The sequence below is a fragment of the Aestuarium sp. genome, from assembly GCF_023253315.1.
In the GTDB taxonomy this organism is placed as follows: Bacteria; Pseudomonadota; Alphaproteobacteria; order Rhodobacterales; family Rhodobacteraceae; genus Marivivens; species Marivivens donghaensis.
Window position 1 is genome coordinate 1 of record NZ_JALRGW010000008.1, and the last position, 55,204, is coordinate 55,204.

Sequence of the window (55,204 nt, forward strand, 5' to 3'; positions counted from 1 at the left end):
GAAGTTATCGCGCCGCGAAACCTGAATGGTGCAAAGTCCGCCGACCGCGCCTATGCGGGCATTTTGTCGGTCGGGGCACATACCCACTATGAAATCAGCGATCTGGAAATCAGTGTGGGCACGGACATTGTCGTCGTCGGTCCGCAAACGGGCATGATGGAGTTTCAGCGGAATTTCCACGACCGCGTCGGGGCCCCTGAAATCGCGGCCTCAGTCGAAGCAAACCAAATTGCGAATGGCGTCTATCCGACCCTTACGACCGAAATCGCCCGCGAAATCGACTTTGGCCATTCATACCTGCGCCCGTTCGTTGAAGGGCAGTATGGGGCAGAGGATTTGATCCGCGTTGGTGCTGACTTCCAATTCGGGGATGTGGCCGTTGATGTGGCGCATGGCCGTGATCCGGTCACGGGGCAGCGGTTCAAACTGGCGGATTCTCATAACCGCGGGCTCGCGTTCCTTTTGGGAGCCGATTACGCGATTATCGGAGATAGCATCTACTTCCCCTCCAGCTTTGGCGTTGAGGCTGAAGACACCCGCTATCGCCTTCGTGCGGGCCTTAGCTGGCAAATCGCGCCTAAGATTTCATTCTATTACGGCGCAACTTACCTGTCCGAAGAATACGTCGGTCAAGAAGAAGGCCAAGTCGTCGGTTCGCTGAAGCTAAATTTCAACTTCTAAGTAAAAAGTTAACGCGTTCTCATGTTTAGGGTTGATTCGCGAGAATCCACCTGCTTATTTTGATGTCAGATCCGCGCGGGACAAAAGACGCGGGCAGACTGAGGCAGAGAACGGGCATGAAAACGGGCTTTCTAGGCACGTTTGTCATTTCCTGGGCGCAATGTGAGATTGACGGGCTCTGGTCCGCGCCGCGCGATGCGTTTCGCGTGGGGGCGACTTGGACCTGGACTGGGGACGCAGTACGGGTGGATGGCCCGAATTCTGTGCTTCCTTTGGGTATTGCGACCGGAGAGGCAGACATTCGAAAAAGAGCGGCGCATTCGGTGCGACGCATGTTGCAGGCGGTCGAGACCAAAGATCCCATCGGGATCGAGGTAGAGGCTGATCACCCAATCTTTGAGAAGAGTTTTAGCATCACGGATGGGCGGGACACTTGGACTGTCACCTTGATCGAGACGGGCCGTGGTCGCCCGCCGCTGATGATGTTCATCGGGGATATTCCGCCGCGCCATCGCGAGATGTGGATCGTGTCGCATAACATTGACCTTGAGCGCCCTGATCAGATCAGTGCCGCGCCGGGTGGTGTTATTTGTTTTACCCCTGGGACGACCATTCAAACGGAACACGGTCCTCGGTTCGTTGAATCCTTGCGCGAAGGCGATCGGGTTCAGACCAAGGACAATGGCTGTCGGGAAATCCTCTGGATCGGCACACGCCGTGTGACAGGCGCGCGTTTGTTCGCGATGCCGCACTATGCGCCGATCCGGATGCGGGCAGGGGCCTTGGACAAGGATGTCCCAGACGAAGGCCTTTTGGTGTCGCCCGATCACCGCATGATCCTCAAGGGCGCGCGTGCGCGCGCCTTGTTCAATGCGGATGAGGTACTGGTGACAGCACGCGATCTGGTGAACGATCATTCGATCTATGTGGATCGTTCGGTTCGTGAGGTGACTTATATCCACATGCTTCTTCCGCAGCATGAAGTGGTCTTTGCGAATAAGGTCGAAACCGAGAGCTTCCACCCAGCAAGCGCGGCTTTGTCCCACTTGAACGAGGCTGATCGGTCGCGCCTCTTCCAGCGGATGCCAGAGCTGGGCGGCGACCCGCAGACTTACGGTATGTTTGCGCGTCGTGTCCTGTCGGGCACCGAAGTGGAAATCCTGCGGCACGACAGTCGGCTTATGTGACAAAAGAGCGTTGACTCTGTCGCTGTCGCCTCTATAAGCCGCCCATTCATTGGTGTTGGTGGGCCCCGCAAGGGGATTCCTGTCATGGCTTCGGCCAAGAGGACAACGCCCTTCATAGTCGCCCTTCTGGGCGTCGACCATAACGAAGGAGATCAGCCGTGACCAAACGCACGTCTGCCAAGTACAAAATCGACCGCCGCATGGGCGAAAACATCTGGGGTCGTCCTAAGTCGCCAGTAAACAAGCGTGAATACGGCCCAGGCCAGCACGGTCAGCGCCGCAAAGCGAAAATCTCGGACTTCGGTCTGCAGCTGCGCGCTAAGCAGAAGCTGAAAGGCTACTACGGCGACCTGACCGAGAAACAATTCCGCCGCATCTACGGCGAAGCTGAACGCGTAAAAGGCGATACCGGTGAAAACCTGATCGGTCTGCTCGAGCGCCGTCTGGACGCTGTTGTTTACCGCGCAAAGTTCGTTGCAACCGTGTTCGCTGCTCGTCAGTTCGTAAACCACGGCCACGTTCTGGTTAACGGTAAATCGGTAAACATCCCGTCCTACCGCGTTAAAGAAGGCGACGTTATCGAAGTTCGTCAGAAGTCGAAACAGATGACCGTCCTTCTCGAAGCTGTTCAGCTGACCGAGCGTGATGTTCCTGACTACATCGACGCTGACCACAACAAAATGACCGCGACCTTCGTTCGCACTCCGGGCCTGTCGGACGTTCCGTACCCGGTTGTGATGGAACCGAACCTCGTCGTCGAATTCTACGCCAAGAACTAATCTGGTTCTTAGCCGATATTCGGGAAAAGGCTGCCTTCGGGCAGCCTTTTTTCTTTTTGTGTCACCGAAACTGGCGCTCGATTTCGATCAGTTTTTGTTTTCGCCATAGACCACCCGCGTAGCCTGTGAGTGTTCCATCCGCTCCGATGACGCGGTGACACGGAATGACGAGCGCGATTTGGTTCGCACCATTGGCCGAAGCCACGGGGCGCATTGCGGTCGGTCGCCCGATCTCTGCGGCGAGTTGTCCGTAGCTGCGTGTCTCGCCTGCGGGGATTTGGCGAAGTGCCTCCCAGACTTCACGCTGGAACGGCGTTCCGTAGTTTTGCGCGAGGGGCACGTCGAAGGTGGATCGTTTCCCCGCAAAGAAATCTCCCAATTCTTCGGTCACCTGATCTGTCGCCTCGAACCGACCAAAACCTATTGATCCTTTCGCGGTTTCAAAGATGCGCTTTAGCTGCACGGACAGCCCCTTGCGTTCGGGGAATTCGAGCATCCGCAAGGATTTGGCATCGCTGACGGCGATCATAGCGCCCAATGGCGTGTCGATGAAATCAGCCCGCAACGCCGCATCCGTTCGCATCTCGGACGGGGCAACGCCCAGCAGTTTCGCGAATGACGCACGAAAGGCCGATGGGCTGTCGAAACCCGCGTCCAGCTGCGCCTCAATGACTTTGCCGCCTTCGGCCAGTGTCTTTGCACCCATTCTCATCCGCCTTTGTCGTGCCATTTGAATAAACGTCATGCCGAATTGTCGCCGAAACAACCGCCGCACGGTCGAAGTGTCAAATCCCATCGCCTCCACATCGCCCTCGGTCCAGCGTCGATCGGGCTCGGCGTCGATCGCGGCCAATAGTCGGGCGATCACTGGGTCAGCCTCCGCGCTCGTGCCAATGGGATGGCAGCGTTTGCAGGGGCGGAACCCATCTGCGATGCACTCTGCCGTTGTCGCAAAGAACCGACAGTTCTCGCGCAAAGGTTTGCGCGCGGGGCAGGTCAGGCGGCAGAAAATGCCTGTCGACGTTACCCCCACATAGGCGCGCCCATCATAGGATGCGTCCCGCGCCACAAGCGCGTCGTAGAGTGTATCTGGGTCTGGCAAACTGAATAACATGTCCCGGTTATAGCCGATCAATCTGCCACATGCCGCCTGAAATCGGGCAGCTATTTCACCCGTGTCGATCTGTGCTCTGGAAACGGGTCAAAACCATCGTTATGGAAGGTCCGACAACCCGAGGGCAGAACATGACCAAGACGCCAAAACCGCAACCCGGCATCATGGATATCGCACTGTATGTCAGTGGCGAAAGCAAGGTCGCTGGTAAATCCGACGTGCTCAAGCTGTCGTCGAATGAAAACCCTTATGGGTTTTCCGACAAAGCGCGCGAGGCTTTTACCCGCAGCGCTCAGGACTTGCATCGGTACCCCTCGACCGACCACGCGAGCCTTCGGGCCGCGATTGGTGAAATCTATGGCCTCTCGCCCGATCAATTGATCTGCGGTGCGGGCTCGGACGAGGTGCTCCAGTTCATCGCGACCTGTTATGCGGGTGTTGGCGATGAGATCATCACCACCGAACATGGGTTTTCGATGTATCCGATCCTCGCCAAGATGGTCGGCGCGATCCCTGTTGAGGTCAAAGAAAACAACCGCCGTGTAGATGTGGACGCTATTCTGGCTGCTGTCACAGATCGCACGCGGATCGTTTTCGTCGCGAACCCTGCAAACCCGACAGGCACGATGCTGACCGAGGCAGAGCTTGTGCGGTTGATCGAAGGTCTGCCGTCCGATGTGCTGTTCGTTCACGATGGCGCTTACACTGAATTTGTGGATGGGTTTGATGGCGGTGCGGCGTTGGTGGAGCAATATCCGAACGTGATCATGACCCGCACGTTCTCTAAAATTTACGGTCTAGGCGGTTTGCGGATCGGCTGGGCCTATGCGGCAAAGGACATCATTGATGTGCTGAACCGCGTGCGTCAGCCGTTCAACTTGTCCGAGACGCAGTTGACGACCGCAGAGGCCGCCGTGCGCGACGCCGCCTTTGTCGAACGTTGCCGAACCGAAAATGCCAAATGGCGCGAGTGGCTGTCCAATGCCCTGATCCAAATGGGTGTGCAGGTCGATGAGAGCTTTGCGAACTTCATTCTGGCGCGTTTTACCTCCGAGGAAGAGGCCGCCGCTTGCGATGCCGCGCTCAAGGATGATGGGATCATCGTGCGCCGTGTGGGGGGCTATGGCCTGCCGAACTGCCTGCGGATCACCGTCGGTGACGAGGCCGCATGCCGCCGCGTGGTGCATGTCATTGGCACATTCAAAGGGGTCCGCTGATGGCCGCCTATAACCGTGTTGCGCTGATCGGGCTGGGCCTCATTGCGGGGTCGATGTCGCTGGCCATTCGTCGAGGGAAACTCGCGAATGAAATCGTGGGCTATGCACGCTCTGCCGAAACGCGTGACATCGCACGCGAGATTAATCTGGTCGACCGCGTTGTTGATACTGCCGAAGAGGCTGTCAAAGACGCTGATCTGGTTGTGTTGGCGGTGCCGATCGGTGCGATGGGTCCTGTGATGGCGGCGATTGCTCCGCACTTGAAACAGGGTGTGATGGTAACGGATGTGGGATCGGTGAAGAAATCCGTGTTCGACGCCGTTGTGCCGCATTTGCCCGAACATGCGCATTTCATCGGCTGTCACCCAATGGCGGGGACCGAACATTCTGGCCCTCGGTCAGGTTTTGCAACGCTGTTCGATAACCGTTGGTGCCTCGTCGTGCCCCCCGAGACTGTCGATCAGGGTGAACTGGATCGGTTGTGCGATTTCTGGAAGGGGATCGGCGCGAACATCGAAATCATGGACCCTGATCACCACGATCTGGTCTGCGCTGTGGTGTCTCACACCCCCCACTTGATCGCCTACACGATGGTTGGCGTTGCCGATGATCTGCGTCGCGTCACCGATCAAGAGGTGATCAAGTTCTCTGCCGCGGGCTTTCGTGACTTCACTCGTATTGCGGCCTCTGACCCGACGATGTGGCGCGATGTATTCCTAACGAACAAAGACGCGACCTTGGAAATTCTGGGGCGTTTCACCGAAGAACTGTTTGTCCTTCAGCGTGCGATCCGTCAGGGTGATGGTGATCTGCTGTTTGATTATTTCACCCGCACTCGCGCGATCCGTCGCAGCATCATTGAGGCGGGTCAGGACACCGACGCCCCCGACTTTGGCCGCAAACCAACCAAAGCCGATTGAGTTAGCGTAGCTTTGGCGCGGGGCCAAGCGGGAACGCGGCAAGGCGCATTTGCCCATCCGCAAAGATCAGGGGAAGTGTGATGCTGCCATCGTCGCTCGCAAGACCCGATGCCATCGCCTGATACCCCATCAAGTTGGCAGGTTTGATCGCTCCGTTCGCAGCGAGCATCCGAAGAACGGTTTCCCAGCCTTTTAGGGTCACGTCCAACTGACCGCTTGGCGTGCCGTCAGGCAAAATGTCGATGAGCCCGTCGATGGTCAGATCAATGTCACCCCATATGAGTTTGAGCGGCGCAAAGTCCATGCCTGCGATCATCGGGTCAGAGGTCGCGAACAGGGCAGGGGCGGGGTTGAATTTGACGGCCCCGTTGACGCTGAATAGGCTGACCATCTCGGGCAGTTGGTGCGTCGGGTCGATGGACTTCGTTACCTCAGCCATCAGAGTGACGTCCGTCATCGATAGGTCGAGATCGTAGACACCTTTGTCTGACGGAATGAGGTGGACCTCTATGGTGGCTGCCTTGGTATCGGGTTCCTCAATGACAACATTCGATCCACTGAGGTCAAATCGTCCAAGGTCGCCATTTCGTGTGATCTGAACTGATCCCCCAACTGACAGATTGTCAGCGGAAACCTTGATAGTCCATGTAGGGCCCATGATTTGAACGGGCCCGAGCATCTCGATGCGGGTGCGGTTAGGGGCGTATGTGGGAATGCTCACCTCTGCGGACGCGGCGACGAGCCTGGTCAAAACATCGATTTGGCTCTCGTAGCCATCCACGCGGGTGGTAAACCGCAGTGGCGACAACTGTAGCGCCACGTCCTGAGCCTTTGACGAGGTGTCTGCCTGAATGGCCGACTGCACCAGCGACTGCAAACCAAACGATCCAGCGGCCCAATAGAGCCCGTAAACCATGACGCCTGTAATCGCCCAACCTTTGATCCGCATGACGCCCCCTTTTACCCGAACTGGTTTCGTGTTTAACCATGGGATCATGACAGGAAAAGAACATTCCCCGCTTTGGGTCTTTGGCTACGGATCGCTCTTGTGGAACCCCGGTTTCGAACCCGAGGAGGCCATTCAGGCGCGGCTTGAGGGTTACCATCGGTCGTTTTGTATGCTGTCCATTCACCATCGCGGCACCGTGGACGACCCGGGACTCGTTCTGGCATTGGACCGTCAGGATGGCGCTGGCTGCACGGGTGTTGCGTTTCGGGTTGCCGATGCGGACCGCGAGGCCGTGATCACCGCGCTGCGCGAACGTGAATTGGTGTCGTCGGCCTATCTCGAGGCGGTGCTGCCGATCACGCTCCATGACGGGCGGATGGTTGAGGCGGTGACCTACATTATCGACCCAGATCACGAACAATACTGTCACCTGCCGCTCGAAACGCAGGCGCAAATGATCGGGCGTGCGGTCGGTGGGCGCGGACCAAATACCGAGTATCTTTTCAACACGGCGGCGCATCTGACCCAGATGGGCATTTGCGATGATGAAATGGCGTGGCTTGTGGGGCGCGTTAAGGCGATTATCGCAGACTGATCCCGTATATTTCATTTGGGAATTCAGTCTCAGGGCCTTATGGTTCCCTCAACAAACTAACGCGAGGAACCCAACCCGTGGCGGACATCAGGGAACCCGAGGCCGAGCCGTATTTTTCGCAACCGACGCGACAGATCACCATGATGTTGATCGCATTGGGGCTGATTGGCGCTGGCGTCTATGTGGCACTGTCCACGTTGCTGTCGATCTTTTGGTCAAACCCGTATTTGAACGGGCTGATCGGCGCTGTTTTCATCTTGGGCGTTTTGTCGTGCTTTGGGCAGGTCGTTCAGCTCGTATCGTCCGTTGGGTGGATCAAACGCTTTGCTCGGGATCAGCAGGTTCAAGGCGCGCCTGCGCTTCTTGCACCTTTGGCGACATTGCTGCGGTCACGTGGTGCGCGGATGCAGCTGTCCAGTTCGTCTGCACGGTCGATCTTGGACTCCGTTGCCAGCCGCATCGACGAAGACCGCGAGATCACGAAGTATCTGGGCAATACGCTGATTTTCCTCGGCCTTCTGGGGACCTTCTATGGTCTAGCCACGACGGTTCCTGCGCTGGTTGAAACCATTCGGTCGTTGAATGCCGATGACGGTGCGGCGGGCGATATCTTTGCCAAACTGCAAACGGGCCTTGAGGCGCAGCTGGGCGGCATGGGCACAGCGTTTTCGTCCTCGCTCCTCGGTTTGGCGGGCTCGCTGATTGTTGGTCTGCTGGAGCTTTTTGCAGGACATGGCCAAAACCGTTTTTACCGCGACCTCGAAGAATGGATGTCCTCAATCACCCGTCTCGGATTTTCGAGCGGGGATGAAGGTCCCGCGATGGAGGGGAACCCCTACGGTGGCGTGCTCGACCAGATGGCAGATCAGATCGACACCCTGCGCGCGCTTTTTGAACAGGCAGAAGCAGGCCGTGGCCAAACCGATGCTTATCTGGTGCGCCTGACCGAAGCCGTTGTGGGGCTGTCCCAGAAAATTGACGCGACCGATGTGCGACCTGCATTGCAAGAGGCGGCTGAGGCTCAGATGCGGCTTGCCCAGAAACTTCAGGACAGCGGCGTTGACGGAATTGATGCCGAAAGCCGAATGCGGTTGCGGTCGATCGATGTTCAGCTTCTGAAAATCCTCGAAGAACTGTCGTCGGGCCGTCAAGAAACAGTAGGCGAACTGCGCGGCGATCTCGCGAACATCACCCGCATGCTCCGCGCCACAAAACGCCCAACGGGCACAGGGCATAGCTAATGGCGATCAGTCGTCGCAGCACCAACCGTTTCAACGCCTCGATCTGGCCGGGGTTTGTGGATGCGATGACGGGGCTTTTATTGGTCCTGATGTTTGTGATCACCATTTTTATGGTGATCCAGTTTGTGCTGCGGGAAAAGATCACGGGACAGGAAACGCGGCTCGAGGAGCTTTCGTCAGAGATTGCATCTTTGACCGATGCGCTGGGCCTTGAACAATCGCGGTCGTCGCAGCTGGCCAGTCAGGTCGGGCAGTTGACCACGGACCTGTCGCAGGCCCAAGACGAACGTCAGGCCCAAGCAGCCTTGATCGCGTCCCTGACGGCAGAACGGGACCGGGTCACGGCCGAACTCGTTGATGCGCAAAGTCGGATCACTGGATTTGAGGCTCAGATCGCGGGTTTGCTGGCGGATCGTACGGATTTGCGGGATCAGGTCGCGGGGCTGGAAACCAAACAGGCACGTTTGATGTCCGAGGCTGAGGCGCTGAACCTAGCCCTCGCCACAGCGCGTTCGGAAATTGACGATGCCGCCGAGAGTGCCCGTCTTGCGGCCGCCCGTCGTGAAGCGCTCGAAGCACTGATCGCGGACCTTGAGGCGAAGAGAGATCAGGACGCGGCGACAATTGCCGAGTTGGAAACTGGCGGCGCTGCACGTCAAGCGCAAGTGTCAGAGTTGGAAGCTGCGCGGTTGGCTGATGCCGCCGCTTTGGAAGCATTGCGTGCGCGCCTCGCAGATGCAGACGCCGAAATTACAGCGATGACACTAGCCCTCGAACAGCAGCGCAAAGAGGCTGAGGACACTCTCACGCTCTTGGCCGCAGCAGAGGCCGCGCGGGATGATTTGGCGGCTCAACAGACTGAGCAATTGACCGAAGCAGAGCGTCAGGCGGCGCTTCTGGCCGTTGCCCAGCAACGTTTGACCGAGGAAGAGGCGCTCTCAGCCGAAAGCCAGCGTCAGGTTGCGGCTCTGAATGCCAATGTTGCCGAATTACGCAGCCAAGTTGCCCACCTGCAAGGCCTGCTGGATTTGGCAGAGCAGGCGGATACCGAGGCGCAGGTCCAGATTACGAACCTTTCTGGGCGGCTCAATCAGGCGCTTGCCCGTGCCGCTGCGGAAAATGCGCGTCGTTTGGAGTTGGAAGAGGCCGAACGGGCACGCTTAGAGGCAGAGACAAAAGAACTGGCCAACTATCGGTCGGAATTCTTTGGTCAGATGCGTCAAGTGCTGGCCGATCAAGATGGCGTTCGTATTGAGGGCGACCGTTTCGTCTTTGCCTCTGAGGTTCTGTTCCCTCCGGGCAGCGCGACGCTTTCGCCTTTGGGTCAGGCCGAGGTTGCTAAGGTCGCAACCCTTTTGCGGCAAGTATCTGATAATATTCCCGATAACATCGATTGGATCATTCGCGTCGATGGGCACACCGATAATATACCTCTGTCGGGCTTGGGCGAATTCCGTGACAACTGGGAACTGTCCCAAGCACGGGCATTGTCCGTGGTGCGGTTCATGTCGGAAAGCCAAGGCATCGATCCGACCCATTTGTCGGCCAACGGTTTTGGTGAATATCAGCCTATGAACACCGAAGACAGCGATGCAGCACGAGCGCAGAACCGTCGGATCGAATTGAAGCTCACCGAACGGTGACGTTGATCACTTGGCGGTCTAACTCGGTTCCGTCACGCTGCAAGGTGACCATCCCTGCGTAGTCGCCTGTGTCCCAACCTGACGCGGGCGCGCGTTTCCCGCTGGCACGAAAGACCATCGCTTGATCGCGGGTCAGTGCTTCGACGTGCTCGAAGATGGGGCCAGAGGGGCCAATGATTTCAAAGGTCATTTTGTCACCGGATTGCACACCGAACGAGAACCCCCAGAGGACGATATTGTCAGATTGATTTAGCTCTACCTCGCCTGCGGTGCCCGCTTTGATATCTGCATAGTCGGGGACGTTCGGGGCGAACCCCGTGCTTATCAATCCGCCTGCGGGTGTTGGCGGTTCGTCAATCCAGAGTGTGGTGTCTGACGGTCCGCAGGTGGCCTCATCGTTCGGATCGAAGGGGTCTACGACCTCTCCATTGTGGCGCACAGATAGGTGGACGTGCGGAAATTGGGTTTGGCCCGATAGTCCGACTTGGCCGAGAACCTGACCCATAGCCACCTGATCACCTGATCTCACAGTGACGGACCCTTGGGCCATGTGGCAGTATTGGGTTTCCCACCCGTTGCCGTGGTCGATCACGACACCGTTGCCGCATTCCTTAGAGGATACATCGGGCGCACCGGCATGCCCTTGCAGTATATCGACCATGTCATTGCGAACACCGCGCACCGTTCCAGGGGCCGCTGCGATCACGTCGACGCCTTCGGCTTGCATGGCGAGCGAGGGTAGAGCGAAGTCTGTGCCCTTGTGGCCGTCATAAGTAAGCGAACCACAGGCAAAGTCGGTCACGCCCGCAGACGGGTCATGGTCGACGAATTGTTGGATGTAACAGGTGTCCGAGAGATTGCAGTCAATCGGTAGCCCGAAAAGCGGGTCTCTCGCCGCGGCTGGTGCGGCGAGAGTGATTAGTATGAGTGCCCCCGCACGCATCAATCTGCGGTCAAGAGCGGAGGTTTGTTTCCTGTCAGGCGACCTTGCTGTGGTGGCTCGACTTCCAGTTCGAGTTTGTCGTCTTTGACCAAGACACGAACCACACCGCCTTTGGTGAGTTTGCCGAACAGCAATTCCTCGGCCAGCGGTTTTTTGATGTGTTCCTGAATGACACGGCCCAGCGGACGTGCACCCATTTTCGCATCGTAGCCTTTGTCGCCGAGCCAAGCGGCGGCTGCTGGCGTGAGTTCGATGTGGACGTTGCGGTCCATCAGCTGCGCTTCGAGTTGTAGAACGAACTTTTCGACGACCTGCAGGATGACCTCTTTCGGCAGCGGCTGGAATGGGATCACCGCGTCTAGACGGTTGCGGAATTCAGGCGTGAAGGTGCGTTCGATGGCGGCGGTATCTTCGCCTTCGCGACGATCACGACCAAAGCCGATTGCTTCTTTCGCTTGCTCTGCCGCACCCGCGTTCGAGGTCATGATCAGGATCACGTTGCGGAAATCTGTCGTCCGACCGTTGTGGTCGGTCAGTTTCCCGTGGTCCATCACTTGCAGCAGGATGTTGTAAACGTCTGGGTGCGCTTTTTCGATTTCGTCGAGAAGCAGCACGCAGTGCGGGTTCTGGTCGATGCTATCGGTCAGCATGCCGCCCTGATCAAACCCAACATAACCCGGAGGGGCACCAATCAGACGCGATACGGCATGCTTCTCCATATACTCGGACATGTCGAAACGGATGAGTTCGACGCCGAGCGTATCGGCAAGCTGTTTCGCAACCTCGGTTTTACCAACACCAGTCGGGCCCGCGAAGAGGTAGTTCCCGATGGGCTTTTCAGGTTCACGAAGACCCGCACGCGCCAGTTTGATCGCTGAGGACAGCGCTTCGATTGCGAGGTTTTGACCGAACACAACGCGCTTGAGCGATTTTTCCAGATCCTTGAGCGTCTCTGCATCGTCTTTGCTGACGTTCTTCGGCGGGATACGCGCGATTTTTGCGACGACCGCTTCGATTTCTTTTACGCCGATGGTTTTGCGGCGCTTGGATTCAGCGACCAGATGCTGAGCGGCACCCGCTTCGTCGATCACGTCGATCGCCTTATCGGGCAGTTTGCGGTCGTTGATATAACGGGCCGACAGTTCCACGGCGGATTTGATCGCATCGTGGGTGTAGCGGATTTGGTGGTGATCTTCGAAGTAGGGCTTCAGGCCCTGCAGGATTTTCACCGAGTCCTCGACCGAAGGCTCGTTCACGTCGATTTTCTGGAAACGACGGGCAAGTGCGCGGTCTTTCTCGAAATGTTGGCGGAACTCTTTGTAGGTGGTCGACCCCATGCAGCGCAGCTTGCCGCCCTGCAGTGCAGGTTTCAGCAAGTTAGACGCATCCATCGCACCGCCAGAGGTCGCACCCGCACCGATCACGGTGTGGATTTCGTCGATGAACAGAACGGCATCGTCGTGGTCTTCAAGTTCGGACACAACGGCCTTGAGACGCTCTTCGAAATCACCGCGGTAACGGGTGCCAGCAAGAAGGGCGCCCATATCGAGGCTGTAAATTGTCGTTTCAGACAGAACCTCGGGCACTTCGCCGTTTACGATCTTGCGGGCAAGGCCTTCGGCGATAGCGGTTTTACCAACGCCCGGATCACCAACGAGAAGCGGGTTGTTTTTACGGCGGCGGCACAGCACCTGAATGCAGCGTTCAACCTCGTGATCGCGACCGATCAGCGGATCAACGTCCCCCTTCGCGGATTTCGCGTTCAGGTCCACGCAGTATTTGGCAAGAGCGGAGTCTTTCGCTTCGGCTGTCTCGGTCGCTGTCTCCGTTGTGCGATCTTCGTCATCGTCAGCGCCCATGATCGGACGCGCCTCGCCAAAGGCGGGGTCTTTGGCAACACCGTGCGCGATAAAATTGACCGCGTCATAGCGGGTCATTTCCTGATCTTGGAGGAAATAGGCCGCATTGGATTCGCGTTCCGCAAAGATCGCGACGAGGACGTTCGCACCTGTGACTTCTGTGCGACCCGACGACTGGACGTGGATCGCGGCGCGCTGGATCACACGCTGGAAGGCAGCGGTGGGCACGGCTTCGGACCCGTCGACTTCGGTGATCAAAGTCGACAGATCATCGTCGATATATTCTTCGAGGTTTTTGCGCAGCTCATCGAGATCGACAGAGCACGCTTTCATGACGCGTGCGGCGTCGGGTTCATCGATCAGGGCCAGCAAAAGATGTTCGAGTGTAGCGAGTTCGTGGCGACGCGAATTGGCCAAAGCCAGCGCCGCATGGATGGACTGCTCAAGTGTGGTCGAAAAAGATGGCACGATGAGTGCTCCTTTCTTTCGGTGTCTCGCGGAACACGTTCCGTTCGACTGTGGCCTCATACCTTTAAAGTTTGGTTTTCTTGCCCAACCTTCAAGGACTTTCTTTCATATTCGCTTCACATTTCGCGTCATCGCCCTGTAACGGCGCGTCAGCGCGGAATGTTTTTGCACCAAACTATCAGAAATTATCCTTTCGGCGGCGAATTTCGGTGAATACGTCGAGGTCCGTTGCACCTTCCATGCCGAGTGCGGCTTTGAGGTCTGGATGGTCTGCGCGCAAATACGGGTTGGTCGCTTTTTCTAAGCTGAGGAGCGATGGAACGGTTGCTTCGTTTTTCGCGCGGGCCTCGGTTGTGGATTGTATGCGGGCCTGAACGGCTGGGGTGTTCGGATCAATGGTCGCCACGAATTTGGCATTCGATGCCGTGTATTCATGGCCCGAACAGACGAGAGTATCGTCGGGCAGGGCGCGGAGGCGCTGCATGCTGTCCCACATTTGTGCAGGCGTTCCCTCAAACAAGCGACCACAGCCGAATGCCATCAGGCTATCAGCGCTGAACAAATAGCCACTCAGGGGGAAATAGAACGCCACGTGTCCTATGGTGTGGCCATAGACGTCGATCACCTCGCAAGGTTCGCCGCAAATGGTGATCGTCTGACCATCCACCACAGATTGGTCGAGTCTCGGCAAACGCGCTTCATCGGCGGCGGCGCCGATAATTTTCGGATTATACCGCGCGACAAGATCAGGAACACCGTCCACATGGTCCCAATGGTGGTGGGTTAGCAGTATGGTGCTGAGCGTCAGGCCATGTGCATCGAGGCAGGACACAATCGGTCCAGCCTCTGGTGCGTCGATCAGTGCGACCTCATTCGTCTCAGTGTTTCGGACCAGATAGGCATAGTTATCTGTCAAACAGGGCAAGGTAATGAGTTCAAGGGGCATGGCATTGTCACGATCTTCGGTTAAGCTTTGATAAAGAGACTAGCCCAAAGGCCACCGACCGCAATGCATCTCGACGTAATTGATCTGCGCAATTTCTATTATCGCAGCGCCTTGGGGCGGGCCGCACAAAAGGTAATCCGTGGTGAATTGACTGCGATGTGGCCCGAGGCGAAAGGTCAAACCGTTGCGGGCTTTGGCTTTGCTGCGCCGTTGTTGCGTCCCTACCTAGAAGATGCGCGTCGGGTTGTGGCGCTGATGCCGGGGCCGCAGGGCGTTATGCCTTGGCCTGCGGGACAGCCGAACGTCAGTGTCCTATGTGAGGAAATGATGTGGCCGTTCGAAAATGGCGTCGTTGATAAGCTTGTTTTGATGCATGGACTGGAGACGTCAGAGAAGCCAACGGCTGTTTTGGAGGAATGTTGGCGTGTTCTTGGACCCGGAGGGCGTGCTGTTTTTGTCGTGCCCAACCGTGCGGGGCTCTGGTCGCGATCGGATCAAACGCCGTTCGGTTATGGGCGTCCCTATTCGCTGAGCCAGCTTGAGGCCCAGCTCAGACAGCACAACTTCGTTGTCGAACGCACGTCGTCGGTTCTTTATCAGCCGCCCTCGAAAAAGCGGATATGGCGTAAGCTGGCGAATGTCCTCGAAGATCTGGGGCATAAATTACCGTTCATCGCTTCTGGTGGTGTGTTGATTGTCGAAGTGTCCAAGCAGGTGTCTGCCCCCCGTCGACCGGGTCTGGGGGAGGCGGTGAAACGCCCGCTTAAAATCCTCGAAGGGGTAGGGCGGCCTGTGCCCGAAGCGGGGCTATCAAATAGCCGTCCGACCTGACGATCACGAAAAAGAGATTCGATTCTCGGCTCAAATCGGACTTCGGTATACCGTCGCGTACAGATTTTTGACGAGAAAGGTTGCGCGAATGGTCGCACCTGTCACCTTGCGACGCTGTTCTTTCAGAGTATTGGCGCAAACAATCGATTTTGAGTGCGTCTAGGCGGTTGCGACAGTCATACCTGTCTGCTACATCCCCCGTGATTTTGGCGCCCCCGCTTCGACGAGGGCGGTTCAAGCTGCCTAAACTTCAGACCATCCCGGTATGATGTGAGGGCCAAAACTATCGGAAGGGTGGACGTGTCCGAACCAGCTTCGATCTCAACCGGCATCGCTTCGCGCTATGCATCTGCTGCTTTTGACCTTGCCAAAGAAGGTAAAGGTCTTGCTGCTCTTGAATCCGACATTGACGCACTGACGGCTGCACTCGAAGGTAGCTCTGATTTGCGCGCTCTGATTTCTTCGCCGGTTTACTCCCGCGAAGAGCAAGCGACTGCTATCGCAGCGCTCGCTAAAAAGATGGGCCTGTCGGAAATCGTAACCAACACTCTCGGCCTGCTGGCGCAAAAGCGTCGTCTGTTCGTTCTGCCGTTCGTTCTGAACGCGCTGCGCGACCTGTTGGCCGAAGAGAAAGGCGAAGTAACCGCCGAGGTTATCAGCGCGAAGGCGCTGACCAAAACTCAGTCCGATAAACTGGCAAAGACACTCTCTGCCAATATCGGTAAAACTGTGAAAATTAATGCGGCCGTGGACGAGTCCCTCGTTGGCGGTCTTGTTGTTAAGGTGGGCTCGAAGATGATCGACACGTCGATCCGCTCCAAGCTCAGCGCTCTCCAGAACACCATGAAAGAGGTCGGATAATGGCGATCCAAGCTGCAGAAATTTCTGCGATCCTGAAGGACCAGATCAAAAACTTTGGCCAAGATGCCGAAGTGGCCGAAATCGGCCGTGTGCTCTCGGTCGGTGACGGTATCGCTCGCGTATACGGTCTGGACAATGTTCAGGCTGGTGAAATGGTCGAATTCCCGGGCGGTATCCGCGGGATGGCTCTGAACCTCGAAGCAGACAACGTTGGTGTTGTTATCTTCGGTTCTGACCGCGACATTAAAGAAGGTGACACTGTTAAGCGCACCAACTCGATCGTGGACGTTCCGGCTGGTGATGAACTGCTGGGTCGTGTTGTTGACGGTCTGGGTAACCCGATCGACGGCAAAGGTCCGATCAACGCTTCCAAGCGTTTGGTTGCTGACGTTAAAGCACCAGGCATCATTCCCCGTAAATCGGTTCACGAACCGATGGCAACCGGCCTGAAATCGGTTGACGCGATGATCCCGATTGGCCGTGGCCAGCGTGAGCTTATCATTGGCGACCGTCAGACTGGTAAAACCGCTGTGGCTCTGGACGCTATTCTGAACCAGAAGTCCTACAACGAAGCTGCTGGGGACGACGAGTCCAAGAAACTGTACTGCATCTACGTTGCAGTTGGTCAGAAGCGTTCGACTGTTGCTCAGCTCGTTCGTAAGCTCGAAGAAAACGGCGCGATGGAATACTCCATCGTTGTTGCTGCAACCGCGTCCGATCCGGCACCGATGCAGTTCCTTGCTCCCTACGCGGCAACCGCAATGGCAGAGCACTTCCGTGACAACGGCCGCCACGCACTGATCATCTACGATGACCTTTCGAAGCAGGCTGTTTCGTATCGTCAGATGTCGCTTCTGCTCCGCCGTCCGCCGGGCCGTGAAGCTTACCCGGGCGACGTTTTCTATCTCCACTCGCGTCTGCTGGAACGTTCGGCAAAGCTGAACGAAGACAATGGTTCGGGCTCGCTCACCGCGCTGCCGATCATTGAAACCCAGGGCGGCGACGTTTCGGCGTTTATTCCGACCAACGTGATCTCGATCACCGACGGTCAGATCTTCCTCGAAACCGAACTGTTCTACCAGGGTATCCGCCCAGCTGTGAACACCGGTCTGTCGGTTTCGCGCGTTGGTTCGTCCGCTCAGACCAAAGCAATGTCGTCTGTTGCTGGTCCGGTTAAACTGTCGCTCGCTCAGTACCGCGAGATGGCAGCATTCGCTCAGTTCGGTTCCGACCTTGATGCTGCAACCCAGCGTCTTCTGAACCGTGGTGCGCGTCTGACCGAGCTGATGAAACAGCCGCAGTACTCGCCGCTGACCAACGCGGAAATCGTTTGCATCATCTTCGCAGGCACCAACGGTTACCTCGACAAAGTCGACGTAAAAGAAGTTGGCCGCTACGAAGCTGCGCTCCTCGCATTCCTGCGCACCAAGCGTAAGGACATCTTGGACTGGATCGCGAACGACGACCCGAAGATCAAAGGCGCTGATGCTGACAAGCTGAAGGCTGCGCTGGACGAATTCGCCGCAGACTTCGCCTGATCACCGGATAAGGAGACAAGGCAGTGCCAAGTCTTAAGGACCTAAAAAACAGGATCGCGTCGGTCAAATCGACCCGCAAGATCACAAAGGCGATGCAGATGGTCGCGGCGGCAAAGCTCCGCCGTGCCCAGGACGCTGCTGAATCGGCTCGCCCGTACACTGAGCGTTTTAACGCTGTAGTGTCCGCGCTTGCTGCTTCGGCTGGTGGTTCGGATACTGCGCCGCTGCTGCTTCGTGGTACGGGCAGCGATCAAGTCCACATGCTTGTGGTCATGACTGCTGAACGTGGCCTCTGCGGCGGTTTCAACTCTTCGATCGTGAAGAAAGCCCGTCAGGCTGTTCGCGACCTTCAAGCCCAAGGCAAGACGGTCAAAATCCTGACAGTGGGCAAGAAGGGCCGTGAACAGCTTCGCCGTGATATGGGCGAGCTGATTGTGGATCACGTAGATCTCTCCGCTGTAAAGCGTATGGACTATGCGACTGCACAATCCATCGGCAAAGACCTTCTGAAGCGGTTCGAAGCCGGTGAATTCGACGTTGCGACGATCTTCTTTGCGCAATTCCAGTCTGTGATCGCTCAGATCCCGACTGCGCAACAGGTAATCCCAGCAAAGTTTGAAGCAACCGACGGTGCTGTGGCTGACTACGACTACGAACCTAGCGAAGAAGCAATCCTCGAAGACCTGCTGCCTGCCAGCGTGTCGACGGCGGTCTTTGCGGCTCTGCTAGAAAACGCTGCATCCGAACAGGGTGCGCGGATGAGCGCGATGGACAACGCAACTCGCAACGCGGGCGATATGATCGACCGCTTGACCATCGAATTCAACCGTTCGCGTCAGGCCGTCATCACCAACGAACTGATCGAAATTATCTCGGGCGCGGAAGCGCTCTAAGAACCGGAGTAACGAAACATGGCAAACGCAAAAGGCAAAATCACGCAGGTGATTGGCGCCGTTGTGGACGTGCAGTTCGAAGATGCCCTGCCGGCGATCCTCAACGCACTCGACACCGAAAACAATGGCAAGAAGCTGGTTCTTGAAGTGGCCCAGCACCTTGGCGAAAACACCGTACGCACCATCGCTATGGACGCGACCGAAGGTCTCGTTCGTGGTCAGGCAGTGGTCGACACCGGCGCACCGATCTCGGTTCCGGTTGGTACCGCGACCCTCGGTCGTATTCTGAACGTTGTTGGCGAACCCGTTGACGAAAAGGGCCCAGTGAACGCGACGGAAACCCGTCCGATCCACGCTGAGGCACCGGAATTCAGCGACCAGTCGACTGAAACCGAAATCCTCGTAACCGGCATCAAGGTTATCGACCTTCTCGCACCTTACTCCAAAGGTGGTAAGATTGGTCTGTTCGGCGGTGCGGGCGTCGGTAAAACCGTTCTCATCATGGAACTCATCAACAACATCGCAAAAGTGCACTCGGGCTACTCCGTGTTCGCTGGTGTTGGTGAACGTACCCGTGAAGGTAACGACCTTTACCACGAGATGATCGAATCCAACGTTATTAAGCCTGACAACCTCGAAGAGTCGCAGGTGGCTCTCGTGTACGGTCAGATGAACGAGCCTCCGGGAGCGCGTGCACGCGTTGCACTGACCGGTCTGACCCTTGCGGAACAGTTCCGTGACGCTTCGGGTACCGACGTTCTGTTCTTCGTGGACAACATCTTCCGCTTCACTCAGGCTGGTTCCGAAGTTTCGGCACTTCTGGGTCGTATCCCGTCCGCTGTGGGCTACCAGCCAACACTGGCAACCGACATGGGCGCGATGCAGGAACGCATTACCTCGACCAAGAACGGCTCGATTACATCGATCCAGGCTGTGTACGTACCTGCGGACGACCTTACCGACCCCGCACCGGCAACGACCTTTGCTCACTTGGACGCAACCACCGTTCTTAACCGCGCAATCTCGGAACTTGGTATCTACCCGGCAGTTGACCCGCTCGACTCGTCGTCGCGTATCCTTGACCCGCAGATCGTTGGTGAAGAGCACTATCAGGTTGCTCGCGACGTCCAGAACATCCTCCAGCGCTACAAGTCGCTGCAGGACATCATCGCCATCCTCGGCATGGACGAACTGTCGGAAGAAGACAAACTGACCGTTTCGCGCGCACGTAAGATCCAGCGTTTCCTCTCGCAGCCGTTCGACGTTGCGAAAGTGTTCACTGGTTCGGACGGTGTTCAGGTTCCGCTGGAAGACACCATCTCGTCGTTCAAAGCAGTTGTGGCCGGTGAATACGATCACCTGCCGGAAGCTGCCTTCTACATGGTAGGCGGTATCGGCGAAGTTCTGGCAAAGGCCGAAAAACTGGCAGCTGAAGCTGCCTAAGGAGAGGCATAATGGCTGACACGCTCCAATTTGATCTCGTATCCCCTGAACGGAAGCTCGCTTCTGTTCAGGCCACCGAGGTCCAGATCCCGGCTGCTGAAGGCGCAATGACGGCGATGGCAGGTCACGCACCGACCATCACCACCCTGCGTCCAGGTATCCTGCGGGTCGTTCATGCGGGCGGCAGCGACGAATATGTCGTTTCCGGCGGCTTTGCCGAAATCGGTGCAGAGAGTGTTTCGGTTCTTGCTGAACGCGCCCTGCCCACCGCAGAAGTGACCCAAGAGATCTTCGCTGAGATGGTTGCGGAATACCGCGCTGCTCACGAGAAGGCTCTTGCGAACTTCAAGAACGAACCGGGTCCGGTTGATGATGCGGCTCACCTTCTGGCGGACATGGTCGCCGTTGGTACCCACATGGGTCTGTCGTATCAGGAATAATCCTGACCTATACGAATTAAGCTTCGAAATAGGCCCCCTTGGGGGCCTATTTTCATATGAAAACCTCGTTTTTGACGAATTTCTCTGGTCTACGTATTTTTGGACTTATAGCGTAACGGGTAATGAAGAAGCTTCAAAATCATCTTATTGGTGTGGATCAAGGCGAGGTTGTCTTGTTCTCGGACTTTGAAACCGACGGTCCAATGTGGTCGGGTGATGGTCACCGTAGTTTGCGGCGGGCTGTTACCTTTTCGTCGCCGTATCGTTCGTTGCCGATGGTTCAGTGCTGGTTGTCGATGGTCGATATTTCGAACACCACCAATTGCCGCACCGATGTGCAGGCTGAGGACATCACCGAAACAGGTTTCCCTATTGTGTTTCAGACATGGGGCGATACGAAAATCGCTCGCGTCCGTGTTGCGTGGCAGTCGATTGGTGAGGTGCCACATGACGATGACTGGGACGTTGTCTAACTCATTTGTCAGTGACCAAAGAAAAACCCCCGACGTTTCCGTTCGGGGGTTTCGTGTTTCTCGAGGTTCGATCCAGATTAGTTGGCGTTGTAGAGGCCTTCGTAGATCGGGATTAGGGTCTGGTCTTCGAACAGTGACGACACGGAGGTGCCGTTCCACGTGTTCAGGATCGCTTGAGCAAACATCGGCGCGGTTGGAACGACGCGAATATTTGAGGCGTTCAGGATCGCGTCAGACGGCTGGATGGTATCGGTGATCACCAGCGATTTCATGACCGAGTTGGTAACGCGCTCAACTGCTGGGCCAGACATCACACCGTGCGAGATGTAAGCGTGCACTTCGGAGGCGCCTGCTTCCATCAGGTGTTCAGCGGCTTTGCAGAGCGTGCCTGCGGTGTCGCAAAGGTCGTCCACGATGATACATTTTTTGCCTTCGACGTTACCGATGACGGTCATCTCAGCGACTTCACCAGCTTTCTCGCGGCGTTTGTCGACGATCGACAGCGGAGCGTTGATGCGTTTGGCAAGTTCACGTGCGCGAGCGACACCACCAACGTCAGGCGAAACGACCATGATGTCGTCCATGTCGCCTTTGAAGTGGTGTTTGATGTCCAGCGCAAAGATTGGTGCAGCGTAGAGGTTGTCTACCGGCATATCAAAGAAACCTTGGATCTGCGTTGCGTGCAGGTCCATGGTCAGAACGCGGTCAACGCCCGCTTCGGCGATAAGGTTCGCAACCAGTTTCGCGCTGATCGGCGTGCGTGCCTTGGTGCGGCGGTCCTGACGAGCGTAACCGAAGTAGGGGATCACTGCGGTGATACGACCAGCCGACGAACGCTTCAGCGCGTCGGTGATGATCAGCAGTTCCATCAGGTTGTCGTTGGCAGGGTTCGACGTCGGCTGAATGACGAACATATCTTCGCCACGGACGTTTTCGAAAACTTCGACAAAGATTTCGCCGTCGTTGAAACGCTCTACACGAGCATCAACAAGGTTAACATTCATGCCACGGTGCATCGACATGCGACGGGCAATGGATTGAGCGAGCGGTTTGTTGGCGTTCCCCGAAATCAGTTTCGGTTCAGTGATCGACGGCATGTGGCAGAGTCCCAGGCTGTTGTCCGTGTGTGACGGAATCGTGACGCAGGGACCGCGTAGCACACGGAACCGTTAAGGCAAAGTTTTACGATGCCTTAATACGCTTTTGCCGCAGGATTTCTTAGTTGAGGGCGTTGAGGAACGCCTCAATATCCTGCTCTGTCGTCGACCAGCTGGCAACCAATCGCGCAGTTAGGGTTTCGTCGGCGGGGCCTTCAAGGTTCTGGTTGAACGGCCAGAAATAGTAATTGGCCCCAGCGGCAAATGCCTTTTGATGCGCGCCGCGCGGGAAACCCGCAAACACCATGTTCGCATCAGTCGGGTGCAAGAGCGTCGCGCCGTTGATCTTTTGGATGCCAGCGGACAGTAATTGTCCCATTGCGTTCGCATGGGTCGCGAGGTCGCGCCACAGATCGTCGGTCAGATAGGCATCCATCTGGGCGGACAGATAGCGGTGCTTGGAAAACAGGTGACCGCCGCGCTTGCGGCGCAGTTCAAATTCCCATGCAAGTTTTGGATCAAAGATCACGACCGCTTCGACACCCATGAGGCCGTTCTTGGTGCCGCCGAACGATAGGATATCAATGCCCGCTTTCCACGTCATTTCTGCGGGGGTGGCGCCGCTTGCGACGATGGCGTTGGCGAAACGTGCGCCGTCCATGTGGCAGGGTAAGCCGTAATCTCCTGCGACTGCGGTCAGCTCTGCGACCTCAGCAACGGAATAGACCGCGCCCTTCTCAGTGACGTTGGTAATCGACACGACACCCCGTTGGAGGTTGTGAACCCCACCACGGCCTGTGAATTCGATCGCGTTGCGAAGAGCCTCAGGCGACATCTTAGCGTCTTTGCCCTCAACAAGGCAGAGTTTGCCGCCTCCAATGTAAAACTCTGGCGCGCCGCATTCGTCTTCTTCGATGTGGGAGCTGCGATGGCAGAATACGCTCTGCCACGGTTCGGTGATCAGGGCGAGGCCCAGTGCATTGGCGGCAGATCCCGTTGCGACAAGGTATACGGCGGCCTCGGGAGCCTCAAACAGATCACGGATTTTTTGACGAACCGTCTCCATGATCGGGTCGCTGCCATATGACGACACATAGCCTGTGTTGGCAACCGTCAGGGCTTCCATCACTTTGGGATGAACGGGGCTCGTATTGTCAGAGGCAAAAAACATTAGATCGGTTCCTCGATGATGTGGTCTTCCCAGTCTTCGTCGGCGATATCGAATTCAGAGAGCGTGCGGTACTGCATCGAAACGCCTGCTAAATGCACGGTTTCAGAATTGCCCGAAATCAGCGGATGCCAGTCGTAAAGGGGCCGTTTTTCATGGACCAGCCGGTAGGCGCAGGTTTGCGGGAGCCAGTATAGGTTATCTAAAATAGTCTTAGGCGTCAGAACGATACACTCAGGGACGAACTGATGGCGAATGTCGTATTGGCTGCACAGGCAGGTCGCATCATCCAACAGGCGGCAGGCCACGTTGGTCAGCGCCACTTCGCCCGTATCTTCATCCTCAAGCTTGTTCAGGCAGCATTTGCCGCAGCCATCGCAGAGCGCTTCCCATTCCTGACGGTTCATCTTCTCCATCGGAACGGTTTTCCAATAGTTCGGGCGCAAACTGCTGCGGTCGATGTCAGACATCTTTAAGGATCTTTCGGGCTGTATCGCAGTCATTCGCCATCTGAACGATGAGCGCATCGAGGCTGTCGAATTTCAGTTCGGGGCGCAGATAATCCACAAGCGCGACCGAAAGCGGCGTGCCGTAGAGGTCGCCTTTGAAATCAAATAGAAAGGTTTCGATGTTCGGCACATTGTCTTCGCCAAACATAGGGCGGACACCGATAGACGCTGCGCCGTCGTAGCTGCCTGCATGTGGCCCTTCGAGGACGTCGACCTTTACCGCGTAAACACCCAGTTTCGGCTGGTGAAGGTTCGTGATGGACATATTCGCCGTCGGGTAGCCAAGGTCGCGACCACGCTGGTCGCCACGGATCACGGGGCCTTCGATGCGGTGCCAATGGCCCAGCATACGTGCAGCGTCACGAGGACGGCCATCGGAGAGAGCGTTGCGGATGTTCGTGGAGGAGATTTCCTCTTCAAACGTCAAAAGCGGGGTGACGGTCACGCCGAACCCAAGCTCTTCACCAAGTGATTTCAGCGTTTCCACATCGCCAGCCCGTTTCGCGCCGAAACAGAAATCAGCCCCAACGACGACATGCACGAGGCCGAGGCGCTGAACGATGATCGTCTCTGCAAATTCACGAGGGGTGAATTGGGCGAGGGCGGCATTAAACGGCACGTCGTAGAGTTTTTGGACACCCAGTTTGCGCAGGCGATGAGCCTTGGCTTCGGCGTTCATCAAACGGAACGGCGGTGCATCGGGGGCAAAAAACTGACGGGGATGCGGTTCAAAGGTCATCACGCCGAGAGGCGCGCCCAGATCAAACGCCGCCTTACGGGTCAAATCAATGACCGCCTGATGGCCCAAATGGACGCCGTCGAAATTCCCGATGGCCGCAGCCGCGCCACGATCATTGGGGTCTAGGAATAAGGTGTCTCGAATAATGCGCATAGGCGATGCGTAGCCGCCCAAGCCGACGCATGCAAGATCAGTCGAACTTCCGCGACGGTGCGAGAACTGTTGCTTCGCCGATCAGTACCTTTTTGCCGTTGACGAGGCAGCGCGTTTCCATAGTCACGCGACGTTTGGAATGGTCGATGTTTGTGACTTCAACCTCCGCCAAAACCATATCGCCAGGGCGCACAGGGGCGAGGAATTTCAGCGATTGACCCAGATAGACCGTGCCGTGACCTGGAAGCTGTTCGCCAATCACCGCAGAGATCAGCCCAGCGGTGAGCATCCCATGCGCAATACGACCCTCAAAGATCGTGTCTTGGGCATAGTCGTCGTCGAGGTGCACAGGGTTACGGTCAGTTGAGACTTCAGCGAACATTTCGATGTCGCGGTCCGTCACGACCTTACGCAAAGACCGGATCATACCGATTTCGATATCTTCGATACAGATTGTACCGCGGGGGAAGTTATCTAGCATGTTCGGCTCCATTGCGTAACAAATGGTCCCTTTTGGGTTATCACTTGAAACTTTATTACTTTGCAGCCGCAGAAAAAACAACCCCCTATTGTGCTAGCGCAAAAAGCCTATGGCGTAAGTTGGAGATTGTTTTTCTTTTTGCAGGTAGGCGTTTAGCAATTCTGCGTCGGGTTGGACTTTGGTCGCAGTCTCTTCTGCTGCAAGGCCACCAGTGATGAAAAGGGAATCATACCCCTCGCCCTCTGCGCCCAAAATATCGGTCTTAATCCCATCGCCGATGCACAGGATGCGAGCCTCATCAGCGTTCACGTCCAGTTGCGCCAAACGTCGGCGGGCAAGGTCATAGATCGGCGGGTGAGGTTTACCGAAATAGAGGCTCTCACCGCCCATTTCAGTGTAGAGTTTCGCCAAAGCCCCCGCGCAATATTCACGGGTTTCGCCGCGGTCGATCACGATGTCAGGGTTCGCGCAGAGCATCTTCATCCCTTTTTCACGAGCAAAGAGGAACTCTGGGCGCATCACGTCAGGCTCTGCATGAGGGTCGAAGGGGCCGCAGTTTACGATGCCCTCGGCCTCTTCGAGGGGGACGCGGGTGATCTCTAGCGGGTTTTCGACGACCTTGATCGGTTCGAAAAAGCTGTCGTCATGTGCTTCGCCGATGAAATAGACCTTTTGGCCCACGGCACCTGTAAACAAGGCCACACGCGCGGCGTCGCCCGAGGTCGCGATGGCGTCAAAGCTGTCTTCGGGAATGCCAAAGCGGTTCATCTGCTTTGCGACCAGATCCCAAGCCCGCGGCGCGTTGGTCACGAAAATCACCTTGCCGCCTGTTTTGCGGTAGTCCTGCATTGCTTTGACTGCTGCGGGGAAAGATGTGAGGCCGTTGTGCATGCAGCCCCAGAGATCCACAAACAGGGCGTCATATTGGTCAGCGATTTCGGCGAAGTTTTCGATAATTTGGGTCATGGGCTGCTCTTCTATTCGGTTAAGGCCTGAGTATAGCCCGCCCGTGTAAAAGAAAAGCGTCTAGCCAAAGGCGGCGGGATACTTCAGGTCGAGTGATTTCGCTTTGGCGGGACCAGCGACCATTGTGTATTCGACGGGGTAGGGCGAGGTGAGCCCGTCAGGCGCGGGCGTAAAACCACAGCGCGAATAGAACGACGGGTCGCCGAGGACGACCAAGGTTTGTCCAGACAAACGCGCCCATTCTGCGATCATTCCGACCATGCGGCGGCCATAACCGTTGCGTTGAAGGTCGGGCTGGATGGCAACCGGCGCGAGGCAGAGCCAACCTTTGGGCGCGATCATCTGCGATAGAGCGAGGTAGCCAACGATCCCTTGTTCGGAGGGCAGCACCATTTCCCCTGCGATCGCGCGGGACTTGCGCAGCTTTTCAACCAGACGCGCCTCGTCAGGTTGGCCGAAAGCATCGGTCAGAAGGGCCGTAACGGCGGCCTCTTCACCACGTTGCATTTCACGGAGGAAACTAGGTGATATCATTGCGGGTCGTCCAAAACGCTAAAGCAAACGCGATTTCCGTAACTACTGCGAGCAAAATACCTGTCCCAACATTAGCGCTTATTAGTTCTATGATCCCAAGCCCCGCCATCAAAAGCAACTTTACGATGAAGCCTTTCATGACGTTAAGGCGAAGCGGGGTCGGCGGTAAGTTTCTTAGAACATAGGTCAGGATCGAGAAGCCAACCATCAATACGCCAGCGCGCCGCGCCATGACGAGTGCTGAGTCATCGGAAGGCAGTCCAAAAAGAGTGCAAAACAACGAGGGCGCAAAGACCAATCCAACGGCGAGTACGGCAAATAAGAGGCAGCCAGCAATCATTAAATTCTTAAATGTCATAAGTGACTCCAAACTCATTAAAGTAAAAAGGGCGCCGAAGCGCCCTTGGACTGGATCAGACCTTAAGGCTCGGAATGATCTGTTTTTTGCGGGACATAACGCCCGGAAGAACGACGGTATCGCCTTCGACGGTGCAATCGAACGATGCTTCAGCAATCTTTTTGACCAGATCGTTGGGAACGAGCAGCGTGGCTTCTTCGTTCAGGATGTCGATGACGAAGAGGAGAACCTGATCCGCGCCGTCTTCTTTGGCGACGTCAACCATCGATGCCATCAGGCTTGCTTTGCGGTCGAGGATGATCTTCGGTGCGGTGGTTTCCAGAACAGAGACGCGCAGCTCGGTGCCGTCGACATTGTATTCCTTGGAGTCCATGCGCAGCAGTTCAGCATCAGAGAAGGACGACACGTCCGAATTTGGCTTCGAACAGTTCAGAGGCATACGCGCTGATGTTGATGTTCAGCTCAGCCGCCAGTTTCTCGGCCAGTGCTTTGTCTACGTCTGTGGTGGTTGGGCTGCGGAATTCCAGCGTGTCAGACAGGATGCACGACAGCATCGCGCCTTTGATGTTGTCCGGCATTTTGTCTGCATCGTTGCCCATCAGGTCATACATGATGGTCGCGGTGCAGGCGAGCGGACGGATGGTGATATCGATCGGGCCTTTGGTTTCCAGACCGCCGACCAGTTTATGGTGGTCGATGATCGCGGTGATGTCCGCGTCATTGATCGCATCGGGTAGCTCGGCTGGGTTGTTGGTGTCAACGATGACGACCTTCTGGTCTACTTCGACGGTCGAGATGATCTCGGGTTTCGCAAAGCCCCATTTCTCGATCACAAAGGCGGCTTCGGTGTTGGGTTCGCCCAGCAGAACGGGCTTTGCGTCGATGCCTTTGACTTCGTTCAGATACCAAGCCCAAACGATGGGCGATCCAGTGGAGTCAGTGTCAGGAGATTTGTGGCCGAAAACAAGCGTGGTCATAGAGGTCTGCCTCATGTGCGATATCAATTCGCGGGCCTTATATGGTCGGGCAGCGCCGTTGTCACCACTTCGCGCCGCACTGCGACCAAAGGCCATGCCGCAATTGCGCAGTTGAGTTGCGCAAGGTAGGTCTGAGCCATGGCAAAGATTTCCGAAACTGATCTCTATGCGCCCGTGAAGGCGCTGCTGGAACGGCAGGGCTACGTCGTGAAGGCCGAGGTCGGTGCGGTCGATGTGGTGGGGCGTCGCGGGGACGAACCACCTGTCATCGTAGAGCTAAAGACTAGCTTTTCGCTCACGCTTTTGCAGCAGGCTGTCGCGCGTCTGGCCATTACGGACAATGTCTATGTTTGTGTGCCACGGCAAAGCGGGCGGGCGAGTTGGAAGGCGTTGCAGGCCAATGTGAAACTCTGTCGGCGGCTTGGGATTGGCGTCATTACGGTTCGCCTCTCGGACGGGTTTACGGAAACGCTTGCAGACCCTGGACCCTATGCCCCGCGCAAGTCACCGAACAAGGCGAAGGCTTTGCTGCGCGAATTTGATCGACTGAGGGGGGATCCAAATGTCGGTGGTGCCACACGGCAGGGGATCGTGACGGGCTACAGGCAGGATGCGATTGCATGTGCGGAATTCCTTTCCGTCGAAGGACCGACCAAAGGGGCGATGGTTGCCAAGGCGACTGGCGTCAAAACCGCGACCCGTCTGATGGCCGACAACCACTACGGTTGGTTCGAACGGGTGGCCGTCGGCATTTACGGATTAACCGAAGTCGGGCGGGCGGCTATTCGTCCAGCCGAGTGATCGTCCAGCCATTCTGAGCCATCAAATTCAACACGCCATTGTCGCCTGAAAGGTGCGCGGCACCGAACACCGCGACAACGGGACCTTCGGCTGCTGCGGTTTCAAGGTTGTCGATCCAGTTCATGTTCCGTCCGTCAAGGAGGCCTTCGGCGAAATCGTCGAACACCTTGTTCGCGTAGGGTAGATCGACGTTTGGAACGAGGGCGAGAGCGGCGCGCGATAGTTCCCACACGCGGGCAACGTCACCCGCGAAATAGGCATCGAACGTGGATGCAAAGAGCGCGCTTTCGATATCTGGCGGCAAGAGCGACATCTCGAGCATGTCGATCTGAGCGTCGATCGGATCGTCGTAAAGGATACGCAGCGAGTCGCGCCAGTCCTCTAGCGCGCGTGTTTCAACGCCTAGCGAAGCAGCGTCCTCCATCACCATCGCGTCCAATCCCGTCAGTCCCGCCTGAATGTCGGGCATAGCGCAGGGCGGTGTTCCGAGCGCAGCAACAAGGTACCACGGTTGGAATCGTGCAGTCATCGGTGAGGGTAGCCCACGGGCTCGGCCTGCCTCAGCAAGGAGTTCCCATGACGCGTCGTCGATCATGCCGATCAGCGTTTGACCTTCGGGCAGGAGGATCAACGATGGATCAGCGAGCAGCTCGCGCTGCATTTCTTGCAACTGTTCGGTCGTCTGTTCGACCAGCAAAACATCGGCGCCGTCTAGTGCCTCGCGGGCTTTTTCCCTGAGCGGCAAGAGGCGCGGGTCGTAGATGTGCAAGCTGCCAAAAAAGGTGATCTGATCGCCGTCCCGATCAGCCCGCCAAATCAGGCCTTTGCCGTTCAAGGTGGCGTCCGACGTGCGCTCTACCTCAGTCAAAACGTCTGCGGGGAAAAAGGCCTCAATAGATGCGCCCGAACAGAGTGCCAAAGATGCGGTAGGTAAAACTGAGGAAACGAAAAGAACGGTGAGGGTCGCGCGCATCATGGCTCCTGTTTGTCGTAATTTAACCTATGCCGTTCAGGCAGCGGAGGCGATACAAAAAATCCTCTACACCACTGTTGACACCCCTACGACAGGTTCCTAACTATGCGTCGTTAGCACTCGACGTGAGTGAGTGCTAACACAGGATTTAACGATAGCTGAGGAGCTACAAAAATGGCTTTTAAACCGCTGCATGACCGCGTTCTGGTCCGCCGTGTCGAGAGCGACGAAAAAACCAAGGGTGGTCTGATCATCCCTGATAGCGCCAAAGAAAAACCGGCTGAAGGCGAAGTAGTTGCTTGCGGCGAAGGTGCACGTAAGGACTCCGGCGAACTGATCGCAATGGCTGTTAAAGCTGGCGACCGCGTTCTGTTCGGCAAATGGTCTGGCACTGAAGTCACCGTAGACGGCGAAGAGCTGCTCATCATGAAAGAAGGCGACATTCTCGGCATCATCGCCTGAGATCGTACCTTTCCCTGAAACTATTTTAGACGAGGACTACAGCAATGGCTGCTAAAGACGTCAAATTCGGCACCGACGCCCGTAACCGTATGCTCAAGGGTGTGAACATCCTGGCTGACGCGGTAAAAGTTACCCTTGGCCCGAAAGGCCGCAACGTTGTGCTCGAAAAATCTTTCGGCGCACCGCGCATCACCAAAGACGGTGTTTCTGTCGCTAAAGAGATCGAACTGGAAGATAAGTTCGAGAACATGGGCGCGCAGATGGTTAAAGAAGTCGCTTCGCGCACCAACGACGAAGCTGGCGACGGTACCACCACCGCAACCGTACTTGCACAAGCAATCGTGAAAGAAGGCCTCAAGCAGGTTGCCGCTGGCCTGAACCCGATGGACCTGAAGCGCGGCATCGACATGGCAACTGCCACTGTTGTTGAGCAGATCAAGTCGATGGCTCGTGAAGTTGCAGACTCTGACGAAGTTGCTCAGGTCGGCACCATCTCCGCTAACGGCGAAGCATCGATCGGTCGTCAGATCGCAGACGCGATGCAGAAAGTTGGCAACGACGGCGTAATCACCGTTGAAGAAAACAAAGGTATGGAAACCGAAGTAGAAGTCGTCGAAGGCATGCAGTTCGATCGTGGCTACCTCTCCCCGTACTTCGTAACCAACCCGGACAAAATGGTCGCTGAACTGGAAGACGCTGTCATCCTGCTTCACGAGAAAAAACTGTCGTCGCTCCAGCCGATGGTTCCGCTGCTCGAGTCGGTTATCCAATCCCAGAAACCGCTCATCATCATCGCTGAAGATGTTGAAGGCGAAGCACTGGCAACTCTCGTAGTTAACAAACTGCGCGGTGGTCTGAAAATCGCAGCTGTCAAAGCACCGGGCTTCGGCGACCGTCGCAAGGCAATGCTGCAGGATATCGCTATCCTGACCGGTGGCCAGGTGATCTCCGAAGACCTCGGCATGAAACTCGAGAACGTCACTATGGACATGCTCGGTTCGGCTAAGAAAGTTTCGATCTCCAAAGACAACACCGTTATCGTTGACGGCGCTGGCAACAAAGCAGAGATCGAAGCACGCGTCGCACAGATCCGTACCCAGATCGAAGAAACCTCTTCGGACTACGACCGTGAAAAACTGCAAGAGCGCGTTGCCAAACTGGCTGGCGGTGTTGCTGTTATCCGCGTCGGCGGCATGACTGAAGTAGAAGTGAAAGAGCGTAAAGACCGCGTTGATGACGCACTGAACGCTACTCGCGCTGCTGTTCAGGAAGGCATCGTTGTCGGCGGTGGTGTTGCTCTGGTTCAGGCTGCAAAAGTTCTGGCTGGTCTTGAAGGTCAGAACGCTGATCAAAACGCTGGTATCGCAATCGTTCGCCGCGCTCTCGAAGCTCCGCTTCGTCAGATCGCAGAGAACGCAGGCGTTGACGGTGCAGTTGTTGCTGGCAAAGTTCGTGAATCCGACGACAAAAACTTTGGCTTCAACGCTCAGACCGAAGAATATGGCGACATGTTCAAATTCGGCGTGATCGACCCGGCAAAAGTTACCCGTACCGCTCTCGAAGATGCGGCATCGGTAGCTGGTCTCTTGATCACCACCGAAGCAATGGTTGCTGACAAGCCTGCCAAAGACGGCGGCGCACCTGCAATGCCCGACATGGGCGGCATGGGCGGCATGATGTAATCATCGCCGAAGGCATGATAAGGAAACGGGGTCGCAATCGCGGCCCCGTTTTCGTTTGGAGGCATGGATGATCTACCTCGTAGCACTTGGCGCGTTGTTCGCACTGGCTGCCAATTCGGTTTTGATCCGTTTGGCCGTGGTGGATTACGGGGCCGATCCTGCGGCCTTCGCCGTCGTGCGCGTGGCGACAGGGGCGGTCGTTCTGATGACGATAGCCCTCTTGCAAAAGAGAGGGGCGTGGCCGACAAAAGCGCGGTCGTTTGCAGGGGCTATGTGCCTCGCCGGCTATATCATCGGGTTTTCGCTCGCCTATCGCACGCTCGACGCTGGATTTGGCGCCTTGCTGCTGTTCGGCTGGGTGCAGATCACGATATTCGCTACGGTGGTTGCACGCGGCGACCGTCCATCTGTGTTTCAATGGATCGGCGCGATAGTGGCTTTCCTCGGGTTGGTCTGGCTGTTGAAACCTTCATCAGACCTCGGAGTCTTGCCCGTCATTGATCTGATGCTGATGTCTTTCGCTGGGATGAGCTGGGGGTTCTACACGCTGCTCGGCCGTGGGGCGGGGGATCCTGTTCGCGTGAACGCGATGAGCTTTGCCCTGTGCCTGCTATTCGTGCTGCCGTTGATGATGGTCGGCAATGGGGCGCTCAGTGGGCCTGCGTTGATGCTCGCCATGGTGTCGGGCGGGATCACCTCGGGCCTTGGCTATGCGCTCTGGTATCGGATTGTGGCGGTCATTGACCCTGCGCTGGCAGGGGTAGGGCAGCTGATGGTGCCCGTCTTGGCCAGCCTCGGTGGACTGGTCTGGATCAACGAGCCTATCACGGTTCAGTGGCTTATCGGCGCTGCACTGGTGCTCGGCGGGATTGGGTTATCAATTGCGCCGCAGATCATAGCAAAACGGCGCCTCTGAACAGAAGCGCCGTTTCAGGATGTCTAACAGGCTTAGCCTTTGATGTAGGCGGTCAAGGTCACTTTGACACCGTTATCGTTGAGGCTGTTCAGGGCCTTTCCAAAGGCGGCCACGAATACCTCGTTCTGGGCTAGATCACCAAATACCGCGGTGTTTTCGAGGAACGCGGCGGGACGAGCCTTGGCCTCATCCGCGAGGGATTTGAGAACCACATGGTTGTCGTCATTCGGCGCGATCTCATTGCCAGCTTCATCCACGCGGGCGCAATAACGGCACCAGAGCGCGACTTCCAATGCGAGGCCAGACACATCCGCACCAGCCGCCAGCGCGTCACGCAGGGTCGGGAGGATGAACTTCGGCTGACGGTTGGACCCATCTAGGCACAGGCGCGGGATCGTGTCGCCGACTTCTGGGTTCGAGAAGCGCTCGATGATCTTTTCGCGATAGGCCTGATAATCAACGCCCTCAATCGGGGTCAGCGTCGGGATGATTTCACGCTGTTCCAATGCGTCGAGCCATTCTGAGATCAACGGATCAGCCATCGCATCATGAACAAAGTGATGCCCGATCAGAGCCGACGGATAGGCAATCGCTGCGTGGCCGCCGTTCAGGATGCGGAGCTTCATCAACTCGTATTTTGCAACGTCCTCAACGAATTCCGCGCCAACCTTTTCAAGCGCTGGGCGACCTTGGGGGAAGTTATCCTCTAGGACCCATTGACGGAAAGGTTCACAGGCAACAGGCACCGCATCAGTGATGCCGAATTTATCGGCAACCATCGCGCGTTCGCGGTCAGAGGTCGCAGGTGTGATGCAATCGACCATAGAGTTCGGGAAGGCAACGTTTGCACTGATCCAATCCGCAAAGTCAGGGTCAGACAGACGAGCCAGGCCAATGACCGTGCGTTTCGCAACGTGACCGTTTTCAGGCAGGTTATCGCAGGACATAAACGTGAAAGGCGCAAGACCCGCGTCGCGACGAATGCGGAGCGCTTTGATCACCATGCCGAACACGGTTTTCGGAGCGTCGGGATTTGCAGCATCTGCGACAATGTCGGGGTGTTTTGTGTCAAAACCATCGGTCAGGGCGTCAACGTAGTAGCCGCCTTCGGTGATGGTGGTCGATACGATCTTGATCGCGGGATCAGCCATTTTCGCGATGGTGATCTCGGGGTCGACCTCAACGAAGTCGATCATAGAGCCAACGACCTGAGCGGTCAGGCCCGACGGGTCCAGTTCGACAACCGTTGTCAGCCAGTCTTGATTCGCAAGACGGCCGCGCATGGTTGCGTCGCCTGCGCGGACGCCAGCGCCACACAGCGCCCAGTCATGGCTTTCACCTAGTGCAAACAGGCGGTCGAGATACACCGCCATGTGCGCGCGGTGGAAGTTGCCGATTCCCACGTGGAGGATGCCCGCCGTCAACGCGGATCGGTCGTAAGAAGGGGTGCCGATGGTATCAGGGAGCTGAGCCAGAGCGGAGGTGTTGAGTTCGATTGCCATGGTCATGCCATCCAGTTTCCGCCGTCCACACCGAAACATTGTGCGACGACATAGTCGGCCTCGTTTGAGGCAAGAAAGAGTGCCATTCCGGTCAGGTCTTCAGCCTTGCCCATGCGGCCAAAGGGGACGCCTGCGCTGACTTCGCGTTTTTTCTGACCGAGGGGTTTGTTTTCATATTTGGCAAAGAAGGCATCGACGCCGTCCCAATGTTCGCCATCCACCACACCGGGTGCGATTGCGTTCACATTGATGCCGTGTTGGATCAGGTTCAGGCCCGCAGATTGGGTAAAGCTGATGACGGCGGCCTTGGTCGCACAGTAGACGCCAACGAGGGCCTCCCCACGACGGCCAGCTTGGGACGCCATATTGATGATCTTGCCGCCTTTGCCGTTGGCAATCATGACCTTCGCGACGGCTTGGGTCATGAACATGGTGCCAAAGACGTTGATCGAGAACAGCTTTTGATAGTCCGCCTCGGTGATCTCAATGATCGGTGCGGCCGAGAATAGCGCGGCGTTATTCACAAGGATGTCGATCCCGCCGAGTTCCGTTTCGACCGTGTTCACGGCGTTATCAATGCTAGCTTTATCCGCCACATCACAGGCAACGGCGATTGCGCCATTGCCGATGGTTTGTGCGGCCTTCAATGCGGCCGAGGCGTTGATGTCGACAATCGCAACACGCGCGCCTTCGGCAGCATAGGCCTTTGCAAATTCAAAACCGATCCCGCGGGCCGCACCCGTGATCAGAACCGATTTACCCGAAAACCGTGTCATGCAATCCGCAGCCCTTTTTCGTCAAAGCGATGGATTTTGTCGGCTTCGGGGGTGAGGTAGACAGTATCACCGTGGCGAACGGGGAATTCGCCGCCAACGCGCACGGTCATGGATTCCGCGAGGCCGGTGTCATGAACGTGCAGGAACGTGTCGGAGCCGAGGTGTTCAGAGACGCTGACTGTACCTTTCCATAGACCTTCGGTCGCGGATGCGGTCAGGTGCTCAGGGCGGATGCCGATGGTGTGCGCACCGTGCTGTGCAGCGGTTTCACCTTCGATAAAGTTCATCTTGGGCGAGCCGATGAAACCAGCGACGAATTTGTTGCGCGGGGTGTGGTACAGTTCGAGAGGCGAGCCAACCTGTTCGATCACACCAGCCTGCAGAACCACGATTTTGTCTGCCATGGTCATCGCTTCGACCTGATCGTGGGTCACGTAGACCATGGTCGTTTTCAGGCGCTCGTGGAGTTCTGAGATCTCAAGGCGCATCCCAACGCGAAGCGCTGCGTCCAAGTTCGACAGCGGTTCGTCAAAGAGGAACGCGCTTGGTTCGCGCACAATCGCGCGGCCAATTGCAACACGCTGGCGCTGACCGCCAGAGAGCTGACCCGGACGGCGATCAATGTAGCTATCGAGGTTCAGAACCTTTGCAGCGTTATCCACGCGGCGGTCGATTTCGGCCTGATCCATCTTTGCCATCTTGAGCGGGAAGGCGATGTTCTTGCGCACCGACATATGCGGGTAGAGTGCGTAGGACTGGAACACCATAGCAAGACCGCGCTTTGCGGGCGGCAGGTCGGTGGCGTCTTTGCTGTCGATGCGGATTTGGCCGCCCGACACGTCCTCAAGCCCAGCGATCAGGCGCAGAAGGGTGGATTTGCCGCAACCCGATGGGCCAACGAATACAACGAACTCTCCGTCTTCGATGGTCAAGTCCAGCGGCGGGATAACTTCGACATCGCCGAAACGTTTGGTGACTTTATCTAGCGTAATGCGTCCCATTATTCTTTTCCTTATTTCACGGCGCCGAAGGTCAGACCGCGGACAAGTTGTTTTTGGCTGAACCAGCCCATGATCAGGATCGGTGCGATCGCCATGGTCGAAGCAGCAGAGAGTTTTGCGTAAAAGAGGCCTTCGGGGCTGGAGTAGCTCGCGATGAATGCGGTCAACGGGGCGGCTTTGGCGGCCGTCAGGTTGAGCGTCCAGAACGCTTCGTTCCAAGCCAGAATGACGTTCAAGAGGATCGTCGAAGCGATGCCAGGGACGGCCATCGGCGTGAGGATGTAGAGAATTTCCTCGCGCAGTGTAGCGCCATCCATGCGGGCTGCCTCAAGGATCTCACCCGGGATTTCCTTGAAGTAGGTGTAGAGCATCCAGACGATGATCGGCAGGTTGATCAGCATCAAGACAACGACCAGACCCCAACGGTTGTCCAATAGGCCCAATTTGATGAACAGCAGGTAGATCGGGTAGAGAACCCCAACCGCTGGCAACATCTTGGTCGAAAGCATCCACATCAGGATGTCTTTGGTCCGTTTGGATGGAACGAATGCCATCGACCATGCTGCAGGAACCGCGACGACGATGCCCAAGAGGGTCGAGCCAACCGCGATGATCACAGAGTTTGTCAAGAACCGCAGGTAATCAGAGCGTTCCTGAACGATCGCGTAGTTTTCCAGCGTCCAGTCAAAGAACAAGAAGATTGGTGGGTCAGAGATGGCCTGACCTTCGGTTTTAAAGCTGGTCAGAATGGTCCACAGGATCGGGAAAAAGATCAGAAGACCGATAGCCCAAGCGAGGGCCGTATTGAGCGCCTTTTGGCGTGTGGTGACGGTGCGTGCCATGTGTGCTCCTCCCTCAGTTATCCAAGTTTTTGCCGACGATGCGCATCAGGAAGATGGCGATGATGTTTGCGAGGATGATCGCGTAGACGCCGCCCGCAGAGCCCAGACCGATGTTCTGGCTTTCCAGAACTCGCTGGAAGATGAGGTAGCTGAGTGTCTTGGTGCCAAATGCGCCGCCGGTGGTGACGAAAATCTCTGCGAAAACCGCCAGAAGGAAGATCGTCTGGATCAGGATCACGACGGTGATCGCGCGGCTTAGGTGCGGCAGAATGATGTACCAGAACCGTTTCAGAGCAGGTGCGCCGTCCATTTCAGACGCTTCGAGTTGTTCGCCGTCCAGCGATTGGATCGCGGTCAGCAGAATGAGGGTCGCAAACGGCAGCCATTGCCAGCTTACGATGATGATGATCGAGGGTAGGGAGGCCTGCGACATCCATTCAACGGGTTGCGCACCAAAGGCGCGCCACAGGTGGGCGAACAGGCCGTTGGTCGGGTCCATGAACATGTTCTTCCAGACCAGCGCGGACACGGTCGGCATGACAAAGAAGGGTGCAATCACGAGGATGCGGACGATGCCTTGACCCCACATTGGGCGGTCCAGCAAGAGCGCCAGCAGAACACCGAACAGGACTGTGATCAACAGCACGCCACCAACGATGATTAGGGTGGTGAGGATGCTCGGCCAGAAAGAACTGCTTGTGACAAAGCGCGTGTAGTTTTCAAATCCAGCCCATCCAAGGTCGCCGCCACGCAGGGGCAGGTAGTTCTTGAACGAAAAATAGAGCGTCATCGTGAGCGGGACGAGCATCCAACCCAGCAATAGAATGACCGCGGGGGCCATCATAATGCGAGCTGCAGCGCGTGAATGTTGGGTCGCCATGAATGCACTTCCTCTGTTGGTAGCTGTGCCGCTACCTTAAAGATCTTTGCGTAATTCGTAGATTGAAATGAGCGGTGGGCAGCGCGAGGGCCACCCACCGTCATTGGAGGAAAGCTTAGCGGTAGCCAGCTGCTTCCATTGCGTCGTTGGTCAGGGCTTGTGCCTTGGCCAGAGCTTCTTCAACGGTCTGTTGACCAGCGTAAGCTGCCGAGAACTCTTGGCTTACGTCAGTTGCGATACCTGCGAATTCCGGGATCGCTGCGAACTGAACACCAACGTAGGGTGCTTCGTTTACAGTTGCGTTCAGCGGGTCAGCCGAAAGGATCGAGTCCAGGGTCATCTGTGCGAAAGGAACGTCTTTGTAGTTCGGGTTTTCGTACAGCGATACGCGTGCGCCCGGAGGAACGTTTGCCCAGCCTTCGTTTGCAGCTACGAGCTCGATGTAGGAGGTCGAAGTTGCCCACTCGATGAACTGTTTCGCGGCGTCGGTTTTCTGCGAACCTGCAGGGATCGCGAGAGCCCATGCCCAGAGCCAGTTCGAACGTTTGCCCAGACCGTTATCCGGTGCCAGTGCGAAGCCAACCGAGTCAGCTACGGTCGAGTCGTTCGGGTTGGTGACGAAGGATGCCGCAACAGTTGCGTCGATCCACATGCCGCACTTGCCTTGCTGGAACAGCGAGAGGTTTTCGTTGAAGCCGTTGGTGGCGTAGCCAGCCGGACCGGATTCATCCATCATGCCTTTAAAGAAGTTGAGGGTGTTTGCCCATGCTTCGCCGTCAAAGGTTGCGTTCCAGTCCATGTCGAACCACTGAGCGCCGAACGAGTTGCCCATCGCAGTGATGAACGCGCCGCCTTCACCCCAGCCTGCTTTACCGCGCAGACAAATACCGTTGATGTCAGCATCACGGTCGGTCATTGCTGCGGCTGCTTCGCGGATGAACGACCAAGTCGGAGCGGTCGGCATTTCGAGGCCAGCTTTTTCCATCAGGTCGGTGCGATACATGATCATCGACGATTCACCGTAGAACGGTGCAGCGTAGAGGGTGCCGTCGTAGCTCAGACCGCCAGCCATAGCTGGCAGGATGTCAGCGGCGTTGTACTCTTCGGACAGATCGTCGAGCGGGACCAGCCAGCCGTTCGCACCCCAGATCGGGGTTTCGTACATGCCGATGGTCATGATGTCGAATGCGCCGCCATTGGTCGAGATGTCGGTGGTTACGCGCTGGCGAAGAACGTTTTCTTCGAGGGTTACCCACTCAACGGTGTGACCGGTTTTCGCGGTGAAGTCGTCGGTCAGACCCTGCATACGGATCATGTCGCCGTTGTTCACGGTTGCGATGGTCAGCGTTTCAGCATGCGCTAGGGCAGCAGCCGAACACAGAGCGGTTGCGCCCAAAAGGGCACGCACAGTGTATTTCATGATTTCCTCCCAATGCCCAGGTTTGGGCAAATGCTACGTTAGTGGGCAAATGTTCACAAAGGGCTTCAAAATTGTCAATCCCAATTACCCGCCGCAATGCAGTAAACGGTTAAATGACCATAAAAATAAGGGCTTGCAGTAGGATTTCTGTGCGAAATCGCACTCAAATTCTGACAGCGCTATCAGTATTGTTGCAGCGCAGCGAAACGGTTGAGAGGCTACGGGTAAGGTGTCGCAGGAGTAACTAGTTGCCGAGAATCGACTCTGCGGTCGCTTCGTTCGTGATCAATCCGTTGATGAGATGCCCTTTGAGCGCGGCTTTGATGGCACGAACTTTGGATGGACCAACAGCGATGGCCGTGATCCGACGGTCTGCCGCCACGGCGAGTGGCGCGGAGGCAACGCGACGGTTAAACGCGCAGTCGATCACTTGGCCCGTGTCGTCGTAAATCCACGAGGTGATTTCGCCCGCAGCACCAGCCGATTGCAGTTCTTCGATTTCGTGACGTGGAATGAAGCCGTCAACAAACAGCGGTGCGGTCATATCCATTTGACCGATCCCGACTAGGGTAAGGTCGGCACGTTCACACAGGCTCAGCGTGTTGCGGACGGCTTCCTGTCCGTGGAGCGTTTGGAGTTCGTCGGGCGAGTTCGCCAAAACTGGAAGCGGGTAGGGGTATTGGATCGCGCCAATGCGCTCTGCCAGATGAATGGTTGCGTTGTAGGGCGTTGCGGACCCGTCGCTCATCATGTTGCCGAGGCGCGACACGACACGGTGTTGCGGGCAATTCATGCGTGGAAGCTGTTCAACTGTCGTTTTCAACGCGCGTCCCGTGCCGAGAGCGATGATTTGTTCATCCTCGGTTTTGAGCGTGCGTTCCAATTCAGCCGCAGCCGCAATTGCAGCGCCCGTCGTCAGGTTCGGGGCCTCGGGGTCGGAGGGGACAATTTCGCAAAAGCCTAGACCAAATTTATCCTTCACCGCCTTGGAGAGGTCCATGCAGCGTGCAATCGGGTGATCGAGGCGAACCTTTACCAGTTTTTCACTGACAGCCATCGCGACGAGGCGTTGAGCGGACTGTCTAGATACCCCGAGCTTGCGTGCGATTTCGTCCTGAGTGTTGCCCGCAACGTAGTAAAGCCACCCTGCGCGGGCGGCGTCATCCAAACGTGTGGTTTCAGGTGTGAATCGACCGACTGTCACGGGGCCTCCTTGATCGTCTTTAAGACCTGCGTGAAATCTGCCCAGTTGTCAAAGGCTTGAACGCCGTCGGGCATTTCGACCCCTAAACCACGCAGATGGCTGGCCCCTGTGTAAGCCAGATGAGGCATGCCTGCGGCCTGTGCTGCGGTGAGGCCAGGGATGCTATCTTCGATCACCAAAGTTCGGGAGGGATCGACGCCCATCTCTTTGGCGGCAAATAGAAAAAGGTCGGGCGCGGGTTTGCCGTTTTTGACTTGGGATGCGGTGAAAACATGTGGCCCAAAGAACCGCGCGAGGCCCGTCAATTCGAGCGACCGCGCCACGCGTGGCGGGCTCGATGAGGTTGCAACGCAGATCGGTCGGTCGAGCGTTGCAAGCAGGGTTTCGATTCCCTGTGTGGCCTCTAGCTGAGTTTCAAAACGGTGCAGAAGGCTAGTCCGATACCGTTGTTCAAAGTCGTCAGGCAGGGGTGTTTCGAACTGTTCACGGAGGCTTTTCGCGACGGTTGGAAAACTGCGACCGAGGCAATATTTCCGAACATAGTGCCGATCAATCGCGATCCCGATCAGCGCAAGTTCTGAGATCAGCGTATCAGCGCTGATGATCTCGCTGTCGATCAAAACGCCATCACAGTCAAAAATAATCAGGTCGATCATAGGGCCTCCACGTGCCGCACCGTTAGCACGGGCGAATTGCCGTTGCACCTGTTATGCGCGTCGTTACTGTGAACCCTGTTGGTTGAGGTGAACAATGACGGATTATACGGTTTTCGACGGTCACAACGATTTTCTGTTCCGCTATGCTCGTGCACCCAAGGCGCAGCGCGCCGCGATGTGGATTGAGGGGGAAGGGGCGCATCACCTTGACCTCCCTCGGATGCAAGCTGCGGGATTCGTTGGTGGTTTTTTCGCGGTTTGGGTTCCGTCACCTGACGATGCTGGCGGTCTCGATTTCGAAGCGATGATGGAGGTTTTGCCCTACGACCTACCCATGCCGTCCATTTTGGATCAAGCCGATGCCTTGCCAACTGCAATGGCTCAAGCGGCTGGTCTGTTCGAAATGGAGCGTTTGTCGAGCGGTGATCTGACCGTTTGCCGAAGTGGCGCAGAGGTGCGTCGAGCGGTTGAAATGGGTAAAGTGGCCGCCATTCTGCACATGGAAGGGGCCGAAGCGATTGGGCCAGATTTGTCTCAGCTCGAGGTCTGGTATCGTATGGGGCTGCGGTCGATCGGGCCTGTCTGGAGTCGACCAACAATCTATGGCGAAGGGGTTCCTTTCGCGTTTCCGTCTACCCCTGACCGCGGCGCTGGCCTCACGGATTTGGGCAAAGACCTGATCCGTGAATGTGATCGCCTAGGCATTCTGATCGACCTGTCACACCTGAATGAAAAAGGTTTCGATGACGTCGCTGCTATTTCGTCGCGTCCGTTGATCGCGACCCATTCCAACGCCCACGCGGTCACACCGTCGTCGCGCAATCTCACCGATCGTCAGTTGGCAATGATTGCCGAAAGCGGCGGGATTGTTGGGCTGAACTTTGGCTGTGCCTTCCTGCGCGAGGACGGACGACGGGATGCGAACACTGGGTTCGACCGTATCATGGCGCACCTTGATCACTTGATCGAGGCGCTGGGCGAAGACCATGTCGCCTTGGGTTCTGATTTCGACGGTGCAGTCATCCCGTCCGTGATTGGGGACGTTTTAGGGCTACCTGATTTGATCGATGCGATGATCGACCGCGGGTACGATCCCGCGCTGGTTTCAAAGATCAGCAGCGGGAACTGGATGTCATTCTTGGATCGGAACCTCTGATCAGTCGACCGGCTGCCAGCCAGTAATCAACTGACGCAGGCCAAAGGCAGCGCCTGCGACGATGCTAGCCAGTGTGAGCGGTGCGGACCACGCGAGAACGGACATGGCCGAGAGGCCTTGGCCGATGCTGCATCCCATGGCGACAACTGCGCCGACACCCATCAGGGCTGCGCCGAAGATTTGGCGGCGAAGTTCGCGTGGGTCTTCACAGGCTTCCCAGCGGAAGTGGCCTTTGATCAGCGATCCGATAAAGGCACCACACCAGACACCCGCAACCGACCCGATGGCAAAAGACAGGCTCTGTCCGCTGGCTGTCATGCCCCAGAGGATGGTCTCTCCAATCGGTGTGGCGAAGGTGTGCGACACCACTGGGGTGCCATCAAAGCCGTTGGAAGCGATCCATTGTGTGCCAGCCCAGCCAGAGACGGCAGCCAGACCGACCACGACGCCCCAGAACAAGGTGGACGTCGAGGCCCGAACACGGGCTGGCGCGATGGTGGCGACCAGAATGATAAGGCCGATCAGAATGCCGATTGTGCTGGGCGTCATGCCCGTCATTTGCGCGATGCTATGGGCGATGCCTGGAACGTCGCCCGAAATGCGGTCCTGCGGGAATAGGTAGACCCGCGCATAGGCCAGCGGGCCTGACACGGTTCCATATGCCGCTATCCCCATGACAACCACGATAACGAAGTTCCGCAGGTCGCCGCCGCCCAGTCGGGCTAGCGCGCCGTATCCACAGTTTCCAGCGAGGGCCATTCCGTAGCCGAACACCAACCCACCAACCACAGCGCCGATGGGGGCAAAGGCAAAGCCAAGGTAGATCGTGGATGGCGCATCAAGCAGACCTGCGCCAATCAAGGCAAAGCTTCCGATCACGGCCGTGCCGATCGCCACGCCCCACATGCGCAAACGCATATCATTTTCGCCGTAGAGGTAATCTTCGATCGCGCCGAGGGTGCAGAACCGACCCAATCGTGCCGCCAGCCCCAACAAAAGCCCGCTCAGCAAGCCAAGGATGGCCGCGGCATTGCCGTCGCCCAATAGATCAAGCATCAGATTTTCCTCCCTTTTACCTAAACGCCGTTGGGTCGGCGGATAGGGTTACGACTTGCCGCAAAACATGTCGTAGACGAGGTCAATCATCTGGCGAGGACGGTCATCGGTCAAGCGGTAGTAGATCGTTTTTCCCTCACGGCGCGGCGTGACCAAACCTTCGAGCCGTAGACGGGCGAGCTGTTGGGATACAGCCGCCTGACGGGCAGAGATCAAATCTTCGAGCTCTGTCACGGATTTTTCACCAGCAGAGAGGTGACACAGGATCAGCAGACGTCCCTCATGGCTGATCGCCTTGAGAAAGTTCGCCGCCTCTTGGGCGTTGTCCATAAGCTTGTCGAGGTCAGCCTCGCAAATCTTATCGTCTACAATTGGAAGGCCCATTGTGCCGATCCTTATTGTCCTGCCGTACTGTTCAGCGCTTACGCGAAACGGCTATTTTATTCAACGATGATGCGCACACAATTTCCAGTTGTGGCATCCTCGTCAAGTTTGCGCGGGCGGCAGGCCGAGGATCTGGCCCAAAAGCCCCCAGAAGAAATCTTCGCCCGGATAGCCCTCGATCCTGCCAATCTCAACGCCGTCTTCAAGCACGACAAAAGTGGGGGTGAACACCATCGGTCTGTCTAAAGTCACATCGCTCGGCAGCGGGTCATTGATATCGACCTGCCAGAGCGGAGCCATCTCGCCTTCGGTGGTTTTAGGATAGATGGGGCCGATTTGGGCTTCCCACCTTGCGCACCACATGCAGCCATCCTCGACCCCCATAAGAAGTCGGGTTTCAGCAGCGGCAGGCACCGCCGTCAGGACCCAGAGGGCCAAGGCTTTCCATAATGTGCGCATCTGTATGCAAACCGATTGACGGATGGAAATATCATCATCTAGCATAATATGAATATGTGAATGTCGCAAGGGAGGGCGGCCGCCGATGGATATGACCTATATGGGCGCGGCTTTTGCCGGCCTTTTGTCGTTCTTTACACCCTGCATTCTGCCGATGGTTCCGTTCTACCTGTCCTACATGGCAGGTCTTTCGATGAATGAACTGCAAGGTGACGATGACATCGCGCCCGGCGCGCAACGCCGCCTCGTTTTGTCATCCATCGCTTTTGCGCTGGGCGTGACGACTATCTTCGTGTTGCTCGGACTTGGCGCGACGGCAGTTGGACAAGCGGTTGCACAATGGAAGCCGATCTTGGCCTATGTCGCCTCTGCGATCTTGATCGTCTTTGGTCTGCATTTCTTGGGCATCATGCGGATACCGTTCCTCTATCGTGAGGCGCGGATGGAAAGCTCGGCTGAGCCTTCGACCGTAGTTGGGGCATATCTCATGGGCCTCGCCTTTGGCTTTGGGTGGACGCCCTGCGTTGGTCCGGCTCTTGCGTCGATCCTGATGATCGCGGGCGGCATGGGCAGCCTGTGGGAAGGGGGGATGCTCCTCTTGGTTTACGGCCTGTCGATGACGGCGCCATTCGTCGTTGCCGCACTTTTTGCAAAGCCTTTCTTGGGCTGGGCGCGGCGCAACCGCCGTTATTTGGGCTACGTCGAAAAGGCGATGGGCGTGATGCTGATCCTGTTCGGCGTTCTGATCGCCACGGGCAGTGTGAACACGATTGCGGATTGGATGATCCGCCACGTGCCTTGGTTCTCAACGATTTTGTGAGTCGCAGTGGGGGAGGAAATCCATGCGTAAATTACTAGGTATTCTTGCGGCTGTTCTGTTCGCTCAAGCCGCGCATTCCGCTGAACTGGGCGACGATGGTCTGCACAAAGTAGATTGGCAGCGGGACACGTTCAAAGACCTTCGCGAAGACCTTGAAGAGGCCAACGCTGAGGGTAAACGCTTGATGGTCATCATCGAGCAGCGTGGCTGCATCTACTGCACCAAGATGTACGAGGAAGTCTTTCCCGTGCCCGAAATTGACCAATACATCCGTGACCACTACTTCGTTGTTCAGCTTAATATGTTTGGTGATGTCGAAGTCACGGACTTTGACGGCACGACCTTGGCCGAGAAGGACATGATTCAACGCTGGGGGATTCTGTTCACTCCGACGCTGATTTTTTATCCGACAGAGGTAGAGGACGGTGCATTCGGTCAGGCTGCGGCTGCAGCGGTGATGCCTGGGGCCTTTGGAAAGTGGACCACCTACAACTTGCTAAACTGGGTGGTCGAAGAGGGTTACCTCGGAGATGAAAATTTCCAAAAATATCATGCACGTAGGATCGAAGAGGGCGGCCTTTTCGACTGATAATTAGCACCCCAAATCGAGGGGTGCGACAGCCCGCCGCAACGCAGCAATATTCAAAAATTTGAATTTGTGATTGTCAGGAGGCGGGTTTGTCTACTACGGTATTCAAAGAACCGCATATGATGATTTAGGGAGGGCTCATGAAGAGCATCATTCAAATGGCGGTCGGTCTGGCAGTTGTTGCCTCTGTTGCTTCGGCAGAAGAGGTCGCACCCGACGCAGTCGTTTACGACGATTACGGCGCGGTAGAACAATCCCTGACCGGCGTAGCAGGCAACGTCGAAAACGGCATTGTCATCATGACCAACCGCGGCAAAGGGAACTGCATCGCGTGCCATCAGGTTGATGCACTTGCGGACTACCCGTTCCACGGCGAAGTCGGTCCGGCGCTGAACGGCGTTGGTGGCTATCGTAACGAAGCAGAGCTGCGTGGTATCGTGGCGAACGCAAAACACACCTTCCCCGACACGGTTATGCCCTCGTTCTACAAGACCAGCGGCTACATCCGTCCGGGTGATGCATTCACCGGCAAAGCAGGTGCCGAGCCTCTCGCTCCGCTTCTGACCGCCCAAGAAATCGAAGATGTCGTCGCCTATCTGCTCACATTGACAGACTAAGCGACCGAACCCGAGAGGAGAGAAAATGAAGCTGACGCGCAGAGACTCGATCCTGCTTGCGATGGGTGCTTCGGCTGCCGCAATGGTGCCGTTCACCGCAAATGCAGCCGTCGAGGACCTTATCAATGCTTTCACTGGCGGCGCTGCTGTAGGTGATGCTGGCATTACCCTAATCGCGCCGGAAATCGCAGAGAACGGTAACACTGTTCCTGTAGAAGTTGACGCACCGGGCGCAGTAGCGATCATGCTGCTGGCAACCGGCAACCCGACCCCGTCGGTTGCGACTTTCAACTTTGGCCCGCTGGCTGGTTCCCAGTCCGCATCCACCCGTATCCGTCTGTCGAAAACTCAGAACGTCACAGCAATCGCTAAGATGGCTGACGGTTCGTTCGCTCAGGCGTCTTCGGAAGTCAAAGTCACCATCGGCGGCTGCGGCGGCTAAGGTTTAGGAGAGTCAAAATGGCAGACAACGTAACACCCCGCGTCCGCGTTCCCCGCGATGCAGCAGCTGGCGAATCCATCGTCATCAAGACGCTGATTTCGCACCCGATGGAATCCGGTCAGCGCAAAGACGGTGACGGCAACCTCATCCCGCGGTCGATCATCAACCGCTTCACGTGCGAATTTAACGGTCAGAGCGTGGTTGATGTCACCCTCGAGCCAGCGATTTCGACAAACCCCTATTTCGAGTTCCAGTCTCTGGTGCCGGAATCAGGAACGTTCACCTTCACCTGGTACGATGACGACGGTTCGGTTTACACCGACACCAAAGACATCGCTGTCAGCTAAGGGTGAACCGTCAAAGGGAGGATCTTTAATATGAAGATGACGGTTCTTAAATCCGCTATCGCTGGCCTCGCACTCGTTGCGAGCGGCGCAATGGCAGAGGGTGGTTTCGAGATTAACGGAGAGATCTCGATCACCACTCACGCCGCTACACCTGACTATCTGGATGGTGCTCTGCCAGAGTTGATCTCTGGTTGGGAATTCCGTTCGGCTGACACTCAAGCAATGCAGCTCGATGACTTTGACAACCCAGGCATGCTGGCTGTTGAGGCCGCAATGGGCGCTTGGGACACGGTTGAGGGCACTGCAGAAAAATCCTGTGCATCCTGCCACGGCAGCGCAGAGGAAAGCATGGTCGGTATCCGTGCAGTTTATCCGAAATGGAACGAAACGGCTGGCGAAGTTCGCACCCTTGCGATGCAGATCAACAACTGCCGTACCGAGCAAATGGGCGCAGATGCGTGGAAATACGACGGCTCTGATATGTCGGCTATGGAAGCACTGATCTCTGTCCAGTCGCGTGGTATGCCTGTGAACGTCGCAGTCGACGGTCCCGTTGCTGCCACTTGGGAGCAGGGCCGCGAGATGTACTACACTCGCTACGGTCAATTGGAACTGTCGTGCGCAAACTGCCACGAACAGAACTACGACAACAACATTCGTGCTGACCACCTGTCGCAGGGTCAAATCAACGGCTTCCCGGCATATCGCCTGAAAACCGCTGGTCTGGTTCAGACACACAACCGCTTCAAAGGTTGTGTTCGCGACACCCGCGCCGAGACTTTCTCGGCGGGTTCGGCTGAATTCGTTGCTCTGGAACTCTATGTCGCGTCGCGCGGCAATGGCCTGAGCGTCGAAGCACCGTCGGTTCGTCCGTAAGAAAACAAGGCCCGCGCCAGCGATGGTGCGGGCTTTTGTCTATCCTAAAACATTCAAAAACAAGAATACGAAAAAGGATCGCTTGGTATGATCTCACGCCGTGATTTTCTTCAGGCCAGTATGGCCGCTAGCGCCATCTGGGGTGCGTCCGGTTTTGGCAATTGGGGACGTTTGGCCGCGCAGCAGGTCTTGACCCAAGACGACCTGCTTTCGTTCGAAACCTTCGGCAACGTGTCGCTGATCCACATCACCGACATTCACGCCCAGCTCAAGCCGATCTATTTCCGCGAGCCTGAGATCAACCTCGGCGTTGGCGACAGCCGTGGCGCTGTTCCACACGTGACGGGCGCAGATTTCCGCCGTCTTTATGGGATCGACGATGGATCGTCGTCGCATTACGCGCTGACCTACAATGACTTTGCCGCTCTGGGTAAAACCTACGGCAAGATGGGTGGCCTCGACCGCATTGCGACGGTCGTAAAGTCGATCCGCGCCGATCGTCCTGACGCGATCCTTTTGGATGGCGGCGATACTTGGCACGGGTCTTACACCTGCTACCACACTCAGGGTCAGGACATGGTGAACACCATGAACCTCCTTAAACCTGACGCAATGACGTTCCATTGGGAATTCACGCTGGGTTCTGACCGCGTCCGTGAACTGATCGCTGATCTGCCCTATGCCTCCCTCGGCCAGAACATCTTTGACAGCGAATGGGACGAACCTGCAGAGGATTTCGCACCCTACAAATTCTTTGAACGTGGTGGCGTGAAAATCGCCGTCATCGGTCAGGCCTTCCCCTATATGCCAATCGCGAACCCGGGTTGGATGTTCCCTGAATACTCCTTCGGTATTCGTGACGAACGCATGCAGGAAATGGTCGACGAAGTGCGTGGCATGGGTGCCGAATGCGTTGTCGTCCTCTCGCACAACGGTTTCGACGTGGACAAAAAGATGGCGAGCCGCGTTCAGGGCATCGACGTGATCCTGTCGGGACACACGCATGATGCGCTGCCCGAACCCGCCCTCGTCGGTGAAACGATCATCGTGGCCTCAGGCTCGAACGGCAAATTCGTCAGCCGCGTTGACCTCGATATCCGCGATGGCCGCATGATGGGCTTCCGTCACAAACTGATCCCGATCTTCTCGGACGTGATCGAAGCGGACGCAGAGATGACCGCAGCAATTGACGCCGAACGTGCCCCGTATGAGGCAGACCTGAACGAGGTCATCGGTACCGTTGCGGATGACACGACATTGTTCCGCCGTGGTAACTTTAACGGCTCGTGGGATGACCTAATCTGTGACGCGCTTCTGTCCGAACGTGACGCAGAGATCGCAATGTCGCCTGGTGTGCGTTGGGGTCCGTCCATGATGCCGGGTCAGCAGATCACGCGCGAGGATCTTTGGAACGTCACCTCTATGACTTACCCGAACGCGTATCGCACAGAAATGACGGGTGAATTCATTCACACCATCATGGAAGACGTCGCGGACAACATCTTTAACCCCGACCCATACTACCAGCAGGGCGGGGATATGGTTCGCATGGGTGGCCTCGGCTACCGCATCGACATCAATAAGCCGATTGGTGAGCGTATCTCTGACATTACGCTCCTCAAGACAGGCGAAACACTCGATCCGTCCAAGTCCTACGTGGTCGCGGGCTGGGCGAGTGTGAACGAAGGCACAGAAGGTCCTGAAATTTGGGACGTTGTTGAAAGCCATATCCGCAAACTCGGCACCGTGTCCGTTGCACCGAATACTTCGGTGCAGGTCGTTGGTGCGTAAGACAGGGGACCATAGGATGGATACCAAATACAAAGGCACCAAGCCGTCCCGTCGTTCGTTCCTGACCGGAGCACTTGCCGCTGGCGGTGCTGCCGTTGGGACGACCTACGCGCGGGCGCAAGGCGCACCTGATCCTGCAATCACTGAAACCCAGCCATGGCGTCAGTTCCTCGGCGATGGTGTGGACGCAGCACCTTACGGTATGCCGTCGGAATACGAGGCTGACGTTATTCGTCGCCGCGTTCCGTGGCTGACCGCTGACGCTGTATCGTCGATCAACTTTACGCCGCTGCATGAACTCGACGGGATCATCACCCCGAACGGTCTGTGCTTTGAACGTCACCACGGTGGCGTCGCGCATGTTGATCCCGCTGAATATCGCCTGATGATCAACGGCCTCGTGGAAAAGGAACTCGTGTTCACGATGGAAGACCTCATGCGCTTCCCGCGTGAGAACCACGTCTACTTCCTCGAGTGTGCGGCGAACTCTGGCATGGAATGGGCGGGCGCGCAGCTTAACGGCTGTCAGTTCACCCACGGCATGATCCACAACGTCATGTATACAGGCGTTCCGCTGCGTCTTCTGCTCGAAGAAGCTGGCGTGAAAACCAACGGCAAATGGCTGATGGTTGAAGGCGCGGACGCTGCGGGTATGAACCGATCGATCCCGATCGAGAAAGCACTGGATGACTGTCTTGTTGCGTTCAAAATGAACGGCGAAGCACTACGGCCAGAGCAGGGCTATCCCGTCCGCCTCGTTGTTCCCGGTTGGGAAGGCAACATGTGGATCAAATGGCTTCGTCGTATCGAAGTCGGTGACGAGCCTTGGCACGCACGTGAAGAAACGTCGAAATACACTGACCTTCTCGAAGGTAGCATCGCGCGTCGCTTCACATGGGAAATGGACGCGAAATCGGTCATCACGAACCCGAGCCCGCAAGCGCCGATCACCCACGGCAAAGGTTGGACTGTTCTGACGGGTGTCGCTTGGTCTGGTCGTGGTACGATCCCACGTGTGGATGTGACCATCGATGGCGGTAAGAACTGGCATCAGGCGCGTATGTCTGGTCCGTCGCTCGATAAATCGATGCACCGCTTCTATTACGAGTTTGAATGGGATGGCTCGCCGCTGCTTCTGCAGTCTCGTGCGCACGATAGCACTGGCTATGTCCAGCCAACCAAAGATGAGCTGCGTCACTTCCGCGGCGAAAACTCGATCTACCACAACAACGGCATCCAGACTTGGTATGTCAACGAAAACGGCGAGGCAGAAAATGTCGAAATTTCTTAAGATTTTCGCCCCAGCAGCGACGGGCGCGGCGGGTATGCTCGCGCTGGCCTACACGGCCGCTGACCAGTTCATCGTCGATATTCCTGCGCCTATTCGCGAGGCTATCGCGATCAACGCTGCAGTCGCTGAAGAAGCCCGTGCAGAAGCCGAAGCCCGCGCTGCAGAGCTTGCGATGGCTGGCCTCGCGCCGTCGGCTGATGGTGGCTACGGTTTGGGTCGCGGTGCGCTCTCGGAAGAGGTTGCGGCATGGGATACGGACGTTCGTCCTGACGGACATGGCCTGCCTGTTGGTTCTGGTGACGTCTTCACTGGCGAAGAAGTGTTCGTCGAACGCTGCGCAATGTGCCACGGCGACTTTGGTGAGGCTGTTGGCCGTTGGCCTGTGCTCGCTGGTGGTCACGGCACGCTCGAACACGAAGATCCGGTCAAAACCATCGGGTCCTACTGGCCGTATCTGTCGACCGTCTATGACTACGTGAAGCGCGCCATGCCTTTCGGTGATGCGACCTCGCTGTCCGACGACGAAGTTTACGCGATCACCGCATACCTTCTGTATGTGAACGATCTGGTTGATGACGACTTTGAACTCAGCAACGAGAACTTCCAAGACGTGCGTCTGCCGAACGAGGCAAACTTTATCGACGACGACCGTATGACCACAGAAATCCCTGCATTTGTTCGTCCAGAAATCTGCATGGAAAACTGTAAAGATGCGGTTGAGATCACAATGCACGCGTCTGTTCTGGACGTAACGCCAGAGGAAACCGCAGCAAAAGCAGCCGCAGCTGCCGAAGCTGCAACGGCGGCAGAAGCTGCTCCAGCCGCTGCCGTTGAAGAAGCTGCTACTGCTGAAGTGACCGATGCAGCCGCAGACGCTGCCCCATCGGCTGAGCTGATTGCGGCAGGTGAAGGTGTATTCCGTCAGTGCCGTAGCTGTCACCAAGTCGGCGAAGGCGCTCGCAATGCAACGGGTCCTACGCTGAATGGTGTCGTCGGCGCACACATCGGTTCGGTTGATGGCTTCCGCTATTCTAACACGTTCAAAGATGCGAACGAAGCGGGTGACGTTTGGTCCGCCGACCGCCTGGCAGAGTTCCTCGCTGATCCGCGTGGGTCGATGGCAGGTACCAAAATGGCATTTGCTGGCCTTCGCACTCAGGAAGATATCGACGCGATCATTGCGTATCTGTCGACCTTCTCGCGCTAATACTTTCCCCGTCCGGCGCACCTGTCGGGCGGGGTTTTCCATTTCTCCGATATGATCCATGTCAAAGTCGGATCGCAGAGGTGGGATTAACCAGAGATCAACAGGAAGGGGCCCTTCGCCATGACCCGCACCTTTGTCGCTGCGCTGCTAACTTTGACGATGACTGCCGTCTCTGCCCAAGAGGCCGCAACCACTTATGCCTTTGATGGTAGTTTTGACGACGCCACCTTTGGCGTCGAATCCGCTATTGTGGGCCGTGGTCTTGTGGTGGATTGGGTCAGTCACACAGGCGAAATGCTCAACCGCACTGGTGCCGATTTAGGTGCCGATCAGGTTATCTTTGATCAAGCTGATATTTTCCAATTTTGTTCGGCCACCATCTCTCGGCAGATGATGGAAGCGGACCCTCTGAATATTGCCCATTGTCCTTATGCTGTGTTCGTTTTTGAACGCGAAGGCGAAGTTGTTGTGGGTTACCGAAACCAACCTGAAGGCGTGATGCAGGCTGTGCAAAGCTTGCTCGATGAAATCGCCCGCGAAGCTGTCGGAGAATAACCATGGACTATCAGAATTTCTTTGCCTCGGAGCTGAACAAGCTCCGCGAGGAAGGCAACTATCGCGTTTTTGCGGATCTTGAGCGTGAACGTGGAAACTTCCCCAAGGCGGCGAACTTTGTTGAGGACGCGGTTCGCAAAGTATCGATCTGGTGTTCGAACGACTACCTCGGCATGGGTCAGCACCCGAAGGTTCTAGAAGCGATGCATGATGCGCTGGATAAGGTGGGCGCTGGTGCTGGCGGCACGCGCAACATCTCTGGCACGACTCACCACCATGTTTTGCTCGAACGCGAGCTGGCCGATTTGCATGGTAAGGAAGCGGCTCTTTTGTTCACCTCGGGCTATGTGTCGAACTGGGCTGCTCTGGGCACCTTGGCGTCGCGCATTCCGAATTGCCTTGTGATTTCCGATAGCCTCAACCATGCGTCGATGATCGAAGGCATCCGCCATTCCAAAGCAGAGCGGAAGCTGTGGAAACATAACGATCTAGCTCACCTCGAAGAACTCCTCGCCGAACAGCCGCTCGATCGCCCGAAACTGGTTGCGTTTGAGTCGGTTTACTCGATGGACGGCGACATTGCTCCGATCAAAGAGATTTGCGATCTGGCCGAGAAATACAATGCGATGACCTATCTGGATGAGGTTCACGCCGTTGGCATGTATGGCCCGCGCGGTGGCGGCGTGGCGGAACGTGAAGGTCTGATGTACCGCGTCACCGTAATCGAAGGCACGCTCGGTAAAGCGTTCGGCGTTATGGGTGGCTATATCACTGCGTCGAAAGAGCTGGTTGATTTCGTGCGGTCCTTTGCGTCGGGCTTTATCTTTACCACGGCTCTGCCGCCTGCAGTCGCGGCTGGTGCTTGCGCCGCCATCAAACACCTCAAGCAATCGTCTGCAGAGCGCGAGTCGCAGCAGGCAAAGGTTGCTCAGGTGCGTGAACGGCTTGATGCGGCGGGTATCCCGCACATCGAAAATCCGAGCCACATCATTCCAGTGATGGTCGGCGATCCTGTGAAGTGTAAGTGGATCTCTGACGTTCTGATGGATCGCTACGGCATCTACATTCAGCCGATCAACTATCCGACAGTTCCCAAAGGCACTGAACGTCTGCGCATCACACCGTCCCCTGTTCACAGCCAAGAGGACATTGATAATCTTATCGGCGCTCTCGAAGAGCTTTGGGCGCAATGTGAATTGGCGCGAATGCCGATGGCGGCGCAATAATCCAGATACGAAAAGGGCGGCTCAGAGCCGCCCTTTCTTTTATGCTGCGACGAATTTGTAGGTGTCGCCCGATTTTTCGGCCCGTCCCACACCAGGGAAGGGAAAGTGGAAGCCGATCATCGCCATTTGTTCATTGGCCAAACGGTCGAGAAGCCGTTCGCGCGTTGCAATGCCCATGTCCTGATTTTGGTCTGAACCGCTCGCCCACGATGGGACTTCGAAGCCAACGTGGTGGTTGCCGATCGCGTCACCGATGATCATCAGGCTGTCGGACCCACCGCGGATTTCGAACGATGTGTGACCCGGCGTGTGACCATTGGTGGCGAAAGCGGAAATGCCGGACACAACCTCATCGCCGTCCTCAAAGGTCTCGAGGTAGTCTTCGATAGTCTGGAGATTGCGGATCGCGCCCGCAGCAAAGGCCATACGTGCCTCACCGATGGCATTCGGTGTATTCGGGTCGAGCCAGAAATCACGTTCGGCCCGACTGATCATGTGTTTTGCATTGTAGAACACTGGCTCGTCAAAGTCGTCCAGCACGCCCCAGAGGTGGTCAGGGTGCGCGTGGGTAAAGATGACGTGGGTGACTTCTTCGGGCGTGACGCCGAGCGTGTCCAGTGAGTCGAGTAAACGCCCTGCCGTCGGCATGAAATTCGCGCCCGCACCGGTATCAAATAGCACAGTGTTCGTGCCATCGCGGAGCAGGGTGACATTACAATCGGGTGTAAATTGGTCAGGCGTCAGGCCGTAGCGTGCGAGGATTTCGCCAGCTTCGCCAACCCGATCCCCGAGGATCATCGAACCCGGCAAAACGAGGTTGCCGTCGGATAGCGTGTCGATCTTGAGGTTGCCCATTTCGACCGAAGCAAAGCTGCGGAATGGCAGGGTGCCCGCCAAAGCGGCTCCGCCCAACATTAAAGCGCGTCTGGTAAGCTTCATTGTAACTCCTCCCAAGTCACATTCATATGTTTGTATATGTAGCGCTTTTGTTCGCTTTCGCCTAGTCATTGCGTGATGGCGCAAATGAAATGGAAAGAGTCGCATTTTCCCACTGGACGGGGGGTGAAAAATTTCCTATCGGAAACATACGTGTTCGGGAGAACTGGATCACCAGTGCCGAAGGAGCAACCGCCCCAGGAAACTCTCAGGCAAAAGGACCTTGCACGTATCAACACTCTGGAGAGTGACGCGTCAGCGTCCGCCGAAGGGATAACGATCTCAGGCGCAATGGACAGAGGGGGCATCATGAAGCGGGCCGATGGCCCGGATG

Annotated in this window: 57 protein-coding genes, 1 pseudogene and 1 riboswitch; of the genes and pseudogenes, 31 read left to right on the forward strand and 27 right to left on the reverse strand. The window is 56.7% G+C overall.

The genetic code is table 11. The features are described from left to right. From AC1QQ2_RS06230 to rpsD, 3 genes are all read left to right on the forward strand, one after another. Positions 1-681: lipid A-modifier LpxR family protein (locus tag AC1QQ2_RS06230; protein ID WP_479712489.1), on the forward strand; the 681-nt coding region annotated here is incomplete at its 5' end. 332 nt (positions 682-1,013) lie between these two features. Continuing rightward, complete coding sequence (locus AC1QQ2_RS06235) at positions 1,014-1,868, forward strand: Hint domain-containing protein (protein ID WP_479712490.1); 855 nt, start codon at positions 1,014-1,016, stop codon at positions 1,866-1,868. 158 nt (positions 1,869-2,026) lie between these two features. Next, positions 2,027-2,647 (forward strand): 30S ribosomal protein S4, encoded by a 621-nt coding sequence (gene rpsD, locus AC1QQ2_RS06240; protein ID WP_067551526.1) that lies wholly within the window; start codon positions 2,027-2,029, stop codon positions 2,645-2,647. Between the two features lie 61 nt (positions 2,648-2,708). Here the strand turns inward: rpsD and AC1QQ2_RS06245 are convergent, their stop codons facing one another. Next, positions 2,709-3,761 (reverse strand): bifunctional transcriptional activator/DNA repair enzyme AdaA, encoded by a 1,053-nt coding sequence (locus AC1QQ2_RS06245; RefSeq protein ID WP_479712491.1) that lies wholly within the window; start codon positions 3,759-3,761, stop codon positions 2,709-2,711. 131 nt (positions 3,762-3,892) lie between these two features. On the opposite strand from AC1QQ2_RS06245, the gene hisC reads away from it, so the two are divergent. Then, complete coding sequence (hisC, locus tag AC1QQ2_RS06250) at positions 3,893-4,978, forward strand: histidinol-phosphate transaminase (protein ID WP_479712492.1); 1,086 nt, start codon at positions 3,893-3,895, stop codon at positions 4,976-4,978. Next, positions 4,978-5,898 (forward strand): prephenate/arogenate dehydrogenase family protein, encoded by a 921-nt coding sequence (locus AC1QQ2_RS06255; protein WP_479712493.1) that lies wholly within the window; start codon positions 4,978-4,980, stop codon positions 5,896-5,898. Before hisC ends, AC1QQ2_RS06255 begins: the two co-directional genes overlap by 1 nt. 1 nt (position 5,899) lies before the next feature. Here AC1QQ2_RS06255 and AC1QQ2_RS06260 read toward each other — a convergent pair whose 3' ends face one another. After that, positions 5,900-6,847, reverse strand: coding sequence for a DUF2125 domain-containing protein (locus AC1QQ2_RS06260; protein WP_479712494.1), 948 nt, complete (start codon positions 6,845-6,847; stop codon positions 5,900-5,902). A 46-nt stretch (positions 6,848-6,893) separates the two neighbouring features. Between AC1QQ2_RS06260 and AC1QQ2_RS06265 the strand changes: the two genes are divergently transcribed. The 3 genes from AC1QQ2_RS06265 to AC1QQ2_RS06275 all read left to right on the forward strand — a co-directional run bounded on the left by AC1QQ2_RS06265 (position 6,894) and on the right by AC1QQ2_RS06275 (position 10,326). After that, positions 6,894-7,442 carry a gamma-glutamylcyclotransferase gene (locus AC1QQ2_RS06265; RefSeq protein ID WP_105234428.1) on the forward strand — a complete coding sequence of 183 codons (549 nt, stop codon included), beginning with the start codon at positions 6,894-6,896 and terminating at the stop codon, positions 7,440-7,442. Between the two features lie 143 nt (positions 7,443-7,585). Next, entirely contained in the window at positions 7,586-8,683 is a 1,098-nt protein-coding gene (locus AC1QQ2_RS06270) for a biopolymer transporter ExbB (protein WP_479712544.1), read from the forward strand. Continuing rightward, positions 8,683-10,326 (forward strand): peptidoglycan -binding protein, encoded by a 1,644-nt coding sequence (locus tag AC1QQ2_RS06275; RefSeq protein ID WP_479712495.1) that lies wholly within the window; start codon positions 8,683-8,685, stop codon positions 10,324-10,326. The genes AC1QQ2_RS06270 and AC1QQ2_RS06275 overlap by 1 nt, the downstream gene beginning before the upstream one ends. Here AC1QQ2_RS06275 and AC1QQ2_RS06280 read toward each other — a convergent pair. The 3 genes from AC1QQ2_RS06280 to gloB all read right to left on the reverse strand — a co-directional run bounded on the left by AC1QQ2_RS06280 (position 10,313) and on the right by gloB (position 14,542). Further along, complete coding sequence (locus AC1QQ2_RS06280; protein WP_479712545.1) at positions 10,313-11,269, reverse strand: M23 family metallopeptidase; 957 nt, start codon at positions 11,267-11,269, stop codon at positions 10,313-10,315. The genes AC1QQ2_RS06275 and AC1QQ2_RS06280 overlap by 14 nt on opposite strands. Continuing rightward, positions 11,269-13,596, reverse strand: a complete 2,328-nt coding sequence (gene clpA, locus AC1QQ2_RS06285; protein ID WP_479712496.1) for an ATP-dependent Clp protease ATP-binding subunit ClpA — start codon at positions 13,594-13,596, stop codon at positions 11,269-11,271. Before clpA ends, AC1QQ2_RS06280 begins: the two co-directional genes overlap by 1 nt. Positions 13,597-13,774: 178 nt before the next feature. Then, positions 13,775-14,542: a hydroxyacylglutathione hydrolase gene (gene gloB / locus AC1QQ2_RS06290; protein ID WP_479712497.1), complete on the reverse strand. Its 768-nt coding sequence runs from the start codon at positions 14,540-14,542 to the stop codon at positions 13,775-13,777. Positions 14,543-14,605: 63 nt separating this feature from the next. On the opposite strand from gloB, the gene AC1QQ2_RS06295 reads away from it, so the two are divergent. The 7 genes from AC1QQ2_RS06295 to AC1QQ2_RS06325 all read left to right on the forward strand — a co-directional run bounded on the left by AC1QQ2_RS06295 (position 14,606) and on the right by AC1QQ2_RS06325 (position 21,021). After that, positions 14,606-15,373 carry a class I SAM-dependent methyltransferase gene (locus AC1QQ2_RS06295; protein WP_479712498.1) on the forward strand — a complete coding sequence of 256 codons (768 nt, stop codon included), beginning with the start codon at positions 14,606-14,608 and terminating at the stop codon, positions 15,371-15,373. 300 nt (positions 15,374-15,673) lie between these two features. Continuing rightward, a complete protein-coding gene (locus tag AC1QQ2_RS06300) occupies positions 15,674-16,234 on the forward strand; it encodes a F0F1 ATP synthase subunit delta (protein ID WP_479712499.1) in 561 nt (186 codons plus the stop codon). After that, complete coding sequence (atpA, locus tag AC1QQ2_RS06305; protein WP_067551495.1) at positions 16,234-17,772, forward strand: F0F1 ATP synthase subunit alpha; 1,539 nt, start codon at positions 16,234-16,236, stop codon at positions 17,770-17,772. Before AC1QQ2_RS06300 ends, atpA begins: the two co-directional genes overlap by 1 nt. A 23-nt stretch (positions 17,773-17,795) precedes the next feature. Beyond that, a complete protein-coding gene (locus tag AC1QQ2_RS06310; protein WP_479712500.1) occupies positions 17,796-18,665 on the forward strand; it encodes a F0F1 ATP synthase subunit gamma in 870 nt (289 codons plus the stop codon). Between the two features lie 18 nt (positions 18,666-18,683). Continuing rightward, positions 18,684-20,108: a F0F1 ATP synthase subunit beta gene (atpD, locus tag AC1QQ2_RS06315; protein ID WP_074039025.1), complete on the forward strand. Its 1,425-nt coding sequence runs from the start codon at positions 18,684-18,686 to the stop codon at positions 20,106-20,108. A gap of 11 nt (positions 20,109-20,119) precedes the next feature. Then, a complete protein-coding gene (locus AC1QQ2_RS06320) occupies positions 20,120-20,548 on the forward strand; it encodes a F0F1 ATP synthase subunit epsilon (RefSeq protein ID WP_067551489.1) in 429 nt (142 codons plus the stop codon). Between the two features lie 122 nt (positions 20,549-20,670). After that, positions 20,671-21,021: an H-type lectin domain-containing protein gene (locus AC1QQ2_RS06325; RefSeq protein WP_479712501.1), complete on the forward strand. Its 351-nt coding sequence runs from the start codon at positions 20,671-20,673 to the stop codon at positions 21,019-21,021. Positions 21,022-21,098: 77 nt separating this feature from the next. On the opposite strand, the gene AC1QQ2_RS06330 is transcribed toward AC1QQ2_RS06325, so the two are convergent. From AC1QQ2_RS06330 to AC1QQ2_RS06370, 9 genes and pseudogenes are all read right to left on the reverse strand, one after another. Next, complete coding sequence (locus tag AC1QQ2_RS06330; RefSeq protein WP_105234437.1) at positions 21,099-22,118, reverse strand: ribose-phosphate pyrophosphokinase; 1,020 nt, start codon at positions 22,116-22,118, stop codon at positions 21,099-21,101. Between the two features lie 121 nt (positions 22,119-22,239). Then, a complete protein-coding gene (locus AC1QQ2_RS06335; RefSeq protein WP_479712502.1) occupies positions 22,240-23,289 on the reverse strand; it encodes a threonine aldolase family protein in 1,050 nt (349 codons plus the stop codon). Beyond that, complete coding sequence (locus tag AC1QQ2_RS06340; protein ID WP_479712503.1) at positions 23,289-23,756, reverse strand: YcgN family cysteine cluster protein; 468 nt, start codon at positions 23,754-23,756, stop codon at positions 23,289-23,291. Before AC1QQ2_RS06340 ends, AC1QQ2_RS06335 begins: the two co-directional genes overlap by 1 nt. Next, positions 23,749-24,687, reverse strand: coding sequence for a bifunctional riboflavin kinase/FAD synthetase (locus AC1QQ2_RS06345; protein WP_479712504.1), 939 nt, complete (start codon positions 24,685-24,687; stop codon positions 23,749-23,751). Before AC1QQ2_RS06345 ends, AC1QQ2_RS06340 begins: the two co-directional genes overlap by 8 nt. A gap of 37 nt (positions 24,688-24,724) precedes the next feature. Further along, the gene (locus AC1QQ2_RS06350; RefSeq protein ID WP_067551686.1) at positions 24,725-25,168 is read right to left on the reverse strand and encodes a MaoC family dehydratase; all 444 of its coding nucleotides are present in this window, start codon (positions 25,166-25,168) and stop codon (positions 24,725-24,727) included. Between the two features lie 93 nt (positions 25,169-25,261). Beyond that, positions 25,262-26,134: a TIGR01459 family HAD-type hydrolase gene (locus AC1QQ2_RS06355; RefSeq protein WP_479712505.1), complete on the reverse strand. Its 873-nt coding sequence runs from the start codon at positions 26,132-26,134 to the stop codon at positions 25,262-25,264. A 60-nt stretch (positions 26,135-26,194) separates the two neighbouring features. Then, positions 26,195-26,668, reverse strand: coding sequence for a GNAT family N-acetyltransferase (locus AC1QQ2_RS06360; protein ID WP_479712506.1), 474 nt, complete (start codon positions 26,666-26,668; stop codon positions 26,195-26,197). Further along, positions 26,655-27,026, reverse strand: a complete 372-nt coding sequence (locus AC1QQ2_RS06365) for a hypothetical protein (protein WP_479712507.1) — start codon at positions 27,024-27,026, stop codon at positions 26,655-26,657. Before AC1QQ2_RS06365 ends, AC1QQ2_RS06360 begins: the two co-directional genes overlap by 14 nt. Before the next feature lie 55 nt (positions 27,027-27,081). After that, a pseudogene (locus AC1QQ2_RS06370) lies at positions 27,082-28,003 on the reverse strand (manganese-dependent inorganic pyrophosphatase). A 138-nt stretch (positions 28,004-28,141) separates the two neighbouring features. Between AC1QQ2_RS06370 and AC1QQ2_RS06375 the strand changes: the two are divergent. Further along, a complete protein-coding gene (locus AC1QQ2_RS06375; protein ID WP_479712508.1) occupies positions 28,142-28,804 on the forward strand; it encodes a DUF2161 domain-containing phosphodiesterase in 663 nt (220 codons plus the stop codon). Here the strand turns inward: AC1QQ2_RS06375 and AC1QQ2_RS06380 are convergent. After that, positions 28,785-29,777, reverse strand: coding sequence for a TraB/GumN family protein (locus AC1QQ2_RS06380; RefSeq protein ID WP_479712509.1), 993 nt, complete (start codon positions 29,775-29,777; stop codon positions 28,785-28,787). The two genes, AC1QQ2_RS06375 and AC1QQ2_RS06380, sit on opposite strands and share 20 nt — an antisense overlap. Before the next feature lie 174 nt (positions 29,778-29,951). Here AC1QQ2_RS06380 and AC1QQ2_RS06385 point away from each other — a divergent pair, with 174 nt between their 5' ends. From AC1QQ2_RS06385 to AC1QQ2_RS06395, 3 genes are all read left to right on the forward strand, one after another. Next, positions 29,952-30,239, forward strand: a complete 288-nt coding sequence (locus AC1QQ2_RS06385) for a co-chaperone GroES (protein WP_067551458.1) — start codon at positions 29,952-29,954, stop codon at positions 30,237-30,239. 44 nt (positions 30,240-30,283) lie between these two features. Next, a complete protein-coding gene (gene groL, locus AC1QQ2_RS06390) occupies positions 30,284-31,921 on the forward strand; it encodes a chaperonin GroEL (protein ID WP_105234446.1) in 1,638 nt (545 codons plus the stop codon). A gap of 67 nt (positions 31,922-31,988) precedes the next feature. Further along, positions 31,989-32,837, forward strand: a complete 849-nt coding sequence (locus AC1QQ2_RS06395) for a DMT family transporter (RefSeq protein ID WP_479712510.1) — start codon at positions 31,989-31,991, stop codon at positions 32,835-32,837. 32 nt (positions 32,838-32,869) lie between these two features. Here the strand turns inward: AC1QQ2_RS06395 and AC1QQ2_RS06400 are convergent, their stop codons facing one another. From AC1QQ2_RS06400 to AC1QQ2_RS06435, 8 genes are all read right to left on the reverse strand, one after another. Further along, entirely contained in the window at positions 32,870-34,339 is a 1,470-nt protein-coding gene (locus tag AC1QQ2_RS06400; RefSeq protein ID WP_479712546.1) for a mannitol dehydrogenase family protein, read from the reverse strand. Positions 34,340-34,341: 2 nt separating this feature from the next. Further along, positions 34,342-35,115, reverse strand: a complete 774-nt coding sequence (locus tag AC1QQ2_RS06405; RefSeq protein ID WP_438986826.1) for an L-iditol 2-dehydrogenase — start codon at positions 35,113-35,115, stop codon at positions 34,342-34,344. Beyond that, positions 35,112-36,116 carry an ABC transporter ATP-binding protein gene (locus AC1QQ2_RS06410; RefSeq protein WP_067551446.1) on the reverse strand — a complete coding sequence of 335 codons (1,005 nt, stop codon included), beginning with the start codon at positions 36,114-36,116 and terminating at the stop codon, positions 35,112-35,114. The genes AC1QQ2_RS06405 and AC1QQ2_RS06410 overlap by 4 nt, the downstream gene beginning before the upstream one ends. An 11-nt stretch (positions 36,117-36,127) precedes the next feature. After that, complete coding sequence (locus AC1QQ2_RS06415; RefSeq protein WP_479712511.1) at positions 36,128-36,958, reverse strand: carbohydrate ABC transporter permease; 831 nt, start codon at positions 36,956-36,958, stop codon at positions 36,128-36,130. 13 nt (positions 36,959-36,971) lie between these two features. Further along, a complete protein-coding gene (locus AC1QQ2_RS06420) occupies positions 36,972-37,838 on the reverse strand; it encodes a carbohydrate ABC transporter permease (RefSeq protein ID WP_479712512.1) in 867 nt (288 codons plus the stop codon). 115 nt (positions 37,839-37,953) lie between these two features. Further along, positions 37,954-39,258 carry an ABC transporter substrate-binding protein gene (locus tag AC1QQ2_RS06425; protein WP_105234450.1) on the reverse strand — a complete coding sequence of 435 codons (1,305 nt, stop codon included), beginning with the start codon at positions 39,256-39,258 and terminating at the stop codon, positions 37,954-37,956. Between the two features lie 244 nt (positions 39,259-39,502). After that, entirely contained in the window at positions 39,503-40,462 is a 960-nt protein-coding gene (locus AC1QQ2_RS06430; RefSeq protein ID WP_479712513.1) for a sugar-binding transcriptional regulator, read from the reverse strand. Beyond that, positions 40,459-41,118 carry an HAD family hydrolase gene (locus tag AC1QQ2_RS06435; RefSeq protein WP_479712514.1) on the reverse strand — a complete coding sequence of 220 codons (660 nt, stop codon included), beginning with the start codon at positions 41,116-41,118 and terminating at the stop codon, positions 40,459-40,461. The genes AC1QQ2_RS06430 and AC1QQ2_RS06435 overlap by 4 nt, the downstream gene beginning before the upstream one ends. A 94-nt stretch (positions 41,119-41,212) precedes the next feature. Between AC1QQ2_RS06435 and AC1QQ2_RS06440 the strand changes: the two genes are divergently transcribed. Then, positions 41,213-42,274, forward strand: a complete 1,062-nt coding sequence (locus AC1QQ2_RS06440) for a dipeptidase (protein ID WP_479712515.1) — start codon at positions 41,213-41,215, stop codon at positions 42,272-42,274. Here AC1QQ2_RS06440 and AC1QQ2_RS06445 read toward each other — a convergent pair whose 3' ends face one another. The 3 genes from AC1QQ2_RS06445 to AC1QQ2_RS06455 form a co-directional block, all read right to left on the reverse strand. After that, a complete protein-coding gene (locus tag AC1QQ2_RS06445) occupies positions 42,275-43,330 on the reverse strand; it encodes a YeeE/YedE family protein (RefSeq protein ID WP_105234454.1) in 1,056 nt (351 codons plus the stop codon). A 48-nt stretch (positions 43,331-43,378) separates the two neighbouring features. After that, positions 43,379-43,714: an ArsR/SmtB family transcription factor gene (locus tag AC1QQ2_RS06450; protein ID WP_105234455.1), complete on the reverse strand. Its 336-nt coding sequence runs from the start codon at positions 43,712-43,714 to the stop codon at positions 43,379-43,381. A gap of 102 nt (positions 43,715-43,816) precedes the next feature. Then, positions 43,817-44,173, reverse strand: a complete 357-nt coding sequence (locus AC1QQ2_RS06455; protein ID WP_105234456.1) for a thioredoxin domain-containing protein — start codon at positions 44,171-44,173, stop codon at positions 43,817-43,819. An 85-nt stretch (positions 44,174-44,258) separates the two neighbouring features. Between AC1QQ2_RS06455 and AC1QQ2_RS06460 the strand changes: the two genes are divergently transcribed. From AC1QQ2_RS06460 to hemA, 11 genes are all read left to right on the forward strand, one after another. Then, the gene (locus AC1QQ2_RS06460; protein ID WP_438986833.1) at positions 44,259-44,993 is read left to right on the forward strand and encodes a cytochrome c biogenesis CcdA family protein; all 735 of its coding nucleotides are present in this window, start codon (positions 44,259-44,261) and stop codon (positions 44,991-44,993) included. A gap of 22 nt (positions 44,994-45,015) precedes the next feature. Beyond that, positions 45,016-45,582, forward strand: a complete 567-nt coding sequence (locus AC1QQ2_RS06465; protein ID WP_249945230.1) for a thioredoxin family protein — start codon at positions 45,016-45,018, stop codon at positions 45,580-45,582. A gap of 140 nt (positions 45,583-45,722) precedes the next feature. Further along, the gene (gene soxX, locus AC1QQ2_RS06470) at positions 45,723-46,199 is read left to right on the forward strand and encodes a sulfur oxidation c-type cytochrome SoxX (protein ID WP_479712516.1); all 477 of its coding nucleotides are present in this window, start codon (positions 45,723-45,725) and stop codon (positions 46,197-46,199) included. Between the two features lie 25 nt (positions 46,200-46,224). After that, a complete protein-coding gene (gene soxY / locus AC1QQ2_RS06475; protein WP_067551408.1) occupies positions 46,225-46,641 on the forward strand; it encodes a thiosulfate oxidation carrier protein SoxY in 417 nt (138 codons plus the stop codon). A gap of 17 nt (positions 46,642-46,658) precedes the next feature. Beyond that, positions 46,659-46,988 carry a thiosulfate oxidation carrier complex protein SoxZ gene (soxZ, locus tag AC1QQ2_RS06480; RefSeq protein WP_067551405.1) on the forward strand — a complete coding sequence of 110 codons (330 nt, stop codon included), beginning with the start codon at positions 46,659-46,661 and terminating at the stop codon, positions 46,986-46,988. Positions 46,989-47,018: 30 nt separating this feature from the next. Next, positions 47,019-47,864, forward strand: a complete 846-nt coding sequence (gene soxA, locus AC1QQ2_RS06485) for a sulfur oxidation c-type cytochrome SoxA (RefSeq protein ID WP_479712517.1) — start codon at positions 47,019-47,021, stop codon at positions 47,862-47,864. Positions 47,865-47,951: 87 nt separating this feature from the next. Further along, positions 47,952-49,655, forward strand: coding sequence for a thiosulfohydrolase SoxB (gene soxB, locus AC1QQ2_RS06490; RefSeq protein ID WP_479712518.1), 1,704 nt, complete (start codon positions 47,952-47,954; stop codon positions 49,653-49,655). A 16-nt stretch (positions 49,656-49,671) separates the two neighbouring features. Beyond that, on the forward strand, positions 49,672-50,946 hold the full coding sequence (gene soxC, locus AC1QQ2_RS06495; protein ID WP_479712519.1) for a sulfite dehydrogenase: 1,275 nt from the start codon (positions 49,672-49,674) through the stop codon (positions 50,944-50,946). Beyond that, positions 50,930-52,153: a c-type cytochrome gene (locus AC1QQ2_RS06500; protein ID WP_479712520.1), complete on the forward strand. Its 1,224-nt coding sequence runs from the start codon at positions 50,930-50,932 to the stop codon at positions 52,151-52,153. The genes soxC and AC1QQ2_RS06500 overlap by 17 nt, the downstream gene beginning before the upstream one ends. A gap of 120 nt (positions 52,154-52,273) precedes the next feature. Beyond that, positions 52,274-52,708, forward strand: coding sequence for a DUF302 domain-containing protein (locus AC1QQ2_RS06505; protein ID WP_479712521.1), 435 nt, complete (start codon positions 52,274-52,276; stop codon positions 52,706-52,708). Positions 52,709-52,710: 2 nt separating this feature from the next. After that, a complete protein-coding gene (gene hemA, locus AC1QQ2_RS06510; RefSeq protein WP_479712522.1) occupies positions 52,711-53,934 on the forward strand; it encodes a 5-aminolevulinate synthase in 1,224 nt (407 codons plus the stop codon). 39 nt (positions 53,935-53,973) lie between these two features. Here hemA and AC1QQ2_RS06515 read toward each other — a convergent pair whose 3' ends face one another. Then, complete coding sequence (locus tag AC1QQ2_RS06515) at positions 53,974-54,873, reverse strand: MBL fold metallo-hydrolase (RefSeq protein WP_479712523.1); 900 nt, start codon at positions 54,871-54,873, stop codon at positions 53,974-53,976. Between the two features lie 145 nt (positions 54,874-55,018). Further along, a riboswitch (glycine riboswitch) is annotated at positions 55,019-55,104 on the forward strand. The last annotated feature ends 100 nt before the right edge of the window (positions 55,105-55,204 follow it).

Bases quoted from the DNA above. Each gene is read 5' to 3' on its own strand.
- AC1QQ2_RS06265 (WP_105234428.1), top strand. From the start codon at position 6,894: ATGACAGGAAAAGAACATTCCCCGCTTTGGGTCTTTGGCTACGGATCG.
- AC1QQ2_RS06255 (WP_479712493.1), top strand. From the start codon at position 4,978: ATGGCCGCCTATAACCGTGTTGCGCTGATCGGGCTGGGCCTCATTGCG.
- soxB (WP_479712518.1), top strand. From the start codon at position 47,952: ATGATCTCACGCCGTGATTTTCTTCAGGCCAGTATGGCCGCTAGCGCC.
- AC1QQ2_RS06405 (WP_438986826.1), bottom strand. From the start codon at position 35,115: ATGACACGGTTTTCGGGTAAATCGGTTCTGATCACGGGTGCGGCCCGC.
- groL (WP_105234446.1), top strand. From the start codon at position 30,284: ATGGCTGCTAAAGACGTCAAATTCGGCACCGACGCCCGTAACCGTATG.
- soxX (WP_479712516.1), top strand. From the start codon at position 45,723: ATGAAGAGCATCATTCAAATGGCGGTCGGTCTGGCAGTTGTTGCCTCT.
- AC1QQ2_RS06465 (WP_249945230.1), top strand. From the start codon at position 45,016: ATGCGTAAATTACTAGGTATTCTTGCGGCTGTTCTGTTCGCTCAAGCC.
- AC1QQ2_RS06245 (WP_479712491.1), bottom strand. From the start codon at position 3,761: ATGTTATTCAGTTTGCCAGACCCAGATACACTCTACGACGCGCTTGTG.
- AC1QQ2_RS06455 (WP_105234456.1), bottom strand. From the start codon at position 44,173: ATGCGCACATTATGGAAAGCCTTGGCCCTCTGGGTCCTGACGGCGGTG.
- AC1QQ2_RS06410 (WP_067551446.1), bottom strand. From the start codon at position 36,116: ATGGGACGCATTACGCTAGATAAAGTCACCAAACGTTTCGGCGATGTC.
- AC1QQ2_RS06365 (WP_479712507.1), bottom strand. From the start codon at position 27,026: ATGACATTTAAGAATTTAATGATTGCTGGCTGCCTCTTATTTGCCGTA.
- AC1QQ2_RS06400 (WP_479712546.1), bottom strand. From the start codon at position 34,339: ATGGCAATCGAACTCAACACCTCCGCTCTGGCTCAGCTCCCTGATACC.
- soxA (WP_479712517.1), top strand. From the start codon at position 47,019: ATGAAGATGACGGTTCTTAAATCCGCTATCGCTGGCCTCGCACTCGTT.
- AC1QQ2_RS06395 (WP_479712510.1), top strand. From the start codon at position 31,989: ATGATCTACCTCGTAGCACTTGGCGCGTTGTTCGCACTGGCTGCCAAT.
- AC1QQ2_RS06385 (WP_067551458.1), top strand. From the start codon at position 29,952: ATGGCTTTTAAACCGCTGCATGACCGCGTTCTGGTCCGCCGTGTCGAG.
- AC1QQ2_RS06325 (WP_479712501.1), top strand. From the start codon at position 20,671: ATGAAGAAGCTTCAAAATCATCTTATTGGTGTGGATCAAGGCGAGGTT.
- gloB (WP_479712497.1), bottom strand. From the start codon at position 14,542: ATGCCCCTTGAACTCATTACCTTGCCCTGTTTGACAGATAACTATGCC.
- AC1QQ2_RS06500 (WP_479712520.1), top strand. From the start codon at position 50,930: ATGTCGAAATTTCTTAAGATTTTCGCCCCAGCAGCGACGGGCGCGGCG.
- AC1QQ2_RS06235 (WP_479712490.1), top strand. From the start codon at position 1,014: ATGTTGCAGGCGGTCGAGACCAAAGATCCCATCGGGATCGAGGTAGAG.
- AC1QQ2_RS06295 (WP_479712498.1), top strand. From the start codon at position 14,606: ATGCATCTCGACGTAATTGATCTGCGCAATTTCTATTATCGCAGCGCC.
- soxC (WP_479712519.1), top strand. From the start codon at position 49,672: ATGGATACCAAATACAAAGGCACCAAGCCGTCCCGTCGTTCGTTCCTG.
- AC1QQ2_RS06460 (WP_438986833.1), top strand. From the start codon at position 44,259: ATGGATATGACCTATATGGGCGCGGCTTTTGCCGGCCTTTTGTCGTTC.
- soxY (WP_067551408.1), top strand. From the start codon at position 46,225: ATGAAGCTGACGCGCAGAGACTCGATCCTGCTTGCGATGGGTGCTTCG.
- AC1QQ2_RS06440 (WP_479712515.1), top strand. From the start codon at position 41,213: ATGACGGATTATACGGTTTTCGACGGTCACAACGATTTTCTGTTCCGC.
- hemA (WP_479712522.1), top strand. From the start codon at position 52,711: ATGGACTATCAGAATTTCTTTGCCTCGGAGCTGAACAAGCTCCGCGAG.
- atpA (WP_067551495.1), top strand. From the start codon at position 16,234: ATGGCGATCCAAGCTGCAGAAATTTCTGCGATCCTGAAGGACCAGATC.
- soxZ (WP_067551405.1), top strand. From the start codon at position 46,659: ATGGCAGACAACGTAACACCCCGCGTCCGCGTTCCCCGCGATGCAGCA.
- AC1QQ2_RS06330 (WP_105234437.1), bottom strand. From the start codon at position 22,118: ATGCCGTCGATCACTGAACCGAAACTGATTTCGGGGAACGCCAACAAA.
- AC1QQ2_RS06505 (WP_479712521.1), top strand. From the start codon at position 52,274: ATGACCCGCACCTTTGTCGCTGCGCTGCTAACTTTGACGATGACTGCC.
- AC1QQ2_RS06270 (WP_479712544.1), top strand. From the start codon at position 7,586: ATGTTGATCGCATTGGGGCTGATTGGCGCTGGCGTCTATGTGGCACTG.
- AC1QQ2_RS06260 (WP_479712494.1), bottom strand. From the start codon at position 6,847: ATGCGGATCAAAGGTTGGGCGATTACAGGCGTCATGGTTTACGGGCTC.
- AC1QQ2_RS06450 (WP_105234455.1), bottom strand. From the start codon at position 43,714: ATGGGCCTTCCAATTGTAGACGATAAGATTTGCGAGGCTGACCTCGAC.
- AC1QQ2_RS06515 (WP_479712523.1), bottom strand. From the start codon at position 54,873: ATGAAGCTTACCAGACGCGCTTTAATGTTGGGCGGAGCCGCTTTGGCG.
- AC1QQ2_RS06445 (WP_105234454.1), bottom strand. From the start codon at position 43,330: ATGCTTGATCTATTGGGCGACGGCAATGCCGCGGCCATCCTTGGCTTG.
- AC1QQ2_RS06360 (WP_479712506.1), bottom strand. From the start codon at position 26,668: ATGATATCACCTAGTTTCCTCCGTGAAATGCAACGTGGTGAAGAGGCC.
- hisC (WP_479712492.1), top strand. From the start codon at position 3,893: ATGACCAAGACGCCAAAACCGCAACCCGGCATCATGGATATCGCACTG.
- AC1QQ2_RS06415 (WP_479712511.1), bottom strand. From the start codon at position 36,958: ATGGCACGCACCGTCACCACACGCCAAAAGGCGCTCAATACGGCCCTC.
- AC1QQ2_RS06350 (WP_067551686.1), bottom strand. From the start codon at position 25,168: ATGCTAGATAACTTCCCCCGCGGTACAATCTGTATCGAAGATATCGAA.
- AC1QQ2_RS06355 (WP_479712505.1), bottom strand. From the start codon at position 26,134: ATGACCCAAATTATCGAAAACTTCGCCGAAATCGCTGACCAATATGAC.
- AC1QQ2_RS06340 (WP_479712503.1), bottom strand. From the start codon at position 23,756: ATGTCTGACATCGACCGCAGCAGTTTGCGCCCGAACTATTGGAAAACC.
- AC1QQ2_RS06275 (WP_479712495.1), top strand. From the start codon at position 8,683: ATGGCGATCAGTCGTCGCAGCACCAACCGTTTCAACGCCTCGATCTGG.
- AC1QQ2_RS06380 (WP_479712509.1), bottom strand. From the start codon at position 29,777: ATGCGCGCGACCCTCACCGTTCTTTTCGTTTCCTCAGTTTTACCTACC.
- AC1QQ2_RS06375 (WP_479712508.1), top strand. From the start codon at position 28,142: ATGGCAAAGATTTCCGAAACTGATCTCTATGCGCCCGTGAAGGCGCTG.
- AC1QQ2_RS06280 (WP_479712545.1), bottom strand. From the start codon at position 11,269: ATGCGTGCGGGGGCACTCATACTAATCACTCTCGCCGCACCAGCCGCG.
- AC1QQ2_RS06320 (WP_067551489.1), top strand. From the start codon at position 20,120: ATGGCTGACACGCTCCAATTTGATCTCGTATCCCCTGAACGGAAGCTC.
- AC1QQ2_RS06335 (WP_479712502.1), bottom strand. From the start codon at position 23,289: ATGTTTTTTGCCTCTGACAATACGAGCCCCGTTCATCCCAAAGTGATG.
- AC1QQ2_RS06420 (WP_479712512.1), bottom strand. From the start codon at position 37,838: ATGGCGACCCAACATTCACGCGCTGCAGCTCGCATTATGATGGCCCCC.
- AC1QQ2_RS06345 (WP_479712504.1), bottom strand. From the start codon at position 24,687: ATGCGCATTATTCGAGACACCTTATTCCTAGACCCCAATGATCGTGGC.
- AC1QQ2_RS06425 (WP_105234450.1), bottom strand. From the start codon at position 39,258: ATGAAATACACTGTGCGTGCCCTTTTGGGCGCAACCGCTCTGTGTTCG.
- AC1QQ2_RS06435 (WP_479712514.1), bottom strand. From the start codon at position 41,118: ATGATCGACCTGATTATTTTTGACTGTGATGGCGTTTTGATCGACAGC.
- atpD (WP_074039025.1), top strand. From the start codon at position 18,684: ATGGCAAACGCAAAAGGCAAAATCACGCAGGTGATTGGCGCCGTTGTG.